Annotated in this window: 59 protein-coding genes and 1 tRNA gene (2 of these 60 running past the window's edge); 32 read left to right on the top strand and 28 right to left on the bottom strand. The window is 62.6% G+C overall.

Annotated features, from left to right (window positions below; all coding sequences use genetic code 11):
* Together I554_RS0122840 and I554_RS0122835 are read left to right on the top strand one after the other, a co-directional pair.
* On the top strand, window positions 1–435 hold the 3' portion of the coding sequence (locus tag I554_RS0122840) for a hypothetical protein (protein ID WP_024574220.1). It extends 99 nt beyond the left edge of the window; 435 of the gene's 534 nt are visible here — the last part of the coding sequence; its start codon lies beyond the left edge, outside the window; it ends in the stop codon at window positions 433–435.
* Window positions 436–494: 59 nt separating this feature from the next.
* Window positions 495–1,688, top strand: coding sequence for an MFS transporter (locus I554_RS0122835; RefSeq protein WP_024574221.1), 1,194 nt, complete (start codon window positions 495–497; stop codon window positions 1,686–1,688).
* Window positions 1,689–1,743: 55 nt separating this feature from the next.
* On the opposite strand, the gene I554_RS0122830 is transcribed toward I554_RS0122835, so the two are convergent.
* Window positions 1,744–2,514: a protein phosphatase CheZ gene (locus tag I554_RS0122830; RefSeq protein ID WP_024574222.1), complete on the bottom strand. Its 771-nt coding sequence runs from the start codon at window positions 2,512–2,514 to the stop codon at window positions 1,744–1,746.
* A 290-nt stretch (window positions 2,515–2,804) separates the two neighbouring features.
* On the opposite strand from I554_RS0122830, the gene I554_RS0122825 reads away from it, so the two are divergent.
* Entirely contained in the window at window positions 2,805–3,632 is an 828-nt protein-coding gene (locus I554_RS0122825; protein ID WP_024574223.1) for a L,D-transpeptidase, read from the top strand.
* 71 nt (window positions 3,633–3,703) lie between these two features.
* Here I554_RS0122825 and I554_RS0122820 read toward each other — a convergent pair whose 3' ends face one another.
* The 6 genes from I554_RS0122820 to I554_RS0122795 form a co-directional block, all read right to left on the bottom strand.
* Entirely contained in the window at window positions 3,704–4,504 is an 801-nt protein-coding gene (locus I554_RS0122820) for a DUF2076 domain-containing protein (RefSeq protein WP_024574224.1), read from the bottom strand.
* Window positions 4,505–4,762: 258 nt separating this feature from the next.
* Window positions 4,763–5,614 carry a ChbG/HpnK family deacetylase gene (locus tag I554_RS0122815; RefSeq protein WP_024574225.1) on the bottom strand — a complete coding sequence of 284 codons (852 nt, stop codon included), beginning with the start codon at window positions 5,612–5,614 and terminating at the stop codon, window positions 4,763–4,765.
* A complete protein-coding gene (locus tag I554_RS0122810; RefSeq protein WP_024574226.1) occupies window positions 5,611–6,657 on the bottom strand; it encodes a glycosyltransferase family 2 protein in 1,047 nt (348 codons plus the stop codon). The genes I554_RS0122815 and I554_RS0122810 overlap by 4 nt, the downstream gene beginning before the upstream one ends.
* Before the next feature lie 133 nt (window positions 6,658–6,790).
* Window positions 6,791–7,768, bottom strand: coding sequence for an ATP phosphoribosyltransferase (hisG, locus tag I554_RS0122805; RefSeq protein WP_024574227.1), 978 nt, complete (start codon window positions 7,766–7,768; stop codon window positions 6,791–6,793).
* On the bottom strand, window positions 7,765–8,907 hold the full coding sequence (locus I554_RS0122800; protein WP_024574228.1) for an ATP phosphoribosyltransferase regulatory subunit: 1,143 nt from the start codon (window positions 8,905–8,907) through the stop codon (window positions 7,765–7,767). Before I554_RS0122800 ends, hisG begins: the two co-directional genes overlap by 4 nt.
* A gap of 118 nt (window positions 8,908–9,025) precedes the next feature.
* The gene (locus tag I554_RS0122795) at window positions 9,026–9,781 is read right to left on the bottom strand and encodes a 16S rRNA (uracil(1498)-N(3))-methyltransferase (protein WP_024574229.1); all 756 of its coding nucleotides are present in this window, start codon (window positions 9,779–9,781) and stop codon (window positions 9,026–9,028) included.
* A gap of 164 nt (window positions 9,782–9,945) precedes the next feature.
* Here I554_RS0122795 and I554_RS0122790 point away from each other — a divergent pair, with 164 nt between their 5' ends.
* Complete coding sequence (locus tag I554_RS0122790) at window positions 9,946–10,650, top strand: hypothetical protein (RefSeq protein ID WP_024574230.1); 705 nt, start codon at window positions 9,946–9,948, stop codon at window positions 10,648–10,650.
* A 25-nt stretch (window positions 10,651–10,675) separates the two neighbouring features.
* On the top strand, window positions 10,676–11,608 hold the full coding sequence (gene ubiA, locus I554_RS0122785) for a 4-hydroxybenzoate octaprenyltransferase (RefSeq protein ID WP_024574231.1): 933 nt from the start codon (window positions 10,676–10,678) through the stop codon (window positions 11,606–11,608).
* Between the two features lie 3 nt (window positions 11,609–11,611).
* Here the strand turns inward: ubiA and I554_RS0122780 are convergent, their stop codons facing one another.
* Window positions 11,612–12,142, bottom strand: coding sequence for a DUF6101 family protein (locus I554_RS0122780; protein ID WP_024574232.1), 531 nt, complete (start codon window positions 12,140–12,142; stop codon window positions 11,612–11,614).
* 275 nt (window positions 12,143–12,417) lie between these two features.
* Here I554_RS0122780 and I554_RS0122775 point away from each other — a divergent pair, with 275 nt between their 5' ends.
* The 6 genes from I554_RS0122775 to lpxK all read left to right on the top strand — a co-directional run bounded on the left by I554_RS0122775 (window position 12,418) and on the right by lpxK (window position 17,943).
* Window positions 12,418–13,815, top strand: coding sequence for a TldD/PmbA family protein (locus I554_RS0122775; protein WP_024574233.1), 1,398 nt, complete (start codon window positions 12,418–12,420; stop codon window positions 13,813–13,815).
* Window positions 13,802–14,623, top strand: coding sequence for a 3'(2'),5'-bisphosphate nucleotidase CysQ (locus tag I554_RS0122770; protein WP_024574234.1), 822 nt, complete (start codon window positions 13,802–13,804; stop codon window positions 14,621–14,623). The genes I554_RS0122775 and I554_RS0122770 overlap by 14 nt, the downstream gene beginning before the upstream one ends.
* Before the next feature lie 61 nt (window positions 14,624–14,684).
* Window positions 14,685–14,933: a DUF4170 domain-containing protein gene (locus tag I554_RS0122765; RefSeq protein WP_024574235.1), complete on the top strand. Its 249-nt coding sequence runs from the start codon at window positions 14,685–14,687 to the stop codon at window positions 14,931–14,933.
* The gene (locus I554_RS0122760) at window positions 14,930–15,643 is read left to right on the top strand and encodes a lysophospholipid acyltransferase family protein (RefSeq protein ID WP_024574236.1); all 714 of its coding nucleotides are present in this window, start codon (window positions 14,930–14,932) and stop codon (window positions 15,641–15,643) included. Before I554_RS0122765 ends, I554_RS0122760 begins: the two co-directional genes overlap by 4 nt.
* Window positions 15,636–16,940 carry a 3-deoxy-D-manno-octulosonic acid transferase gene (locus tag I554_RS0122755; protein WP_024574237.1) on the top strand — a complete coding sequence of 435 codons (1,305 nt, stop codon included), beginning with the start codon at window positions 15,636–15,638 and terminating at the stop codon, window positions 16,938–16,940. The genes I554_RS0122760 and I554_RS0122755 overlap by 8 nt, the downstream gene beginning before the upstream one ends.
* Entirely contained in the window at window positions 16,933–17,943 is a 1,011-nt protein-coding gene (lpxK, locus tag I554_RS0122750; RefSeq protein ID WP_024574238.1) for a tetraacyldisaccharide 4'-kinase, read from the top strand. Before I554_RS0122755 ends, lpxK begins: the two co-directional genes overlap by 8 nt.
* A 3-nt stretch (window positions 17,944–17,946) precedes the next feature.
* Here the strand turns inward: lpxK and I554_RS0122745 are convergent, their stop codons facing one another.
* Together I554_RS0122745 and xseA are read right to left on the bottom strand one after the other, a co-directional pair.
* Window positions 17,947–18,171: a DUF2093 domain-containing protein gene (locus I554_RS0122745; protein WP_002713413.1), complete on the bottom strand. Its 225-nt coding sequence runs from the start codon at window positions 18,169–18,171 to the stop codon at window positions 17,947–17,949.
* Window positions 18,172–18,265: 94 nt separating this feature from the next.
* Window positions 18,266–19,726, bottom strand: coding sequence for an exodeoxyribonuclease VII large subunit (gene xseA, locus I554_RS0122740; protein WP_024574239.1), 1,461 nt, complete (start codon window positions 19,724–19,726; stop codon window positions 18,266–18,268).
* Between the two features lie 81 nt (window positions 19,727–19,807).
* Here xseA and purD point away from each other — a divergent pair, with 81 nt between their 5' ends.
* The 4 genes from purD to I554_RS0122725 are packed head-to-tail and all read left to right on the top strand — an operon-like array spanning window position 19,808 to window position 22,908.
* A complete protein-coding gene (purD, locus tag I554_RS0122735; RefSeq protein ID WP_024574240.1) occupies window positions 19,808–21,079 on the top strand; it encodes a phosphoribosylamine--glycine ligase in 1,272 nt (423 codons plus the stop codon).
* Window positions 21,079–21,513, top strand: coding sequence for a hypothetical protein (locus I554_RS27025; RefSeq protein ID WP_152527632.1), 435 nt, complete (start codon window positions 21,079–21,081; stop codon window positions 21,511–21,513). The genes purD and I554_RS27025 overlap by 1 nt, the downstream gene beginning before the upstream one ends.
* Before the next feature lie 37 nt (window positions 21,514–21,550).
* Complete coding sequence (locus tag I554_RS0122730) at window positions 21,551–22,459, top strand: alpha/beta hydrolase (RefSeq protein WP_024574241.1); 909 nt, start codon at window positions 21,551–21,553, stop codon at window positions 22,457–22,459.
* Window positions 22,459–22,908, top strand: a complete 450-nt coding sequence (locus I554_RS0122725; protein ID WP_024574242.1) for a GNAT family N-acetyltransferase — start codon at window positions 22,459–22,461, stop codon at window positions 22,906–22,908. Before I554_RS0122730 ends, I554_RS0122725 begins: the two co-directional genes overlap by 1 nt.
* Window positions 22,909–23,005: 97 nt before the next feature.
* Here I554_RS0122725 and I554_RS0122720 read toward each other — a convergent pair whose 3' ends face one another.
* The gene (locus I554_RS0122720; RefSeq protein WP_024574243.1) at window positions 23,006–23,452 is read right to left on the bottom strand and encodes a nucleoside deaminase; all 447 of its coding nucleotides are present in this window, start codon (window positions 23,450–23,452) and stop codon (window positions 23,006–23,008) included.
* A 163-nt stretch (window positions 23,453–23,615) separates the two neighbouring features.
* On the opposite strand from I554_RS0122720, the gene I554_RS0122715 reads away from it, so the two are divergent.
* A complete protein-coding gene (locus tag I554_RS0122715) occupies window positions 23,616–25,712 on the top strand; it encodes a pseudouridine synthase (RefSeq protein WP_024574244.1) in 2,097 nt (698 codons plus the stop codon).
* Window positions 25,713–25,770: 58 nt separating this feature from the next.
* Window positions 25,771–26,340, top strand: a complete 570-nt coding sequence (gene rsmD / locus I554_RS0122710) for a 16S rRNA (guanine(966)-N(2))-methyltransferase RsmD (protein WP_024574245.1) — start codon at window positions 25,771–25,773, stop codon at window positions 26,338–26,340.
* Between the two features lie 145 nt (window positions 26,341–26,485).
* Here the strand turns inward: rsmD and mutL are convergent, their stop codons facing one another.
* On the bottom strand, window positions 26,486–28,303 hold the full coding sequence (mutL, locus tag I554_RS0122705; protein ID WP_024574246.1) for a DNA mismatch repair endonuclease MutL: 1,818 nt from the start codon (window positions 28,301–28,303) through the stop codon (window positions 26,486–26,488).
* Window positions 28,304–28,610: 307 nt separating this feature from the next.
* Here mutL and I554_RS0122700 point away from each other — a divergent pair, with 307 nt between their 5' ends.
* On the top strand, window positions 28,611–28,922 hold the full coding sequence (locus tag I554_RS0122700) for a hypothetical protein (protein ID WP_024574247.1): 312 nt from the start codon (window positions 28,611–28,613) through the stop codon (window positions 28,920–28,922).
* Window positions 28,923–29,002: 80 nt separating this feature from the next.
* Here I554_RS0122700 and arfB read toward each other — a convergent pair whose 3' ends face one another.
* Together arfB and I554_RS0122690 are read right to left on the bottom strand one after the other, a co-directional pair.
* Window positions 29,003–29,422, bottom strand: coding sequence for an alternative ribosome rescue aminoacyl-tRNA hydrolase ArfB (arfB, locus tag I554_RS0122695; RefSeq protein WP_024574248.1), 420 nt, complete (start codon window positions 29,420–29,422; stop codon window positions 29,003–29,005).
* Window positions 29,423–29,468: 46 nt separating this feature from the next.
* Window positions 29,469–30,260 (bottom strand): sulfite exporter TauE/SafE family protein, encoded by a 792-nt coding sequence (locus I554_RS0122690; protein ID WP_024574249.1) that lies wholly within the window; start codon window positions 30,258–30,260, stop codon window positions 29,469–29,471.
* A gap of 95 nt (window positions 30,261–30,355) precedes the next feature.
* On the opposite strand from I554_RS0122690, the gene I554_RS0122685 reads away from it, so the two are divergent.
* Complete coding sequence (locus tag I554_RS0122685; protein WP_024574250.1) at window positions 30,356–31,246, top strand: LysR substrate-binding domain-containing protein; 891 nt, start codon at window positions 30,356–30,358, stop codon at window positions 31,244–31,246.
* Between the two features lie 19 nt (window positions 31,247–31,265).
* Here I554_RS0122685 and hisN read toward each other — a convergent pair whose 3' ends face one another.
* Entirely contained in the window at window positions 31,266–32,048 is a 783-nt protein-coding gene (hisN, locus tag I554_RS0122680; RefSeq protein WP_024574251.1) for a histidinol-phosphatase, read from the bottom strand.
* 545 nt (window positions 32,049–32,593) lie between these two features.
* Window positions 32,594–33,481, bottom strand: a complete 888-nt coding sequence (locus I554_RS0122675; RefSeq protein WP_024574252.1) for an N-formylglutamate amidohydrolase — start codon at window positions 33,479–33,481, stop codon at window positions 32,594–32,596.
* 232 nt (window positions 33,482–33,713) lie between these two features.
* On the opposite strand from I554_RS0122675, the gene I554_RS0122670 reads away from it, so the two are divergent.
* The 3 genes from I554_RS0122670 (at window position 33,714) to I554_RS0122660 (ending at window position 36,176) form a co-directional block, all read left to right on the top strand.
* Window positions 33,714–34,076, top strand: coding sequence for a response regulator (locus I554_RS0122670; protein WP_002713397.1), 363 nt, complete (start codon window positions 33,714–33,716; stop codon window positions 34,074–34,076).
* Between the two features lie 106 nt (window positions 34,077–34,182).
* A tRNA-Val gene (locus tag I554_RS0122665) sits at window positions 34,183–34,257 on the top strand.
* Window positions 34,258–34,385: 128 nt separating this feature from the next.
* Window positions 34,386–36,176 carry an outer membrane beta-barrel protein gene (locus I554_RS0122660; RefSeq protein ID WP_024574253.1) on the top strand — a complete coding sequence of 597 codons (1,791 nt, stop codon included), beginning with the start codon at window positions 34,386–34,388 and terminating at the stop codon, window positions 36,174–36,176.
* A 148-nt stretch (window positions 36,177–36,324) separates the two neighbouring features.
* Here I554_RS0122660 and I554_RS0122655 read toward each other — a convergent pair whose 3' ends face one another.
* Window positions 36,325–36,648: a polyhydroxyalkanoic acid system family protein gene (locus tag I554_RS0122655; RefSeq protein ID WP_024574254.1), complete on the bottom strand. Its 324-nt coding sequence runs from the start codon at window positions 36,646–36,648 to the stop codon at window positions 36,325–36,327.
* 134 nt (window positions 36,649–36,782) lie between these two features.
* Here I554_RS0122655 and I554_RS0122650 point away from each other — a divergent pair, with 134 nt between their 5' ends.
* Window positions 36,783–36,980 (top strand): DUF3606 domain-containing protein, encoded by a 198-nt coding sequence (locus tag I554_RS0122650; RefSeq protein ID WP_024574255.1) that lies wholly within the window; start codon window positions 36,783–36,785, stop codon window positions 36,978–36,980.
* Between the two features lie 62 nt (window positions 36,981–37,042).
* Here I554_RS0122650 and I554_RS0122645 read toward each other — a convergent pair whose 3' ends face one another.
* From I554_RS0122645 to I554_RS0122625, 5 genes are all read right to left on the bottom strand, one after another.
* The gene (locus tag I554_RS0122645; RefSeq protein WP_024574256.1) at window positions 37,043–37,543 is read right to left on the bottom strand and encodes a tetratricopeptide repeat protein; all 501 of its coding nucleotides are present in this window, start codon (window positions 37,541–37,543) and stop codon (window positions 37,043–37,045) included.
* 204 nt (window positions 37,544–37,747) lie between these two features.
* A complete protein-coding gene (locus tag I554_RS0122640; protein ID WP_024574257.1) occupies window positions 37,748–38,116 on the bottom strand; it encodes a CsbD family protein in 369 nt (122 codons plus the stop codon).
* Window positions 38,117–38,249: 133 nt separating this feature from the next.
* The gene (locus tag I554_RS0122635; protein WP_024574258.1) at window positions 38,250–39,074 is read right to left on the bottom strand and encodes an alpha/beta hydrolase; all 825 of its coding nucleotides are present in this window, start codon (window positions 39,072–39,074) and stop codon (window positions 38,250–38,252) included.
* Window positions 39,075–39,370: 296 nt separating this feature from the next.
* A complete protein-coding gene (wrbA, locus tag I554_RS0122630; RefSeq protein ID WP_024574259.1) occupies window positions 39,371–39,970 on the bottom strand; it encodes an NAD(P)H:quinone oxidoreductase in 600 nt (199 codons plus the stop codon).
* Between the two features lie 58 nt (window positions 39,971–40,028).
* Entirely contained in the window at window positions 40,029–40,727 is a 699-nt protein-coding gene (locus I554_RS0122625) for a pirin family protein (protein WP_024574260.1), read from the bottom strand.
* 164 nt (window positions 40,728–40,891) lie between these two features.
* Between I554_RS0122625 and I554_RS0122620 the strand changes: the two genes are divergently transcribed.
* Together I554_RS0122620 and I554_RS0122615 are read left to right on the top strand one after the other, a co-directional pair.
* Window positions 40,892–41,806 carry a LysR family transcriptional regulator gene (locus I554_RS0122620; protein WP_024574261.1) on the top strand — a complete coding sequence of 305 codons (915 nt, stop codon included), beginning with the start codon at window positions 40,892–40,894 and terminating at the stop codon, window positions 41,804–41,806.
* Between the two features lie 82 nt (window positions 41,807–41,888).
* Window positions 41,889–43,466, top strand: coding sequence for a gamma-glutamyltransferase family protein (locus tag I554_RS0122615; RefSeq protein WP_024574262.1), 1,578 nt, complete (start codon window positions 41,889–41,891; stop codon window positions 43,464–43,466).
* Window positions 43,467–43,544: 78 nt separating this feature from the next.
* On the opposite strand, the gene I554_RS0122610 is transcribed toward I554_RS0122615, so the two are convergent.
* Both I554_RS0122610 and I554_RS0122605 read right to left on the bottom strand, forming a co-directional pair.
* Window positions 43,545–43,868, bottom strand: coding sequence for a hypothetical protein (locus I554_RS0122610; protein WP_024574263.1), 324 nt, complete (start codon window positions 43,866–43,868; stop codon window positions 43,545–43,547).
* A 133-nt stretch (window positions 43,869–44,001) separates the two neighbouring features.
* Window positions 44,002–44,745: a haloacid dehalogenase type II gene (locus I554_RS0122605; protein ID WP_024574264.1), complete on the bottom strand. Its 744-nt coding sequence runs from the start codon at window positions 44,743–44,745 to the stop codon at window positions 44,002–44,004.
* Window positions 44,746–44,803: 58 nt separating this feature from the next.
* On the opposite strand from I554_RS0122605, the gene I554_RS0122600 reads away from it, so the two are divergent.
* On the top strand, window positions 44,804–45,802 hold the full coding sequence (locus I554_RS0122600; RefSeq protein WP_024574265.1) for a tripartite tricarboxylate transporter substrate binding protein: 999 nt from the start codon (window positions 44,804–44,806) through the stop codon (window positions 45,800–45,802).
* Between the two features lie 7 nt (window positions 45,803–45,809).
* On the opposite strand, the gene I554_RS0122595 is transcribed toward I554_RS0122600, so the two are convergent.
* Window positions 45,810–46,292: a YbaK/EbsC family protein gene (locus I554_RS0122595; protein ID WP_024574266.1), complete on the bottom strand. Its 483-nt coding sequence runs from the start codon at window positions 46,290–46,292 to the stop codon at window positions 45,810–45,812.
* A 42-nt stretch (window positions 46,293–46,334) separates the two neighbouring features.
* Here I554_RS0122595 and I554_RS26600 point away from each other — a divergent pair, with 42 nt between their 5' ends.
* Window positions 46,335–46,718 carry a DUF3175 domain-containing protein gene (locus tag I554_RS26600; RefSeq protein WP_024574267.1) on the top strand — a complete coding sequence of 128 codons (384 nt, stop codon included), beginning with the start codon at window positions 46,335–46,337 and terminating at the stop codon, window positions 46,716–46,718.
* Between the two features lie 5 nt (window positions 46,719–46,723).
* On the opposite strand, the gene I554_RS0122585 is transcribed toward I554_RS26600, so the two are convergent.
* On the bottom strand, window positions 46,724–48,043 hold the full coding sequence (locus I554_RS0122585; RefSeq protein WP_051358595.1) for a DUF3422 domain-containing protein: 1,320 nt from the start codon (window positions 48,041–48,043) through the stop codon (window positions 46,724–46,726).
* 161 nt (window positions 48,044–48,204) lie between these two features.
* Window positions 48,205–48,975 carry an IclR family transcriptional regulator C-terminal domain-containing protein gene (locus I554_RS0122580; RefSeq protein ID WP_024574269.1) on the bottom strand — a complete coding sequence of 257 codons (771 nt, stop codon included), beginning with the start codon at window positions 48,973–48,975 and terminating at the stop codon, window positions 48,205–48,207.
* A gap of 106 nt (window positions 48,976–49,081) precedes the next feature.
* Between I554_RS0122580 and I554_RS0122575 the strand changes: the two genes are divergently transcribed.
* From I554_RS0122575 to I554_RS0122555, 5 genes are all read left to right on the top strand, one after another.
* Complete coding sequence (locus I554_RS0122575) at window positions 49,082–49,558, top strand: MaoC family dehydratase (protein WP_024574270.1); 477 nt, start codon at window positions 49,082–49,084, stop codon at window positions 49,556–49,558.
* A 16-nt stretch (window positions 49,559–49,574) separates the two neighbouring features.
* On the top strand, window positions 49,575–50,024 hold the full coding sequence (locus I554_RS0122570; RefSeq protein WP_024574271.1) for a MaoC family dehydratase: 450 nt from the start codon (window positions 49,575–49,577) through the stop codon (window positions 50,022–50,024).
* Window positions 50,025–50,040: 16 nt separating this feature from the next.
* Complete coding sequence (locus I554_RS0122565) at window positions 50,041–51,279, top strand: FAD-dependent monooxygenase (protein ID WP_024574272.1); 1,239 nt, start codon at window positions 50,041–50,043, stop codon at window positions 51,277–51,279.
* A 48-nt stretch (window positions 51,280–51,327) separates the two neighbouring features.
* Window positions 51,328–52,308: a tripartite tricarboxylate transporter substrate binding protein gene (locus I554_RS0122560; RefSeq protein WP_024574273.1), complete on the top strand. Its 981-nt coding sequence runs from the start codon at window positions 51,328–51,330 to the stop codon at window positions 52,306–52,308.
* A gap of 63 nt (window positions 52,309–52,371) precedes the next feature.
* A complete protein-coding gene (locus I554_RS0122555; RefSeq protein ID WP_024574274.1) occupies window positions 52,372–53,337 on the top strand; it encodes a tripartite tricarboxylate transporter substrate binding protein in 966 nt (321 codons plus the stop codon).
* Window positions 53,338–53,425: 88 nt separating this feature from the next.
* Here the strand turns inward: I554_RS0122555 and I554_RS0122550 are convergent, their stop codons facing one another.
* Window positions 53,426–54,404, bottom strand: partial view of a fatty acid desaturase gene (locus I554_RS0122550; RefSeq protein WP_029659314.1) — the 3' portion only. Its footprint extends 53 nt past the window's final position; the window shows 979 of its 1,032 coding nt (coding positions 54–1,032); its start codon lies off the right edge, out of view — the gene reads right to left on this strand; the stop codon is at window positions 53,426–53,428.

The following is a 54,404-nucleotide window of genomic DNA, read 5'->3' as shown; positions in this document are numbered from 1 at the left end:
TTCGGCGGGTTCAGCGGTTTCGGTGGCGGACAGGCCACGGTCCAGGAACCGGCAGTGGCGCCCGAAGTCCCGGCCACCATCCGCGCCGATGAAATCGTCGGACGTTGGGGCCTTGCGTCATTCCACAAACCGGACGACCGGACCCGCACCGAGGCTGCGGCGCGCGGGCAGTGCAAAAATCCCTATGTGATCGGGCAGGGCGCCACCGGCGGCGTCATCATGCACTTGCCGGACGAAGCGACCCCGCAGGAATTGCGCCTGAAGGGCAGCCAGAGCGGCAAGAACTACATCGGCCCGGCTGGTCCTGCCGGCGGGGACAAGGATCGCGAGATCGTCTCGTTCGACGGGCGTGTGCTGATGACGCGGTTCATCGACAAGGACGCATCGAGCCGCTATGGGACCATGGTGTATGTCCGCTGCGCGCCGCGCGCCTGAGGCGAGAGGCCTGACGGCGGCGGCCGGATAATTCGCGACGTCGGGGAAGTGCAAGCGCAATGGGCGGGCCCAAGGTATTAAGCTCCGGGCCCAGCCGCGCCGTCATCGTTCTTTGCATCACGCAAGTCTTGGGCTGGGGCGCCTTGTTCTATCCGCCCGGGTTGACGATGCCCCACATCGCCGCGGCCCATGGCTGGTCGCTGGCGCAAGCCCTTCTCGGATTTTCGATCGGGCTGGGCGTGTCCGGACTGACCGCCCCGTTCATTTGCAGCCTGATCGAGCGGCATGGCGGGCACTACATCATGGCGGGTGGCGCGCTGATCGGCGCCCTTGGCCTTCTGACCCTGCCGCTTGCCGATCATTACTGGGCTTACCTCGCCGGCTGGGTGCTGCTCGGCATCGCGATGGCCTGCAACCTTTACGATCCCGCATTCACCGCCCTGGCGCGGATTTTCGGTGCGGCGTCGCGGCGGCCGATCACGCTGGTGACATTCGTGGGCGGTCTCGCCTCGACATTTTCATGGCCGACAACCCAGATGCTGATCGCTCATGGCGGCTGGCGCAGTGTCTATTTCGTGTTCGCGGGCGTCATGGCCTTCATCATCGCGCCGCTCTATGCCTTCGCGCTTCCGCGCAATGCCGTCTATGCGCCGCCGGTGGTGGAGGGCGCCTCGCCCCCGAAAGCGGCAAAGATCATCCCTGCCGTCGGCCTGCCATTTCTACTGGTCGCGGCAGGATTTGCGGCTCATGCCATCATGCAATCGGGAACGCTGGCGCATTTGCTGACGATCCTGCAGCGCGGCGGCATCGATGCGGGTACCGCGGTGGCTATCGGGGCGCTGTTTGGGCCCGCGCAGGTTTTGACGCGGATCGCTGACTTCGTGTCGGGCGGCAGGTTGCATCCGCTCTGGCTGGTGCGGGTCGCGATGGCGCTGATGGCGTTCGCGTTCATCCTTCTTGTGGTCGCGGGATTTTCGCCTGGCGTTGCGACAGTGTTTGCGCTGATGTTCGGCGCGGCCAACGGCGTTGTGACCATCGCGCGCGGGGCGTTGCCGCTGGCGCTATTCGGAGCTGTCGGCTATGGGCGCGTGGTGGGTCGAATCGCGCGGCCTGCACAAATCTGTCAGGCGCTCTCGCCGTTCGCGCTGGCCTATGTGATCGACCGCTGGTCGGGCCAGGTGGCGCTGGAAATGCTGATCAGCGTCGCGCTGCTGGCGCTGGTCTGTTTCGCGCTGTTGCGGCGGCCGTCCTGAACGACAAGACCCGGAGGCAAGCCTCCGGGTTTTGAATCCGAGATATCGAATGCGCTCAGTTGAACAGCGCGTCGATGTCGTCCTGCGAGACGTGGCCTTCTTCATCCACGCCCTTCGGGCCGTTCAGCAGGCGGGCATCGCCGACGCGGGTGTCGACGATCGCGGGCGCGTGCTGCTTGATGGCGTCGACGCCGCCCCAGATCTCCATCATGACATTGATGTGATGCTCGATGAACTTCATCGTGGTCATCACCTTGCTGATGCGCTGGCCGGTGAGGTCCTGGAAGTTGCACGCCTCGAAGATGCCGACGACGCGATCCTGAATGTCTTCGCTGAGCTGAGCCTGCTGGTCCGGCGACATCGTCTTGCCGAGGGCGCTTGCGGCCTGATCGATGGCTTCGGCAGCTTCGAGAATCTGCTGGGTGGCTTCCTCGGTGCCGCCAACCACGGCGCCGAGTTCGCCGGTGACCTTCGCCATTTCGTCACCGCTGAAGCTCTTGCCGTGAAGCACGGCGATTTCCTGCTTGGTGCGGTTGATGGCGTCGTGAATAAGATCGAGTTCGACTTTCAGCTTTTCGCACTGTTCGATCTGCGCGCGGTAGCTTCCCAGCAACTGCTGGGCTTCCGTCAGTTCCTGAGCTGATGGATTTTCATCCTGCTCCGCGACAGGGCCGCGGTGGTGCGCGGCCATTTGCGCTCGAATGGCGCGCAGTTCGCTCATGATCTGATGATGATGCGGAATGACCTCACTCTCATCATGATCGAGTATCGGCATGCCGACGGACTGGATTGTTTCAATACGGAATCGCTTACGCTGAACGGCCATTGGTTTCCCCATCCCTGATGAGGCGTTGTAACCCGGCGTAATTTAACGCGAGGTTTCGCGCGAACCTGTTGGTTCAATGAAGTATCCGGCAGCGCATACCAACGGTTAACCATGCAGGTCTTGCGTTCATCGAAAATAAACGCTGTCGCGAAGAACAGGCCGTGCATACGGACGTGGTGAATCCGAACGCCGGTTTTGTTTACCAAACCGAGGCGCTTTTAACCTTAAATGTTCGTGTTCAGGGCGCACGCTGTCCGTGCGTCAACGACGAAACAGTACAGAGTACGTCGATGTCCAGAAAAACTTCCCTCGCGCTTGTCGCCGGCGCGGTGTGTTTCGGCGCCAGTTCAATACAGGCCTTCGCATATGATGACGATATGCCTGTCCCCGAGCCGCGCGTGATCTATGCGCAGCCGACGTCAACGCCGCCAATGCCGATCCGCGTCGCCTATAACGAGCGATCCGGTTCCAATATGGGCGGTGGACTGATCGAGTTTCTGTTCAGCGGCGGGCAGTCGGGTGATCCGAATTATCAGGCGCCGCGCTACGAGCAGCGTTACGAGCAGCGCTACGAACAGATGCCGTCACGCGGCGGGCTGCCCCCGATGGACCCGCAATACCGCTACGACATGCGGCAGGGCGATGTCGGCATCGAACCGGGCCGTCCGGGCATGGACCCGAAGTTTGAAAAGCAGGTCGTCGAGTACGACGGCCGGCATGCGCCGGGAACGCTGGTGATCGATACGCCGAACAAATTTCTTTATCTGGTGCAGGGCGGCGGCAAGGCGCTGCGCTATGGCATCGGTGTCGGCAAGCCCGGCTTCGAGTGGTCGGGCGTGAAGACGATCTCGGCAAAGAAGGAGTGGCCGGCATGGACGCCGCCGCCGGAAATGCTCAAGCGCCGTCCTGATCTGCCGCGCCACATGGAAGGCGGGCCGGAAAATCCGCTCGGCGCCCGCGCAATGTATCTCGGCTCGACGCTGTATCGTATTCACGGCTCCAACGAACCATGGACCATCGGCACCGCCGTGTCATCCGGCTGCATCCGGATGCGCAATGAAGACGTGATCGATCTTTACGGCCGGGTGAATGTCGGCACCAAGGTCATCGTGATCTGAGCGACGCCTGTTCGCAAAAAAACGGCCGCTGAATTCCAGCGGCCGTTTTCATTTGTTATCGACGAGGCCGATCAGGCGTAATCGCTGTCGCCGTCATCGAAATCATCGTAATCCTCGTCGTCATCCTGATCTTGATCCTGGTCCTGATCGGCATCGGCCTGCGCCTGGTCGTAAGAGTTCTGGCGCTGGCTGTCGTTGCCGCTCTTGCCAACGTCGTTGAGGCCGGCATCGCGCGCGAGGCTGCCCGAGGACTGATCGTTGCTCCATGGCATCTTGCTGCCGCCGGAGTCAGCGCTGCTGCCGAAGCTCTGCTGGCTGCCGCCGCCCATCATGCCGCGAATGCTGTTCATCAGCATCGATCCGCCGATCACGCCGGCCGCGGTCGCCGCCGCCGTTCCGAGAAACGAGCCACCGCCACCGCCGAACATCCCGCCACCGGGATTGCCGGCCCTTGGATCATTCATCCGCGGATCGTTCATGCGGGGGTCGCCGCCCATGCGAGCGTCGGCCTGATTGAGCGCCTGACCGCTGTTCCAGACCGGACCGCGCTGCGTGCCATCACCGGGACGAACGCTCGGTACGGAACCGCGTCCCTGGCCCGGGCCGAGAATCGCATCGCGCATCGAATCGAGAAATCCGCCGGAGGGCTGCGGTTGCTGCGCGCCGCCTTCGAGTTCCTGAATGCGGGCGTCGGCGCGTTTGAGTGCTTCGTCCTGCACCAGCACGGTTTGCACGAGGGCGTAGACGGCGTTCGGCGCACGGCGCAAACCCTGCATGATTGCGGCCTCCGCGTCCGGCTCGCGCGGTGAATTCTCGACCTTGGCGAGACGGTCGAACAGATCGTCAACCAGTTGGCGTTCCTGCGGTGTCATGATTCCCTCCTCAAGCATCCGGCATCCGAATGCGCGCAAAGATGTAACGCTGCATTGTGTCGGGGTAAGTCCCAGCGTGAATTAAATTTAGGAAAGTTGGCGCTTGCGGTGCGACAAAAAGCGCCTTCTCACCTCTCCCCGTTCTTACGGGGAGAGGTCGGATCGTGAAACGATCCGGGTGAGGGGCGTTTGAATTTCGAGGAATCTAGGTGGCCCCTCACCCCAACCCTCTCCCCGCGAGCGGGGAGAGGGAGCGCATCATGTATGGTCGAGCGTCACGTTGCTTGCTGCCAGCAGCCGGGGAAAGTCATCGCTGCTCAGAAACGCGAATTCGCGTTCGCGCTGATGCGTGACGTCATCGAGGCTGACAAGCGTTTCGTCGACGAAGCCAGGATGGCACATCACCAGGCCGCGGTCGGGGAGGCCGTCGAGAAAGCCTTGCATGGCGTCGGCGAATTCGCGGCCACGGACCATGTCATACGCGCCGGCAAATCCCGGATTGAATGCGATGTCCGCGTGCGCGCATTTTTTGCGAAACGTTTCGCTGAGCACATCGAGCAGCAGGGCTTTCGGACTGTCGAGTCGCTGCGCCAGCGGCAGGCTACGGCCGCACTGGCGAACCCACGCTTCCGGTGCGGCGTCTTTCACCGCGCCAAGAAACGCGTCGCGGATTTGCGGAAACAGTTGCACGTGCTGGTGGCCGTCAACGTAGTCGGGCACACGGCCGAACATCTCCCTGAACGCTGTGATCTGCGCCAGCAGTTCGGCCTGAACGATTTCAGCATCGAGCCGCCGCAGCAGGCTCGCACGGAGCAGCCTGCCGAGCGGCAGAAACTGCCCGCCGTCGAGGGGCTTGAAGTGCATGGTCAGCGGATGAAACGGCGCGGTCAGCGTCGCGTGCAATCCGACCGCACAATCCGGATTGGCGGCGACGGCCTGGGTCAATGCCTCGATCTCGGTGCGATCCACGGCGGGGGCGGGCACCATGACGGACGTGGCGTTGATCCTTTTCTGGACGATCAGATCGCGGATCGCGCGATTGACGCCGGGGCTCATGCCGTAGTCGTCGGCGCACAACCAGATGTGACGTGGCGGCGAACTCACGCTCATTCAGCCGCGGTCTGCGGCGTCTTGTCAGCGGCAGCAGAGGTGTCGGCGCTCTTCACGCTATGCTCCGCGACGAAGTAGATCGGCCGTGCCTTGATCTCGGACAGGATCTTGCCGATGTACTCGCCGACCACACCGATCATGATGAGCTGCACGCCGCCGATGGTCATCAGGCCGACCACCAGCGAGGGATAGCCGGGGACCGACTTGCCGTCGACGATGGTCTCCCACAGGATCGACAGGCCGAACAGGAACGCCACGAACGCAAGCAGCAGCCCGAGCAGGCTCGCCACGCGCAGCGGTGCCACCGAGAACGATGTCAGTCCCTCGATGGACAGACCGAGCAGACGGCCCGGACTGAAGGTGGTGACGCCATGCGCACGCGCATCCGGCTCATAGTCGACGCGAATCTGCTTGAAGCCGATCCAGGTCGCGAGACCCTTGAAGAAGCGGTTGCGCTCGGGAAGCTGGCGCAGCGCAGCCGCCGCGCGCGGCGACAGCAGACGGAAGTCGCCGGCGTCCTCGGGGATTTTCTGCCGCGAGCCCCAGTTGATCAGCGTATAGAAGGTGCGCACGCCCATGCGCCGCAGGACCGATTCATTGTCGCGGTGCGCCTTCGCCGTGTAGACCACGTCATAGCCGTCATCGATCCAGTGGCTGACGAGCCGCTCCACCAGTTCCGGCGCATGCTGGCCGTCGCCGTCCATGAACAGCACGGCGCCGCGGCGGGCGTGGTCGAGCCCGGCCATCAGCGCGGCTTCCTTGCCGAAATTGCGCGACAGCGACACCACCTGCACGTCGAGATCAGTCGGCGGCAGGCCGCGGGCGATGCTCAGCGTTGCGTCGCTGGAGCCGTCGTCGACATAGACGACTTCGCAGGCGATGCCGTACTTCTGCCTGAGCTTCCCGGCGAGGGCGCAGAGACGTTCGTGCAGCCGCGCCAGGCCCGCCGCCTCGTTGTAAGCCGGCACGACGATCGAAAGGCCTTGCGCAGCCGGGGTGCGGCTGCTGCCTGACAGGTTCGAGACATCGGCACTCGGCGTCATCGGTCGGTTTCCTGAAACATCCTTGGATGCAAGATGTCATCCGGCATCACGCGTCCTCAAGCATCATATGGTAGTTGCCGGATGCTGTCGCCACGGTGCGTCAGCAGCGTGCGCTGCCGCAAATCGCCAAACCTTATTGCCCCAGGAATGTCTGGAGTTTGGCGAAAAGCGGATTGTCGCGGTCGTACACATATTCCAGCGACGCGATCGACACCGTTTCGGCGCCGTGGTCGCGCAGGAAGCTGCTGAGCGCGTAAAGCTGCGCCGGCGGGCAGTGCAGCGTCACCATGCCTGACGAGGTCGGCCCGCCGAACGGCGACACCACGCCGAACCGGTTGTGGGCTTCGGCCAGCAAGGCGTCGTTGCACGCCGCGAAGCGGGTGCGGACTTCCTTGTACTTGCGGGCGCGTGCGCTGGCCGCGATGTGATCGAGGATGACCCGCGCGGTTTCGCGTGCGCTGTCCGACCAGTCGGCGTCGCGCGAGGCCACGAGATTGGCGTGACTGCGCAGCATCACGCCGTCGTCGAGCACCTTCAGTCCGTTGGCGGCAAGGGTCGCCCCGGTGGTGGTGATGTCGACGATCAGTTCAGCCGTTCCCGCTGCGGGCGCGCCTTCCGTGGCCCCGGCACTCTCCACAATGCGGTAATCGACCACGCCCTGGCTCGCGAAGAAATTGCGGGTCAGATTGATGTATTTGGTCGCCACCCGCATGCGGTGGTTGTGCTGGGCACGGAACGAGGTGGCGACATCGTCGAGGTCCGCCATGGTGCGGACATCGATCCATGCCTGCGGCACCGCCACCACGACATTGGCGCTGCCGAAGCCGAGGCTTTCGATCAGCATGACGCGTTTGTCGGCGTCGTGGATATTCTCGCGGATCAGATCTTCGCCGGTGATGCCGAGGTGCACTGCGCCACGCGCCAGTTGCGCGGCGATCTCGCTGGCCGACAGATAGGCGATCTCGACGTTGTCGAGGCAGGGCATGGTGCCGCGATACTCGCGCGCGCCGCGAGGCTTGGCGAGGGTGAGATTGGCCTGCGCGAAGAAGGCCTCGGCGTTTTCCTGCAATCGTCCCTTGGACGGAACGGCGACGACGAACGGCGTGCTCATGATGCGCTCCCCTGCGAAAGCGCTTCGATCCAGATTGAAAAGCCCACGGCTGGAATGGGCTCGCGCGCGCCGAGCCGTGTCAGCAGCCCGTCGTAACGTCCACCGCCGACCAGCGGCTCTGCCCCGTTGCCCCTGGCATGCAGTTCGAACTCGAATCCGGTGTAATAATCCAGGCCGCGGCCGAAGGCCGTGGAGAAGCGGATCGCCTTTGTGTCAATGCCGCGCGTGGCCATGAATCCGGTCCGGCTCTCGAACTGGTCGATGGCGGCGCCCAGATCGAGTTTCGCGTCCGCCGCGAGCGCGCGCAGTTGCGCTGCCGCGTCATCAGGTTCGCCGGCGATGCCGAGGAAACGTTCGATCAGTCGCAGCGCGTCGCGCGGCAACGCGCCGCCCTTCAGTGTCGATTGTTCGAGAAAACGGTCGGCGATTTCCGACACCGTGCGGCCGCCGACATTGCTGGTGCCGGCGATCGACATCAGATCGGTGACCAGCGCCAGCGCCGCCTTGCGGTCGGAGCCTGCGAGCGCTGCGAGCACGCCTTCATATTCATTACGGGTCTTGCCGGTCTCCAGCGTCAGGCGCTGCAGATCCTGCGCGAGCGAAATCTTGCGGTTGAAATCCTTGATCAGCCGCCGCTTCCACACCGGATAAAGATCGAGCGCATCGATCAGCGCGGCGAACAGGGCGACGTCGCCGGTGCGGATATCCACGCCGGTCACACCGAAAGCCGCGGCGGCTTCAATCCCGAGACTGAGCATCTCCGCGTCGGCGGCTGCACGGTCCTGACGGCCGAAGGATTCCACGCCTGCCTGGTTGAATTCGCTGGCTGAGCCACCGCGATAACGGAACACCGGGCCGAGGTAATAAAATCCGGCGGGTGCGCCGGCGCGCGATGAGGCGAGATAGTCCCGTGCCACCGGAATGGTGAGGTCTGGCCGCAGGCACAGTTCCTCGCCGCTGGCGTCGGTGGTCAGATAGAGGCTCTTGCGGATGTCTTCGCCGGACAGATCAAGAAATGGTTCCGCCGGCTGCAGGATCAGCGGACGCGCATGGGTGTAGCCAGCCCGCGCAAAAGTCTGCAGCAAGGCCTCCGCCTGTGCGGCGGACCCGGTCGCGGTTGCGGCACTGGTCTGGCTCATTCTTCGGTATCCAACGAGATGTAAAAGGCTTGAATCGGCAGTCCCTTAACACGGGAATACCCGGGTTTCGACGACGATCCGGAAAAGGGCTTAATGAGAGGTCTTCCGGAATGCAACCTCAGCGTGCATCGGGCTTGCCCCAATCGCCGAGGGCCGTCTGTACCACGGCCAGCGCCGCGACCGCAGCGGTATCGGCACGCAGGATTCGCGGACCAAGGGCGAGCCGCACCACGTGCGGCTGCTTCAGCAACAGGGCGCGCTCCTCCTCGGCAAATCCGCCCTCGGGGCCGATCAGCACGTCCGTGCCCTTTGAGCGGTCGGCGCCGGCGAACGCAGCCATGGGATCGGCGATCGGGGCGTCTTCATCGCAGAACACCATAAGGCGCTGATCGTCGCGGGTGCCAAGCCAGCGCTCGAGCGGTTCGGGATCGTGCACCTCGGCGAGGCTGAGAATGCCGCATTGTTCCGCGGCCTCGATGACATTGGCGCGCATCCGCTCGACATTGACGCGGCTGGCCTGCGTAAAGCGGGTGGTCACCGGCCGCAGCGCCGAAACCCCCATTTCAATGGCTTTCTGCACCATGTAGTCGAGCCGCGCATGCTTCAGCGGTGCGAACACGTAATGCAGATCGGGCAGGCCGTCCTGTGGCCGGGTCTGCCCGGCGATCTCCGCGCGATCCGGCCGCTTGCGGCCGGCGAGGGTGGCCTGCCATTCGCCGTCGCGGCCATTGAATACCAGCACGGTGTCGCCTGCGGCGAGCCTCAGCACATTGCCGAGATAATTGGTCTGGTCCCGGTCGAGCGCGATGCCGGTACCGGCCGCAAGCGGTGCATCGACAAAAAGCCGCGGGCTGCGAAAATCGAGTTTGGGCATCACGCCAATCCATTCATTTTTCAGACTTCTAGCCGAATGATTCAGGATTGGCAGCCGTTTGCATGACGAGCTGCCGCGCTGCTGCCAGATTCAGCGGGTTGTTAAGGGGCGGCGAGAATCGTAAAAGTCGCTTCAGGACGCCGGAACCCGCCGGAGGAGAATCCGTGACCGCCTACCGTTCTATCGCATTGCTGGCTGCCGCCACCTTCGTCCTGCAGGCTGCGGATGTCCGCGCGCAGGGCGCATTTCCGGCACCGCTGCCGGGACAGTCGGCACCGGCTCCCGCGAACAACGCGTCGCCGTTTCCTCCCGTCAACAGTGCTCCCGCCGCATCGCCCTTTCCGCCCGTGAACGGCGCCACCGCTGCGCCGGCAAGACCGCAGCCGTCGCCGAGCGCCTTCACCTCAGGCGCTCCGCCCGTTGGTGGCGGAGGTTTCGGCGCACCGCCCCAGGCCGGCCCACCGCCGGGTGCGGAGGAATGTCAGAACGGCTTCCTGCCACTGCGTGCGGATGCCGAAGCCAAGGCCAAGCTCATTGCGGCTGCCGGCAAGCGCAAGGCGCCGCCGCAGGAGGCCTGCAAGCTGATCGGCAACTTCGCGCAGGCTGAAACGAAGATGATCAAGTTCGTGGAAACCCATGCGCAGAAGTGCGGCATACCGCCCGAGGTTGCCGCGCAGATGAAGAAGGGCCACGCCAATACCTCCCAGCTGCAACAGCGGGTGTGCGCGGCTGCGACGCAGCAGCAGGCCGGACCGGCAGGTCCAAGCCTGAGCGAGGCGCTCGGCTCCGCAACGCTGCCCGAGGCCAAGCCTTTGAAGCGCGGTGGCAGCACCTTCGATACGCTGAACGGCAACGTGCTGACCCGCTAACTCGCTCGCACTGAAGAGGGTTGCGATGAGCAACGCCGCAGCCCCCGTCGCCGACTCCACCGCCAACTGGGTCGATACCCATGCGCCGCTCTGGATGCGGCCCTATCTGCGATTGTCACGCTTCGACCGTCCGATAGGCTGGTGGCTGTTGTTGATGCCATGCTGGTGGTCGGCGGCTTTGGCCGCGGGGATCGCGCATGACGTGCGCGGACTGCCGCTGGTTATCGTGCTTTTCTTCATCGGCGCGGTGGTCATGCGCGGCGCGGGATGCACCTGGAATGACATCACGGACCGGAAGCTCGACGCACAGGTCGAGCGCACCCGGTCGCGGCCGATTCCGGCCGGACAGGTGACGGTCCGGCAGGCCGCAGCCTTTCTCGTGCTGCAGGCGCTGATCGGGCTTGCGGTGCTTTTGCAGTTCAACGGCTTTGCGATCCTCACCGGCATCGGCTCGCTGGTGGTGGTTGCGATCTATCCCTTCATGAAGCGGGTCACCTACTGGCCGCAGGTGTTTCTGGGTCTCGCGTTCTCGTGGGGCGCGCTGATGGGGTTCGCAGTCATTCTGGCGCGGATCGATGCCACGGCGCTGTTCCTCTACGCAGGCTCGATCGCATGGGTGATCGCCTACGACACGATCTACGCGCATCAGGACACCGAGGACGATGTGCTGATCGGCATCAAGTCAACGGCGCTGCTGTTCGGGGAACGGACGCAGCTGGCGCTGACGATTTTCTACGGCATTGCTGTCGTGCTGATCGGCGTCGCGCTGTGGCGCGGCGGCTCGCAATGGCTTGCCTGGATTGGTCTTGCGGCATTCGCGGCACATCTGGTCTGGCAGGTACGGACGATCCGTATCGATGATTCAGCCCTGTGCCTGCGGCTGTTCAAGTCGAACCGCAACGCCGGATTGCTGCTGTTCGCCGGATTGCTCGCCGACGCGGTGCTGCGCAGTTTCTAGATTTTAATTGCGCGCGATGATCTCGCGTTCGCCGCGATGAATGGATCGTTCCATGGCAGGACGGCCAGCCTTGCGGCGCACGAGAAATTTCGGACGGCGATCCTTGATGATGTTGCGGCGGCGGCGGCGCGGCGAAGGCTCGCGGGTGTCTCCCGTTTCGTCCTCGATTTGCGGCAGGGCAAACAGATCGCCCCACATCTGCCAGGCCATATCCAGATGAAGATCGTCCGCAGTGACCAGCAGCGGAACCGACAATGACGGATCGCTGTGAACCAGAACGAGCGCGCGTCCGTCGTTGGTTTCGCGGCAGGCAATGCCGAGAAATTCACTGACGCGGACATTGATCGCCATGCGGATGCCGCCGACGGCACGGCGCACGGTAACGCGTTCGCGGTTGATTTCGATATGCCTGACGCCGCCATCGGCGCGGCCATCGCGCGCCTCAAAGCTGACCGGCAAGGAATGGGGGTCGAGCTGCAACATGCAGCTCGACCCGACGGGTTGCACCCCGCCGACTCCGAATTGACGCCTCACGGCTTTTATCTCCCACGCCGGAATTATGTTCCCGGTCGATGGGAGGAGCATGCCAGAGCCGCGTCCGAATCCGCTTAAGAAGGCTGGTTAATCGTCTCTCACTGTGTTTGCTTCAGTTCTCATGATTGACGAGAGGTTGGCGCGGATGATTGACGAGACCTTGCCGGGGCACTCGAAATATCTGCTCCGCAGACCTCGAAAATGCTTGAAGTCCGCGTAAAACAGGCACATCTCATGTTACGTTGCATTCGTATCCAAGCCTCGGGAAATTGTTTGTGAACTCTTCACCAAACGCTTCATTGTCGCCTTCGCCGAAATCAACGACATCCGGATTGCTCGATCAGACCGCGTTGAGCGATCTGGCGCAGCGGCTTGTGGAAGCAGCGAAGCGCGCGGGCGCGGACTCCGCGGACGCCATCGCGGTGCGCGGCGTGTCGCAGAGCATCGAGGTTCGCGACGGCAAGGTCGAGGAATCGGAGCGATCCGAAGGCGACGATGTCGGACTGCGTGTGTTCGTCGGAAAACGGCAGGCAGTGGTTTCAACGAGCGACATCGGTGGCGATGTTGCAAGGCTTGCCGAGCGTGCGGTCGCGATGGCGAAGGTCGCGCCCGACGATGAATATGTTGGGCTCGCCGATCCCTCGCTGCTGGCAAGACAGTTTCCCGATCTCGATCTGCTCGATCCGCAGGTGCCCTCCGCCAGTGAACTGGAACGGCGCGCGCTGAAAGCGGAAGCCGCGGCCCTTGGGGTCAAGGGTGTATCGAAGTCCGGCGGGGCGTCCGCATCCGCAGGTATCGGCGGCATGGTGCTCGTGACCTCGACCGGCTTTCACGGATCGTATCTGCGCTCGAGCCACAATATCTCGGCGGTGGCGATTGCGGGTGAAGGCACCGGCATGGAACGCGACTACGATTTCACCTCAGCGATTTACGGTTCCGATCTCGAATCTCCGGAAGGCGTCGGGCAAAGCGCGGGCGAGCGCACCGTGGCGCGGCTCAATCCGCGCAAGGTTGCAACCTGCAAGGCGCCGGTGGTGTTCGATCCGCGCGTATCGAACTCGCTGGTCGGCCATCTGGTCGGCGCGGTGAACGGCACGTCGATTGCCCGCAAGACCAGTTTCCTGAAGGACCGGCTCGGTCAGCAATTGTTCGACAAGGGCGTTCGCATCATCGACGATCCGCTGCGCGTGCGCGGGATGCGATCGCAGGCGTTCGATTCCGATGGCGTTGCAACCAGGAAGCAGGCGATCATCGATGATGGCGTGTTGACGACCTGGCTGCTGGATTCCGCGACTGCGCGCGAACTGGGCCTTGCCACCACGGGACACGCCCATCGCGGCGTTTCGTCGTCACCGTCGCCCGGACCCTACAATCTCCATCTCGAGGCCGGATCGCTGTCGCCGGCCGAACTGATGGCCGACATCAAGGAAGGCTTCTATGTTACCGACCTGATCGGGTCGGGCGTCAATGGCGTGACCGGCGACTACAGCCGGGGGGCTGCGGGATTCTGGATCGAGAACGGGCAACTGACCTATGCGGTCAGCGAGGTGACCATCGCGGGTCACCTGCTCGAGATTTTCAAATCGATGGTTCCCGCGAACGACCTCACGTTCAAGTACGGCGTCAACGCACCGACCGTGCGCGTCGGGGAGCTGACGATTGCCGGTCGCTGATTCCGACATGATCAGCGATGCCGCCCTGACGCGTGACGCTGCACTGCTTGAGGGCGTGGTGCGCGAAGCCGGCGCGCTGGCGCTCAACCTGTTTCGCACCGAATTGAAAACCTGGATCAAGGGGAAGTCGTCGCCGGTGTCCGAGGCCGACATCGCCGTCAACGATCTCATCGAGACGCGGTTGCGTTCCGCGACACCGGATTACGGATGGCTCTCGGAGGAAAGCGCCGACGATCCGTCGCGGCTCGGCAAATCGCTGACATGGATTGTCGATCCGATCGATGGCACCCGCGCCTATCTGGCACGGCAGGATGACTGGTCGGTCTCTATCGCGTTGGTTGCGGACGGCTTGCCGCTCCTCGGCGCGGTGTTTGCGCCTGCAAGTGACGAGTTCTTTTTCGCAACGCACGGGCGGGGCGCGCAACTGAATGGAGCACGGATCGGAGCGGCGCCCGGCGTCGGGATCGATTTTCCGAAGATTGCAGGGCCCAAACCGCTGGTTGAACGTCTTGGCGGGATGCGCGACGGCGACACGCTCCACCCGAGAATCGGATCTCTCGCCTTGCGGCTGGTGCGGGTCGCGGATGGGCGGCTTGATGCCGCATTTGCGGCCGGGCACAGCCGCGATTGGGACCTTGCCGCCGCCGATTTAATCGTGCACGAAGCGGGCGGGGAAATGACCTCACTGGCCGGAGAACGACTGGTCTATAATCAGACCGACGTTCGTCACGGGTTGCTGGTGGCGGCGGGGCATGCGCGGCACGCGCATATTGTCAAACATTTTCGGGAAAATCCGATTCCGTGGTGATTGCGAGCACGTTTTTTGCTTGAATTCGTGAGCCGGTCACTGGTTTTTGGGAAAAACACTCATGTCGGAAACTGTGCAACCGCAGTTGCTTCACCTCGTCATCGGCGGCGAACTTCTCGACCTCGATCACGTGACTTTCAAGGATCTCGACAAGGTCGAGGTCGTCGGTCTGTTCCCCAACTACGCCACGGCCTATTCGGCATGGAAGAGCAAGGCCCAGCAGACCGTCGATAACGCCCACATGCGTTATTTCATCGTCCATCTCCACCGGCTGCTCGATCCCGGTCAAGATTCAAAGTCCGCCCGTTGAAACGATTCCTTCGAAATCTCGGCCGCTCGAGCTGGGTGCAGCGTGCTGCGGGTGTGACTGCGGCCGAGTTTTTGCGTTTTGTGTGGTGGACCAATCGGTTCACTCTCGATCCTCCGAATGTCTACAAGCACATCGAGCCGGACATGCCGGTCATCATCGCGTTCTGGCACGGCCAGCACTTCATGATGCCGTTTCTGAAACTCAAGCAGTACTCCGCCAGGGTTCTGATCTCGCGTCATCGCGACGGCGAAATCAATGCGATCGCTGCGGAGCGCCTCAACGTCGGGACCGTGCGCGGCTCCGGCGATCATGGAACGGAATTTCACCGCAAGGGCGGGGTCGGCGCGTTCAAAATGATGCTGCGGACGCTGGAAGAGAAGATCAATATGGCGCTGACTGCGGATGTGCCGAAGGTTGCGCGCAAGGCGGGCCTCGGCATCATCATGCTGGCGCGCGAGTCCGGACGGCCGATCCTGCCGGTGGCGATCGCCACCAGCCGGTTCAAGCGCCTCAATAACTGGGATCGCTCCGTCATTCATTTGCCATTCGGGCGCGGCGTCATTGCCGCGGGCGAGATCATCTGGGTGCCGCCCGACGCGGATACCGAGACGATGCAGGCACTGCGATTGCAGCTCGAAGAGCGGTTGAACGACGTCACCCGCCGGGCCTATGAACTGGTCGGACTGCGGGACGAGGGTCTTCATGCCTAGCGCGTTGCCTGCGACGCTTGCGGCGTATCGGCGGCTGTCGGCTCTTGCCGCGCCGCTCGCAGCGCCGCTGATCGCGCGCCGGCTGAAGCAGGGCAAGGAAGATCCCGAGCGGCTCGGCGAACGCCGCGGTGTTGCGAGCATCGAGCGCCCTTCCGGACCCCTGATCTGGATTCATGGCGCGAGTGTCGGCGAGGTGCTTGCGGCGGCGGGACTGATCGAGCGGCTGCGTGCGCTAAATGTCCGCATCCTGCTGACCTCGGGCACGGTCACGTCGGCGGCCATTGTGGCGCGGCGCTTTCCGCCCGACGTCATTCATCAGTATATCCCGTTCGATTCGCCGCGTTTCGTGTCGGCGTTTCTCGATCACTGGAAGCCGGGCCTCGCGCTGTTCATCGAGTCCGACATCTGGCCCAACTTGATCCTGTCGAGCGCCGAGCGGCGCATCCCGATGGTCATCATCAATGGCCGCATGTCGCCGCGCTCGTTTCCGCGCTGGCAGAAACTGCGCGGCACGATCTCCACGCTGCTGGAGTGTTTCGATCTCTGCCTCGCGCAATCCGATCGCGACGGCGAGCGCTTTGCGGCGCTGGGTTGTCCGAACGTTGTCACGTCCGGAAATCTGAAACTCGATGTCGAGGCTCCGCCGGCGGACGTGAGAAAGCTGGAACGCCTCAGGGAGGCCATGCAGCGCCGGCTGGTGTTCCTCGCAGCCTCCACCCATCCGGGCGAGGACGAAATCATTCTTGACGCCCATCGGCGTCTGGCGGCACGCATGCCGCAACTGTTGAGCGTGATCGTGCCGCGTCATCCCAACCGCGGCGCGGCCATTGCGCGCATGCTGACGGATGGTGGCATGCGGGTGGCCTTGCGCTCGCAGGACGAACTGCCGGGCCCCGAGACGGACATCTACGTCGCCGACACCATGGGTGAACTGGGATTGTTCTACCGTCTGGCGCCGGTGGTGTTCATGGGCGGTTCGCTGGTGGCGCACGGCGGGCAGAATCCGATCGAAGGCATCAAGCTGGGCGCGGCCATCCTGCACGGGCCGCACGTGTTCAATTTCGATGACATTTATGAAGCGCTGAATCAGGCCGGCGGCGCCATTCGTACCGAGACTGGCGAGGACTTTGTGAAGTCGCTCGGGCACTTGCTGGTGAACCCGATTGCCCGGCAGCGTTCCGTCGGTGCGGCGGAAGCCGTTGTCGGCCGGCTCGGCGGCGCATTGGACAAGACGCTTGCTGCGCTGGAGCCATATCTCCTGCAGTTGCGGCTGGAGGGAGGAAGCGCCGATGCGTGAGCCGGCCTTCTGGTATCGGCCGCCATCGTTGTTGTCGCGACTGCTTGCGCCGTTCGGCGCGATTTACGGAGCGATCACCGCGCGGCGGATGTCGCGCGCCGGAGCGTCTGCAGGAATTCCGGTTCTTTGCGTCGGCAACTATCATCTCGGCGGCGCGGGGAAGACGCCGACCACGCTGGCCCTCGTGAAACTGCTCCGCGAATTTGGCGAGCAGCCATTCGTGGTCAGCCGTGGTTACGGCGGAACGCAGCAGGGGCCTCTGCGCGTCGATCCGGCGTCGCATTCCGCCGCCGATGTTGGCGATGAGCCGCTGATGCTGGCGTCAAGCTTGCCCGTCATCGTCTCGCGCGACCGTGTGGCCGGCGCAGCGCTGGCGAGTGCATCGGGTGCGAGTGTCGTCCTGCTGGATGACGGTTTCCAGAATCCGGCGCTGGCCAAGGATGGGTCGCTGATCGTGATCGATGCTGCGCGCGGCATCGGCAACGGCGGTGTGTTCCCGGCTGGACCGCTGCGGGCGCCGCTTGAACCGCAGTTCGCGCGCACCGATGCGCTGATCGTGATCGGTGAAGGCGATGCGGCCGATCAAATCGCAGCAGTGCTGGCGAAGCGCGGTGCGCCCGTCCTGCGCGCCCGGCTCGTTCCGGATCAGGCTTCAGTCGGCAGGCTGCGCGGCCAGCGCGTGCTGGCGTTTGCAGGGATCGGCGATCCGGCGCGGTTCTTTGCGACGCTGCGTGCCAGCGGCGTGGACGTGATCGAGCAAAGGGCCTTCGCCGATCACCATCCATTCACGCCGGACGAGATCGGGCGGCTGGTGTCGGACGCCACAGCAAAAACACTTAAGCTGGTGACCACCGAAAAGGATATGGCGCGCATCCGCAGCGATGCCCGTCTCAAGGCTTATGCGGACCGCATCGCGACCCTCGCGGTCACGCTGGCGTTCGATGACGAAACGATGCTGCGGAATTTCGTAACGGCGCGGCTGGCAAAAGCGCGCGCGGGGTAACTATCAGGCCTTCTTCAGTTGCGCGGGATAGTGCCGCTGCAACACGGCTTCCGGCGTCGCGTAAGCTTCCTGCCGGTCGACGCTCCAGTACTTCAGCTCGTCCAGCGGAATATGTTCGCCGGTGATGGCGCAGCGGACATAGGAGCCGGGAGAGGTCACGCGAAAGTCGCCGTCGAGATATTCGACCTGCGCTTCGCCCTGGCCGGAAGGCCCGAATTTATTGAGCACGATAACTGTCCTTGTCGGGTCCGGCAGATTGTCGTCCGGAGAGAGGACTTAAATATAGGCATACAGGAGAGGCGGCGAAACCCTTTTCGGGAGCTCAAAAAAGGTCGCCCTGGACCTTTTTGACGCCGAAATCGGTGGTTCGTTTTGAGGCGGGCTTTGCCGGCGCGGCTTTCGGCTTCGCCGCGGCTGTTCCCTCGCCATCTGCGGTTGCGCCGATGCGTCCGTCGGCGAACTCAATGGTGAGATGCTGGCCGGAGCCGACATGGGCCGCCGCATGCAGCGGCTGACCGTGTTCGTCGCGCACCAGTGCGAAGCCGCGATCCAGCACGCCCTTGTAGGACAGTGCATTCAAAAGCTGCGCGACATACTTCAGCCGCGTCTCGCGCTGCTGGATATGCAGATCGGCGCAGCGCCGCGCGCTTGTGGCGAGCCGCGCGACCTTCTCCTTGCCGCGATCGATCTGTGTGCGCAACGCGGTCACCGTCAGCCGACCGCCGATGGCAGACAGCCGCCGCTCGTACACATGAGCGTTGGCGCGCAAGGCGCGGGGCAGTTGCGCGCTGGCGCGATCGAGACGCTGGCGAGGAATGTTCAGAAGGTCGGCGGCTTTCGGCAGCGCGCGAGCAGCGCTGCGCAGTTCGGCACGGCGGTGTTCGTGGCTGCGTTGCCAGCAGGCGAAGCTGCGGCGTGCAAGGCTGGAAATCTCGATGGCAAGTTCGGCGCGCACCGGGACTGCCATTTCGGCGGCCGCTGTTGGTGTCGGCGCGCGCCTGTCGGCGGCGAAGTCGATCAGCGTGACGTCGGTCTCGTGGCCTACCGCCGAGATCAGCGGGATCATGCTCTCCGCGGCCGCGCGTACCACGATCTCCTCGTTGAACGACCACAGGTCTTCCAGCGAGCCGCCGCCGCGCGCGACGATCAGCAAATCAGGTCGCGGAATTTTTCCGCCTTCTTCCAAAGCGTTGAAGCCGCGAATGGCGGCGGCGATCTGTTCGGCGGAGCCTTCGCCCTGCACGCGCACCGGCCACACCAGCACGCGGCGCGGGAAGCGGTCTTCCAGCCGGTGCAGGATGTCGCGGATCACCGCGCCGGTGGGCGAGGTCACCACGCCGATGACTTCCGGCAGCCACGGCAGAAGCTGCTTGCGGGCTTCATCGAACAGGCCTTCGGCAGCGAGCTTCTTCTTGCGTTCTTCCATCAGCGCCATCAGTGCGCCGACGCCGGCGGGCTCGATGGCTTCGATCACGATCTGGTATTTCGACGAGCCCGGAAAGGTGGTGAGCTTGCCGGTGGCGATGACTTCGAGGCCTTCCTGCGGCTTGAACCGCATCCGGCCGTGGACGCCTTTCCAGATCACCGCCTCGATCTTGGCGCTGTCGTCTTTCAGGGCGAAATAGCAGTGGCCGGAGGAATGCGGCCCGCGAAAGCCGGAGATTTCGCCGCGCACCCGCACATGGCCGTAGGCGTCCTCAACCGTCCGCTTTAGAGCCGAGGACAGCTCCGAAACGGTAAATTCCGGTGAATTGGGCAGCGGTTCGGCGGCAGTGGCTTTCATCGCGACTCGAATCTATTGCGGTGGTCGAACACCATGTTAAACCCTTCTATCATCCCAGAAACGCCGGTTCGACCCTTATCCATGAATATCCTTTTGATCGGTTCCGGCGGGCGCGAACACGCGCTGGCGTGGAAAATGGCGGCCTCGCCACTGCTGACAAAACTGTGGTGCGCGCCGGGCAATGCCGGCATCGCGCAGGACGCCGAGTGCGTTGCGCTTGATGTCGCGAATCATGCGGCGGTGATCGACTTCTGCAAGATGAACAAGGTCGACCTCGTGGTGGTTGGCCCTGAAGCGCCGCTGGCAGCCGGCATCGTTGATGATCTCGCCGCAGCCGGCATCAAGGCGTTCGGTCCCAGCAAGGCTGCGTCGCAACTCGAAAGCTCCAAGGGCTTCACCAAGGATATCTGCAAGGCGAACGACATCCCGACCGCGGCCTATGAGCGGTTTCGCGATGCGGACGCCGCGAAAGCCTATATCCGCAAGCAGGGCGCGCCGATTGTCGTGAAGGCGGACGGTCTCGCCGCCGGCAAGGGCGTCGTGGTGGCGATGACGCTGGCCGAGGCCGAAGCCGCGATCGATGCGCTGTTCACCGCGGCGGGCGCCGAAGCGGTCGTTGAGGAATTCATGGAAGGCGAGGAAGCCTCGTTCTTCGTGCTGTGCGATGGTGACAGCGCGTTGCCGCTGGCCGCCGCGCAGGATCACAAGCGCGCCTTCGACGGCGACAAGGGGCCAAACACCGGCGGCATGGGGGCCTATTCGCCGGCGCCGGTGTTCACCGACGCGGTGCGCGAGCGGACGATGACCGAAATCATCCTGCCGACGCTGCGCGCGATGAAGGCGATGGGCATGCCTTACAAGGGCGTGCTGTTCGCTGGCCTGATGATCACCAAAGATGGCCCGAAGCTGATCGAATACAATGCGCGCTTCGGCGATCCCGAGACGCAGGTGCTGATGATCCGCCTGATGTCGGACCTCGTGCCGGCGCTGCTTGCTTCGGTCGAAGGTGAATTGAAGCATTTCGACCTGCGCTGGTATCCCGAGCCCGCGCTCACCGTGGTGATGGCGGCCAAAGGCTATCCAGGCGACTATGCCAAAGGCACGGTCATCGAAGGTCTTGGTGATGCTGCGAAGATCGAAGGCGTCGAAATCTTCCATGCCGGCACCAAGGCCGATGGAGACAGAATTCTCGCCAACGGCGGCAGGGTGCTGAACGTCACCGCAACCGCCAAGACCGTCAGCGAGGCGCATCGCCGGGCCTATGAAGCCATCGATCGAATCCGATGGCCGGAAGGCTTTTGCCGCCGCGATATCGGCTGGCAGGCGGTGAAGCGGGAGGAAAAGCTGCCTTGATGCCTGGAAGCCTGAGCGAGAAAATTCCTTTCGGTGTGCTCCTAGCCTTTCTTTTCTCTTCGGTTGCAGGTGCCGCCGATCTGGAAGGTTATTGGTATAGCGAGGGGTATCAACCTTTCGCGCGTCAATACATGCAATGGATGATACATCGCAAACCAGATCGCTCTTTCATCGTCGAATTTCGGCACTATCGAAATTGCGAACTATCTAAGCGTCAAACTGAAGGCGGCATATGGATTGCTACTCAGAAAGGTTGGCGTACGGAAACCAAGACGATCAATGGCTCACACTCAAAGGAGCCCTTAATAGATGACTACGAAATCACGAAAGGTAGCGATCTAGAGATCGAATACAAACATGTTGCTACAGGGCAAGTTTGGACGGCACGAAAAAGTATAGGTTTTCAATTTAAGCCATGTGTTCCTATGAGCTAGGGCGTCAATTCAGAATCTGAAAGCAGTGGGAGGATGAATGCCCGATCTTGCCGACCTCTTTCCCGGTTTCCAGTCTGAATGGATCAGCACACGCGGCGGGCGCATTTTCGCCCGCGTCGGCGGCAAGGGCCCGCCATTGCTGCTGTTGCACGGTTATCCGCAGACCCATGTGATGTGGCATCGCGTCGCGCCGATGCTGGCCGACAAATTCACCCTCGTGATTCCGGATTTGCCCGGATACGGCTGGTCGGATGTTCCGAAGACCGACGAGAACCATGCGCCGTTCACCAAGCGGGCGATGGCGCAGGTCATGGTCGAGGCGATGGAAAAGCTCGGTTATGTGCATTTCGGTCTTGCGGGTCACGATCGTGGCGGGCGTGTCGCCTATCGGCTGGCGCTCGATCATCCCGGGCGGCTGTCGCGCTTCGCGACGCTCGATATTCTGCCGACCTATGATTACTGGCTGAAGATGGATCGCGCCTTCGCGCTTCGCATCTATCACTGGGCGTTTCTGGCGCAGCCGCATCCGTTGCCGGAAAACTTGATTGCAACGAATCCCGACGATTATTTCGGGCGCACCTTCAAGAGCTGGGCCAAGAAGGATGTGCCCAGTCCATTCGATCCGCGTGCGGTCGAACATTACCTGACGGCGTTTCGCGATCCGCTGCGCATCCATGCCGCGTGCGAGGATTATCGCGCCGGGGCCTATGCCGATTTCGAGCAGGACAAGGCCGACGTTGAAGCCGGCAACAAGATCACGGTGCCGCTTCTGGCGCTGTGGGGCGGGGCGGGCATTGCGTCCTCGGCTTCGAGCCCGCTCGACACCTGGCGTAATTGGGCGACGAACGTCAGGGGACACGCCATTGATGCGGGCCATTTCCTTCCCGAGGAAAATCCGCAGGAAACGGCCAATGCATTACTTGAATTCTTTCAGGGGCAGGATTGATGGCACTACGTGAGGCACGGCGAGAGGATATCCGGCGGATTGTTGAAATGCTGGCGGATGATGAGATCGCGCGCGGGCGCGAGGATTTCTCCAGTAACATGGCGGCGTATTGTGCCGCGTTCGACGCCATCGCGGCGGACCCCAACAACACGCTTTATGTGTGGGATCACGAGGGCACGGCGATGGGGTGCCTGCAACTGACCTTCATTCCCGGCATGTCCTATCATGGCAGCTGGATCGCGAAGGTCGAGGGTGTGCGGGTCGACCGTTCGCTGCGGGGGCTCGGCATCGGCGAACAGATGATGGAGGCGATGATCGCCAAGTCACGTGCGCGCGGCTGCAAGCAATTGCAGCTCACGACCGACAAGCGGCGCGTCGATGCGCAGCGCTTCTATGCGCGGCTTGGCTTCGACGCCTCGCATGAGGGCATGAAGATCAATCTGATTTAGGGCATGATCCCGAAAAGTGGAAACCGGTTTTCGGAAAAGATCATGCCCAAACAAAACGACCGGCGACGAGTCTGATTCAGCGAAGCTGGATCACACTCTAGCGCCGCGCCTTGAAGAAATTCGTCAGCAGCGTGGCGGCTTCGCTTTCGCCGACGGACGGATAAATCTCCGGCACATGATGGCAGGTGTGCGAGGCGAAAAACCGGACACCTGAGTCCACCGCGCCGCCCTTCGGATCAGCCGCGCCATAGTAAAGCCGCCGGATGCGGGCGAAGGAAATGGCCCCTGCACACATGGTGCAGGGTTCCAGCGTGACATAGAGATCGCAATCGGTCAGACGCTCGCTGCCCGTGACGCGGGCGGCCTCGCGGATGGCCAGAATCTCGGCATGGGCGGTCGGGTCGCGGTCGGCGAGGGTGCGGTTGCCGGCCTGCGCGATCACGGCGCCGTCCCGCACGATGACGCAGCCGATCGGCACTTCACCCGCTGTTTCAGCGATTTCCGCCTGTTTCAGCGCCAAATCCATGAAAGATCGTGCCGTCATGCCTCGTTTCCGGCGATAAACTCTGTTACTACGGCGTCTTCAGCAAACGCGAGAACCGGTTTTGCGCGAAAATGCGCCCTGATTTAAAAGGGCGCGTACCGCCAGCCAATTTTCACGCTGTGCGACAGTCCCGATATTCTGCCCAACGCCTGAGAGATCATTCATGCCCCGCGACAACGATAAAAACAACGGCCGTCCGCCGCGCCGTGAAGGCGGCGCAGGCGGGGGCTACAAGGGCGGCGGCAGAGGCCGCCCCGGCGGCTCGCGCAGCGGAGCGGGCTCACGCAGTGGCGGAAGTTCGCGCGATGAGCGCCCCGCACGATCGGCGGGCCCGCGCGGCGGTGACAAGAAATTCGGCGACCGCAAGTTCGGCGACAAGCGTCCGTCCGGCGACAAGCGGCCCTATGCGCCGAAGCCCTATGCCGGCAAGCGCGACGATTTCCGCAAGGACGGACCGGATCGCGGCCCGCGCAAGGACTTCGGCTCGCGGGATCGGGGCGAAGCGCGTTCGTTCAAACCGCGTGAGGATCGTGGTGAAGGCCGTCCGTTCAAGCCGCGTGGCGATCGTCCCGAAGGACGTTCGTTCAAGCCACGCGGCGATCGCCCCGAAGGACGTTCGTTCAAACCGCGTGAGGATCGTGGTGAAGGCCGTCCGTTCAAGCCGCGCGAAGATCGTGGTGAAGGCCATTCCTTCAAGCCGCGCGATCGCGACGACCGCGCACCACGCAGCGCCGGTGCCGGACGTTTCCAGGATAAAAAATTCGGAGACAGGAAGTTCGGCGAAAAGCGGCCCTACACGCAGCGCGACGAGCGTCCGCGCTTCAACCGTGACGACCGGCCCGCGCGTGGTGCGCCGGACCGTGGCCCACGCCGGGAGTTCAACCGCGGTGAGGATCGCGGCAACGAAAAGCCCTGGCAGAAGCGCGGACCGTCGCGCGATGGAGACAGCCGTCCGCCGCGCCGTGAAGGTGCTGGTGGTTTCGACAAGCCCCGTTTCGACCGTGGCGACCGCGATCGCGATTCCAGTGAGCGCCCGCGGTTTTCGCGCCCTCGTTTTGACAAGCCGCGTGAGGACCGCGCGCCGCGTGGCCGCAGCGACTGGCAGGAGCATCCACGCAGTGAAGCCGGTGAACGCCCGCGCCGCGACAACGAGGACGACAGCAAGATTTTCGCCAAGCGGCCGGCGTTTGGCGGCCGCGGCGAATACCGCGAGCGCAAACCCGATTTCGAGAAGCGTGCGCCGCGCGCGGCACCGGAAAAGAAAAAGACCGGCGAGCGCATCGCCAAGATCGTCGCGCGCGCGGGGCTATGTTCGCGCCGCGACGCCGAGGACTGGATCGTGCAGGGCCGCGTTGCGGTGAACGGCCGCGTGATCAACTCGCCGGCGCTCGATATCACCGACAACGATGTCGTCACCATCGACGGCAAGCCGTTGCCGGAGCGCGAGCGCACGCGGCTGTTTCTCTATCATAAGCCCCGCGGCCTGATGACGACCCACGACGATCCCGAGGGCCGTCCGACAGTGTTCGACAATCTGCCTGAGGGACTTCCGCGCCTCATCAGCGTCGGCCGGCTCGATTTCAACACCGAAGGTCTGCTGCTTTTGACCAACGACGGCGGACTCGCCCGTGCGCTGGAACTGCCGGACACCGGCTGGCTGCGGCGTTATCGCGTCCGCGCCCACGGCGAAGTCACGCAGGCCCAGCTCGACGAACTGAAGAAGGGCGTCGAGGTCGACGGCGTGAAGTATGGTTCGATCGATGCGACGCTGGAACGCGACAAGGCGGCCAACGTCTGGATCGTGTTTGCGATCCGCGAAGGCAAGAACCGCGAAGTGCGCAATGTCATGGCGCATCTCGGACTTGAAGTGAACCGGCTGATCCGCATTTCCTACGGCCCGTTCCAGCTTGGCGAGATCGAGGAAGGCCAGGTCGAGGAGATCAAGTCACGGGTGCTGCGCGACCAGCTCGGCGAGAAGATCGTCGCGATGTCCGGCGCGCAGTTCGACAAGCCGGTGAAGCAGGCCGCGGAGGACGAAGACGCGCCTCGCATCAAGGGCCGCATCAAGCCTGCGGGAAAGAAGAGCGGACTGATCGCGGACCGCAAGGGCCGCCGCATCCTGGTGACGCGTGCGGGCAGCGACGAAGCCCGTGCGCGCAACGAGGAAGCAGCCGGCGGCTACGGCCCGCCGCGCCGTCCGCAACGCGGCTACAAGGGCAAGCGCGATCTGAAGCCCAAAGACGGCGTCACGGAAGACTGATGCATGATCCGGAAAAGTGGGAACCGGTTTTCCGATAAGATCATGCTGGGAGTCTAGCATGCGCGTCGTCGGTGGTCGTCTGAGAGGCCGCAACATCGCCTCGCCCGCGTCGAATGACATCCGTCCGACGCAGGATCGTCTGCGCGAGTCGCTATTCAATATCCTGATGCATGCCTACGAGAACCCGATCGACGGCGCGCGGGTGCTCGACCTGTTCGCCGGCACCGGCGCGCTCGGCATCGAAGCGGTGTCGCGCGGCGCGGCATTCACGCTGTTCGTGGACAACGGCGCGGAGGCGCGGGCGCTGCTCCGTAACAATGTCGAAGCGCTGGGGCTCGGCGGCGTCACCAAGGTCTATCGCCGCGATGCGACCAATCTCGGCCCGGCCTATCCGGTCGAGCCGTTCTCGCTGGTGTTTCTCGATCCGCCCTACGGGCGCGGACTGGCCGACAAGGCGCTGGCCTCCTTGCGTGACGGCAGGTGGCTGACGCCGGATGCGCTTGTGGTGGTCGAGGAATCGAAGGCCGCGGCATTTTCGGCGCCGGATGGTTTTGAAGAACTCGAGCGCCGCGTCTATGACGACACGGAGTTTGTATTTTTACGGACGAGTGGCACTGCGATAGCCTGAACTTGCATTCAGACGTCGTGCGTCAAGTTAATTCGGCGGCGTTTCTGACACTGAATCTGAATTCGCCCGGAAGCCGCAATTTGCTCACCACTTCGCCTTTTGCAGCGAAGATCGTCACTGTTTCGCCCTTACGATTTTGGCGGCTTTATCGCCGCCCGAACAGCTTTTCGATGTCCGCAAGTTTCAGTTCGACATAGGTCGGTCGACCGTGGTTGCACTGGCCGGAATTCGGCGTCACTTCCATCTCGCGCAGCAGCGCGTTCATTTCCTCAGGCTTGAGGATACGGCCGGAGCGCACCGAGCCGTGGCAGGCCATCGTCGCCGCGACATGCATCAGCCGCCGCTCAAGCGGCAATGCCTCGTCCCATTCGGCCATGTGCTCGGCGAGATCGCGCAGCAATGAGGCTGCATCGGTCTTGCCGAGGAGCGACGGCGTTTCGCGCACGGCAATCGCGCCGGGTCCGAACGACTCGATGCTCAGCCCGAATTTTTCCAGCTCGCTGGCGCGTCCCACCAGCCTCTCGACGGTGGACTCGTCCATCTCGACGATTTCGGGGATCAGCAGAATCTGCCGCTGCACGCCGTTGCGTTCAAGCGAGGCTTTCAGCCGCTCATAGACGATGCGTTCGTGGGCGGCATGCTGATCCACGATCACCAGCCCGTCGCGGGTCTGGGCGACGATGTAGTTTTCATGGATCTGCGTGCGCGCCGCGCCGAGCGGGCTGTCGATCAGTTCATGTGCGGGCGCGTGCTCAGTGCGCACGTCGGCGGTCGGCGCGCCAGTATCGAATGCGGCCTGCGCGGTCTCGGCAAAGGTATTGGGCGAAAACGCATTCGCATAAGCCGGTGCAGGGGGAGCCGCAGGAAAATTCGGCGAGCGCCGCCAGTCCCATCCACCGCTGCGTGAAATGCTGCCCGGGCGGAAGGCCATGATCGCCGCGCCGTCGGAATTCGCCGCCGTGCGCTTGCCTTCGCGTGCGAGGCCGTCTTTCAGCGCGTGCACGATCAGGGCGCGGACCAGCCCGGCGTTGCGGAAACGCACCTCGGTCTTTGCCGGATGCACGTTGGCGTCGACCTCCTGCGTATCCAGCGTAACGAACAGCGTCACCACGGGATGACGGTCGCGCGGCAGATAGTCCGCATAGGCTGCACGCACGGCGCCGAGGATCAGCTTGTCGCGCACCGGGCGGCCGTTGACGAACAGATATTGCCCGAGTGCGTTGGCCCGCGTGAGGGAAGGTGCTGCGGCAAAGCCTTCGACGCTAACGCCATCACGCTCCGCGCGCACCTCGATGGCGCTGGCGCGAAAATCCGCGCCCAGAATATCGCCGAGCCGTGTCAGGCGGCCTGGTGCGCCGGGCAGCGCCGCCGCCCATGTGACGGGCGCGCGTTCCTCGCCGGACAGCGAAAACGCGATGTCCGGCCGTGCCATGGCCAGGCGCCGCACCACTTCGCGGACGGCTTCGGCTTCGGTGCGGTCGGTCTTGAGGAATTTCAACCGCGCCGGGGTGGCGTAGAACAGATCGCTGACCTCGACGCGCGTTCCAGCGGCCAATGCCGCTGGCACGATATCGGACTTCGCCCCCGCATCGACATTGAGCGTCCACGCATGAGGCTCGCTGGCATGCCGTGTGGCAATATTGAGCTTTGACACAGCGCCGATCGACGGCAGTGCTTCGCCGCGGAAGCCGAGCGTGCGGATGCGCAGCAGATCCTCGTCGTCGAGCTTCGATGTCGCGTGTCGGTCGACCGAGAGTGCGAGATCGTCACGCGTCATGCCCGCGCCGTCGTCGGTGATCGCGATGCGCCGGCGTCCGCCACCCTCGGTAAAAATGTCGATGCGCGACGCGCCGGCATCGATGGCGTTCTCGACCAGCTCCTTCACCGCGCTCGCGGGCCGCTCCACCACCTCGCCGGCGGCAATGCGGTTGACGATTTGAATAGGGAGCTGACGGACGGGCATGAGGTTCCAGTGCGACTCGATATGACGCGGGCGCATTTTACCGGGTTGGATTGATCAAAGGGAACCTCAACCGGGCTCATTTGTCAGGCTTTCACCGCTTCGCACAGGTCTCTTGAACGGCCGCATATGCGGTCAGCATGTGGCGGAATCTCCGCGAAATGGCCCCCAAATCTCTGAACAATGGTCACACCACGCAGTTTGCATGCGTGCGCGTCGTTCGTGAGAAATATCTCGGCGAATCCATCCGGTAGATGCGGACGGCGCACAGACGAAACCGGATGGGCGTCGCTATTGTAAGGAGAAGTGGATGAAGGTCGTAAAAACTGCAGCCATTGTGCTCGCAACCTCGGCAATGCTGACTGGCGCTGTACTGGCACAGGGCGTTTCATCTGACACGCGGGTTCGTGGCGGCGCGCAGGGTGGTGTCAGCGGCCCCGCCGGAATCTCCGGTGGCGCCAATACCGGCGCCGGCGTCGATTCCAATGTCGGAAGTTCGGGTGCCAATGCTGGCGCCGGTACGCACACCGGTGCGAAGGGCACGGTCGGGTCGGGTGCGGGCGGAGCTGTCAACGGCGCGGCTGGCGCCACCGGTGGCGCTGCGGGCGGTCTCAAGCGTTAGGCTGGTGCGCTGGTCCTGCTCTTTTCCCCAAGACAAGAACTCCGGCCGCTTCCGTGGCCGGAGTTTTCTGTCGGGTGTGCCTAATCGTCGAAGCTGCGCGTGTTGCGCCTTGCCTTGATATCGCTGCGGCGTTTCTTGCCGTCGAGACGGCGCATCTTGGAGCCGAGGGTCGGCTTCGTGGCGCGGCGCGGTTTCGGACGGACAGCGGCTTCGCGCAGCAGCTCCAGCAGCCGGTCGATGGCGTCGGCGCGGTTGCGCTCCTGGGTGCGGAAGCGCTGCGCGTGAATGACGATCACGCCGTCCCTGGTCATGCGCTGGCCTGCAAGCGTGGTCAGCCGCGTCATCACATCCGGTTCAAGCGTGATACGCCTGACATCGAAGCGCAGTTGCGCCGCGGTCGAGAGCTTGTTGACATTCTGTCCGCCCGGGCCCGAAGCGCGAACGAACGCAATGTCGAGGTCCTTCTCGTCAATCGTGATGTCGCGTGTGACCCGGATCATGCAGCACGCCTAGCACGGTCAGAGCCAACCGGCACCGGTTTTCGCGTCAGTGCGTTGCCGGGACCACCGTCTCGCTGTGGATTCGCGCCAGCATTTCACCGGCGAGATAAATCCCCAGCAGCAGCATCGCGATCAGAAACCAGCGGCGGAACGTATCGGCATCCATGCGCGAGCGCAGAAGCTGTCCGAGATACATGCCGGCGAAAGCCGTGACCATCGCGACAAGGCCGGGAACGGCAACGGTTGCGTTCAGCAGCCCCGCGCCAGTGAGGTTGAACGCCAGCGCCACGGTCGCGGTCGTGAAAAACACGCCGAGCGCCTGGACCAGTTCGTCCTTCTCCATGCCGATAGCCTGCATGAAGGGCATCGAGGGAATGACCTGCACGCCGGTCGCGGCCGAGATCACGCCGGTGACCAGCCCGACGATGCCGCCGAGCCATTTCTCGTTCCGGCGCTCGACGCTGAAACGGACTTTGGACAGCCCGATGATCGCGTAGATCACCAGCAATATGCCGAGCACGATGGTGCCGTAGCGCGCATAGGGGCCTGTCATCAGGCCTCCGCCCGACAGAATGCCGAGCACCGTGCCGGCCATCAGCGGCCACAACCGGCGCACGATGTCGCGCAGATACGGGCCGACGAAGGTCTGCCAGATATTGGTGACGATGGCGGGCACAATCACGATAGCCAGCGCGTGTGCGGGCGGCATCCGCGTGGCGAGCAGACCCATCGCCACGGTCGGCAGACCCATGCCGATGGTGCCTTTGACGAAGCCTGCCAGCAGGAAGACTGCGGCAATGATGATCAGGAGAACGGGATCGGAGAGTGAACTGGACATGGCGCGTACATTGACCGAGGGCGGCAAACTGCACAATCTGGAGGATACGGAGCTAGCCTTCGGCGTTGGCGAAGGCACTGTAAAGGGCCATGGCCATGCATTTCGATCTGGTGGATATGCGGTTGTTCGTGGCGATCGCCGAGGCGCGCAGCATCACCCACGGCGCCGAGCGGTCGGCCTTAGCGCTGGCATCGGCCAGCGCACGCATCAAGGGCATGGAAGCGGCGCTGGGCGTACCGCTCCTGGAGCGGCAGCGGCGCGGCGTCAGGCTGACGGCCGCCGGTGAAAGCTTGCTCGATCATGCCCGGATCGTGCTGCATCAGATGGCGGCGATGCAGGGCGAACTCAGCGCGTACGCGCGGGGCCTGAAGGCGCGCATCCACATGCTCGCCAACACGTCCGGCGCGAGCGAGCATCTGCCGAAGGCGCTGGCGTCGTTTCTGGCGAAACATCCGGCGATCAGCGTCGATGTAGAGGAGCGCGAGAGCGCGGAGATTGCCACCGCGCTGGCCTCGGGCGCAGCCGATATCGGTCTGGCGATCGACGCGATGCTGCCCGAGGGGCTCGACCGGTTTCCGTTCTGCGCCGATCGGCTGGTGTTGATCGTGCCGCCTGGAGACGAGATCGCGCAGCGCCGCCAGACCGGTTTCCGCGATGTTGCTGCCCGCGAGTTCGTCGGCCTGACCGAGGTCAGCGCCTTGCAAAGTCATATCGCAACTCATGCCGCACAACTTGGTGTGCGCATGCGGGTGCGGGCGCGGCTCCGGAGTTTCGATGCGATCTGCCAGATGGTGGAGGCCGGCGTCGGCGTGGCGATCATTCCGGAGGCTGCGGCGCGCGGTTACCGCTCCACCCGGATCAGGACAATCAGGATAACCGATCCATGGGCCAGCCGCCGGCTCGCGATCTGCACCCGTAGCCGGCAATCGCTGCCGCGGCCGGTGCAGCAGCTTGCGGATCATCTGAAGATGTTTGCGAAGCTGTGACGCCAAAGCCTGAGAGATCTCAGGCGTTCAGAATCTTCAGTGCCTCTTCATGGACGCGCTTGTCGCCGGCCGCGACGATGCGTCCGCCGGATTGTGCGGGCTTGCCGTCCCAGGTGGTGATGATGCCGCCGGCGCCGGTGACGATCGGAATCAGGGCTGCAACGTCGTACGGCTTCAGCTCGGTCTCGATGATGAGATCGAGATGTCCTGCGGCGAGCATGCAATAGGCGTAGCAATCGCCGCCGTAACGCGACAATCGTACGCCGGCTTCGACGCGCTCGAACTGCGCGCGGTCCGGCGCCTTCATCAATCGGGGGCTGGTGGTGAACAGCGTCGCTTCTGCGAGCGATGCGCACCGCCGCACCTGCAGTTTTCGTTTGCCGGATGCTCCATCGTAGCGCGCGGAACCGCCGTCGCCGCTGAAACGTTCGCCGATATAGGGTTGATGCATCATGCCGAACACCGGGGTGCCGTTGTGCATCAACGCAATCAGCGTGCCCCAGATCGGCAGACCGGCGATGAAAGACTTGGTCCCGTCGATCGGGTCCAACACCCAGACATATTCCGCATCAGCGCGTTCGGATCCGAACTCCTCGCCGATAATGCCGTGCAGCGGAAAGCTGTCCTTGATCATCCGGCGCATCACCGCCTCGGCGGCGCGGTCGGCCTCGGTGACCGGATCGAGATCGCGTCCGGCGTTCTTGTTCTCGACGCTGAGCGAGGTGCGGAAGAAGGGAAGGATGGTGTCGCCCGAGGCGGTCGCCAGTCGTCCGATGAAAGCGGTGAAGTCGATGACCGTCACGAGGATTCCTTTAGAGCAACCACGATGCCGATGGAGTGTAAGTGCGAACCTGTTACGGCCCTATAAGAGTCCGGGGAGCGGAGCAATCGCCGCAAACTCTGATGGCTGGACACTAACCGGAGTGTTCATTCTTTACTTTGAGATTCCAAAGTGAAGGTGCAAATGAAAGCTTGACAGCCAATAAATTGACATCTTTATTCACTTCTTGGGTGCATTTTCATGCTTTTTTGGCAGTGCACAATTGTCATAATTCTTCATAAGACTTTGATATTTAACAAAGAACTCTTGCTGCCTCGGAGGAGTGATCGCAAGTCTGTCATGCATGTAGAGCATGACTAAATCTTTAAAAATACTTGCCTTGAGTGCGTTGCGGCTGCATATTGTTGCGGTGCGATAACGCCTCGCGTTATTGCTGCCCTCCTTGGGCGTTTCCTCCCTAGACTTGGGCCACTTGCTTTCGCGAGTGGCCCTTTTTTCTTGGGCGGGTGGCGCGGCTAGCGGCCGCCTCTTTGCGCCGGCATGCGAGGACCCGCGGATGGTAACTTCTACTCCGCCGCCGCCTGGAATGGCCCGAGGCTGTCGAGTGGAATCGCAGCCAGCGCCTCTGCCAGCATCATGAAATCGTCGGCGACCTTGCGGAACTGCGGGCCGCGCTCGCGACGCCGTTCGTCCATGTAGATTGCACGGTTGAGTTCAAGCTGGACGGTATGCAGTCCGCTGGCCGGGTTGCCATAGTGCTCGGTGATGAAGCCGCCCGCATAGGGCTTGTTGCGGCCTACCGAATATCCGAGCCCGGTCAGCGTTTCCTCGACGACATCGGCCAGCAGGCCGGCGCAGCTTGTGCCGTAGCGGTCGCCGATCACGACATCGGGACGCTTGGGTTCATCGCGGGTAACACCCACCGACGGCATCGAATGGCAATCGACCAGAATGACCGTGCCGAATGCCTGATGCGCCTTGTTGATGAGACGGCGCAGGGCGCGGTGATAGGGCTTGTACAGCGCCTCGATCCGGTTCAGTGCGTCCTCGACATCGAGGCGTTCAAAGTAGATTTCCTGGCCGTCGCCGACGACGCGCGGAATCGTACCCAAACCGCCTGCAACCCGCATCGAGCGCGTATTTGCAAAGCTCGGCAGCCGTCCGGCGAACATGCGCGGATCGAGTTCGTACGGCTCGCGATTGACGTCAACATAGGAGCGCGGAAAATTCACCCGCATGATTGGAAATCCGCGGCCGGTGAGATCCGCGATGATCTCGTCCATGAACGAATCTTCCGAACGCCGCAGCGCCGACTCGTCGATGCGGGACGCGGCCAGAAATTCGCGGGGATAGACCGATCCGGAATGCGGGGAATTGAAGATGATCGGCGCCCGCCAGACCGGCGGCTCGATGATCTCGAACGGAGGCGACAATTCGTCCTCGAACTGGGTCATTGCCACCTCTTTTCCTCGCCATTTTCACCCGCGGCGTTATGCTCGCCGCTGCTGAAATGCCTGCCCGGGCAACACATTTTCGCCGGAAAAGCAGATGTTTCGTTCAGGATCATTGTCCGCAAAGCTAACCGTTCTGCCAAGAGGAAGTTCGCCTTCACCCGAAATTTACTACCCATCGGGCAAATAGAAGGCAGGGGACTTCTCCATTCACGCGATTAAGACGACCGGGACCATGCAGCACAAAATTCTCCTTGCCGAAGACGACAACGACATGCGCCGCTTTCTGGTCAAAGCGCTGGAGAATGCAGGGTTTCAGGTCTCGTCCTATGACAACGGGCTGTCAGCCTATCAGAGGCTCCGCGAAGAACCTTTTGAAATGCTTCTAACCGACATCGTGATGCCGGAGATGGACGGGATCGAACTGGCGCGCCGCGCGTCGGAGCTGGATCCCGATATCAAAATCATGTTCATCACCGGCTTTGCCGCCGTGGCGCTGAATTCGGACTCCGAGGCACCCAAGAACGCCAAGGTCCTGTCCAAGCCGGTTCACCTGCGCGAGCTGGTCAGCGAAGTGAACAAGATGCTGGCGGCCTGAGGACGCCGATTCGGGGGGCAAATTTGCCCGAAAACACGGTTTCCCGTCCTTGCCTGCGGCGATCCAAGCCGATATAGGGACGCATCCCGGCACAAGTGGTCTTTAAGGGCGCGTAGCTCAGCGGGAGAGCACCTCGTTGACATCGAGGGGGTCACAGGTTCGATCCCTGTCGCGCCCACCATTGTTCTCAAAACACGCAACCTTGTGATTTTCAGGGAACAGCGGACTTCCAAATCCGCGGTTCGGCTCGTCAAGAATTGTTAACTCCCAGACGCCGCCTTACGGTTCCCGCGGGGACTGGGGGATTTCATGACCAAAACAGCCGTTTTATCGGCGATCGCGGTGCTTGCCTTTTCGGCGCTGCCCGCATCAGCTCAAACCACCGATCGTTCGTCGTTCGCCGAACGTGCAGCCGCGATCCGGAATTCGCCAGCGGGCGATGCAATGGCCGCGCAACCTGTTTCTCCCGCGCCTCCCGTTGCCGTCGGGCCATCATGGGCTGGCTTTTACATCGGTGCTGGTTATGGCCGCGAAAGAAGCAGGATCGACCATGCAGGTCTGGGGACCGCCTTTCTGGACGGGACTTTCGGCCAGGATACGACCGATACCTACAAACTCCAGACCCAGGACTACATCAACAAGGGCCATGTGCTCGGCGGCTATCTGGCGCAGTTCGACCGCGCGCTGTTCGGTGTCGAAGGGGACTATACATTCGGTGCGCGATCGCTCTGGGATGTGCCCTTCGGTTCGGAAGGCGGCGCCTGCGGCGTTGGTTCGACCGGCAACTTTATCTGCGGCCAGCCAAGCGTTTTCGGCTACGTCGAAACGCTCGGGCATCTGCGCGCTATCGCCGGCTTCGAGATCACGCCCAGTCTTATGGGATTCGTGAGCGGCGGCGCGGCTTTCGCGCGCAGCAACGACGTCGGTGCTCATGTAGGCTTCACCTTGACATCGTCGCCGGGAACCCCCGTCATTACATCGGCAAATTCGATCTCGCCCAACAAGCTCCTGGTCGGCACATCTTTCGGCGGCGGCATTCAGGCCAAGGTCACGCCAAACATTGTCGCCCGTCTGGAATATCTTCAGGACCGGTATAGTCTGGATGTTGATCCTGCCGCCGTTCAGGCGACGGTGAACGGAAATTTCCTGTCGATGAACACGCCGGGCGGGAAGGCGAACATCATCAATGAAACGATCCGCGGCTCGCTGATCTATCGTTTTGATCCAAACGGCCTGTCCGGCAACGGCGCGCTGCTCGATCTTGCGCACTTCACGTCTGCGCCGGAACTCTATGCCAACACCTGGGCTGGCTTTTATGTTGGCGGCGGACTCACGCAGAACAACTATCGAATCCGCGACGTCGATGCCGCGCGGCTGTCTTTCTTTGATGCAAATACAAATGCCTTGTATTCGAATCGTTTCGATCTGGCGCGTACTCTGGACAGCACTGGCGGCCATATCCTGATCGGTTACCGTGCCCAGTTGAACCGCTTCTGGCTCGGCATCGAAGCGGATCTGGAACTGGAATCACTTGACCGGCTCACCAGCAAAAAAAGCCCTGGCCAGTTTGGTGGCGAAGGCGGCCGCGATCAGACATGCTACTTTTTCTCGCCGTCCACCGCTTGCCTCGGCTTCGCGATGGCCGGAAACCTCTCCGTCGAGAGCAAAAACCATATCCGCTTCCAGTTCGGCTTTGTTGTAACTCCGCAATTGTCGGTGTTCGCATCGAGCGGATGGTCGTATGGCGAAGTTGCGGGATCGATAGGCTCATCGGCCGGCGGTATGGTGATCTCGCAGCCGAGTTTTCCGCTGGTTGGCGCTGCGACAGTGTTGAGGCAACATGATCTCGAGCAGATACTCGGCAGTTCGGTGGGTGTCGGCGCGGAGTTCAAGGCCTCGGATAATTTCTTCGTTCGCGGCGAGTATCTTCGCGATACCTATGTCTGGAACCATGCGCCGACCGGCGGCGCAGGGTTTGGCGGAACCATTGGAAACCTGACGACCAACTCGTTCGCGAGTTCGGGCAGTTCGCATCGAATCGTTAACGAGGCTTACCGCGTGTCGCTGGTCTACAGGATGTGGAATCCGCAGGCGAACTGATCGAGGTTCATTGCCTAGCCACTCTGTCTGGCCGGTCTTGTGGCCGGCGGGCGTTCTCGTATCCAGGGCCCTGAAGGCGCTGATACGTCCGTCCTGCCGTATTTTGGAATTAGAAAGGCCTTGCAGTGAGGCGGGGCCTTGTTCTTGATCAGACGTCCGTTGTTTTTTTCTCCAGCATGCGCGTTGCGCGCGAGCGGATCGTTGCCTGGATGCCATGAGCAAGGCCTGCGAGCAGCCATGGCAGCATCACCTCAAGCTTGACGTGATCCTCCGCCACCTCGATCGTTCCACGGACCTGTTGCTTCAGTGCGGTTACCTGGAATGCGAGACGATCGCCGCTCCAGATCTCTTCGTTGACCTGAAGAATTTTTCCGTATTCGGAGCGGACGCTGCCGAGCCCGGCCTTGAGGCGGCGGGTCGCTTCTTCCTTCCCCAGCTTGTGGGGGATGGAGACCATGAACGGTTGAGCCAATGCCATGCCTCGACGATGCGTTGGACGCCGATTATAGCAACCGAACCCGATGCGGGCCCACGCAAATTTCATCCTCATTAACGCTGAGGTGCGCCATCGCGTGTGGGCAGGGCGGTTCCGTGGTAGCTTGAGACATGCTCCGCCTTGTGACAGTCGCGTCCATGCTGTCGTCGAATCTCGGTGCGCGTCCCGCCCCTATGATCGACACGACGGATGACGCCTCCACCGGATACTGGGCCTATCGCCTCAGCGTTTCGCCGCAGGATCTCGCCTCTGCGATCGACGAGGTCGGTCCGTCTGTTGCCGCTGTGCGCCGGCATCTCGGCAAATAAAAGCCCGGCGCAAGGCCGGGCCTGATTTCACAAATCACGTCGTCGCCTGTTTGGCGTTCAGTTCAATCGCACTGCTGATAGCCGGAGGAAGCGCACTTCTGTGCTTTCGCACGTGCTTCCGCGATCTGCTGTGACGTGAGCTGGCTCGACACGGCGGCAAGTTCCTTCTTGGCCTCGTCATTCCCCTGCATCGCGGCGACGTCGTACCACATGTACGCCTTCTCGATGTCTTCGGATTCCTTGCCCTCGCCCGTGTAGTACAGGCTTCCGAGCAGCACCTGCGCCTCCGGATTGCCCTGCTTCGCCGCGAGCCGGCTCCACTTCTGGGCCTGCTTGCGGTCCTTGGAAACACCAAGACCCATTTTGTGCATCAGGGCGATGCGATACTGCGCGACGGCATTTCCCTTTTCCGCAAGCGGGCGAAACAATTTCGCCGCGGCGGCATATTCCTTGCGGGCGAAGGCCTTCAGGCCGTCTTCCCATGTGCCCGCATGTGCAACGGGAGCGCTGATGATAACTCCGAACGCAACGATCGCCGCGGTCAATCCAGTAAACCTGAACATTGCAAGACCCCCGTCCCGATGAAATTCAGAAAGCTATGGGACTGGATATATCCTGAACGCAGGTAGGGCACAACGCGGACACGCCCGTCCATTGGGCGCAAGCGAGCGCCTGTTGGTTCAGGGTGCAGTGCAATCATTTCTCATTTTGCGCAAACATCAACGGGCGCGCATTACGGCGCGCCCGTTGCATTCTCTTGTCCGCGGTCAGTAATAGCTGCGCAGCGTTCGCCGGCGCGGCTGACGGTTCAGCATCAAGGCAAGCGCGAAGCCGACCGCACCCGCAACGAGCAATGCACCGAGCGGTTGCTCGCGAACGGCGGATGCGACCGCTTTATTGCCGTCGCGATAAATATCGCTGCCGGTATCGAGAGCTTCCTTCGCATACCCGCTTGCGGCGTCACCGATGTCACGGGCGGCGTCCTTCGCCTGGCCGTACAGATTTTGCACCGTTCCGGCGGCCTCGCGTGCACGCCCCGAAGCCTCCGCGGATGCATCGCTCGTTGCGCGCCCGAATGCGCCTTCGATTTTTCCTGCGGCGTCTTTCGCGGCGCCAGTGATCCGATCCTTGTCCATTGTCATGTTCTCCGGGGCTGATGGACCGACAACTGTCTGACCCGCCATGGGTTCCGTCGGCAGACGCGATAATCTCCGAACAACAGAAAAGGCCCGCTCAACGAGCGGGCCTTTTGCATTTGGCAGTTTGCTGTCAGCTTTTGATGAACGCCAGGAGATCGGCGTTGATCGTTTCGGCTTCCGTTGTGGGCATGCCGTGCGGAAAGCCCTTGTAGGTTTTGAGCGTACCGTTCTTCAGCAGCTTGGCGGACAGCGGTCCTGAATCGGCATAGGGCACGATCTGGTCGTCGTCGCCGTGCATCACCAGAACGGGAACGTTGATCTTCTTCAGATCCTCGGTGAAGTCGGTCTGCGAGAAGGCGACGATGCCGTCATAGTGAGCCTTGGCGCTGCCCATCATGCCCTGACGCCACCAGTTCTGGATGATGCCTTCCGACGGCTTCGCGCCCGGCCGGTTATACCCGTAGAACGGTCCGGCCGGCAGATCGCGATAGAACTGCGCGCGGTTGGTCGCCGTCTGCGCCTGCAATCCGTCGAACACGTCCTTTGGCAAGCCGCCGGGATTCGATGCGGTTTTCACCATCAGTGGTGGAACGGCGGCAATGATGGCGGCTTTTGCGACCCGGCTTTCGCCGTGGCGTGCGATGTAGTGCACCACTTCACCGCCGCCGGTCGAATGGCCGACATGCACCGCGTTTTTCAAATCGAGATGCGCGGTCAGCGCGGCCAGATCGTCAGCGTAGTGATCCATGTCGTGGCCGTCGGCCACCTGTGCCGAGCGGCCGTGACCGCGTCTGTCGTGAGCGATGACGCGAAAGCCCTTGCCCAGGAAGAACAGCATCTGCGTGTCCCAGTCGTCCGACGACAGAGGCCAGCCGTGACTGAAAACGATCGGTTGTCCCGAGCCCCAGTCCTTGTAGAAAATCTCAACGCCGTCTTTGGTTTTAATCGTAGGCATATTCGTTTTGTCCTTTCAGCTTCCCGAGAACGAGCCGGCTAATCGGGTGGCACCCTTGATACGATAGCTCGTTCACTGTTTCGATGACATGAGCGGGTGCCGTTATTTGCGCGGAAAATCCAGGCAGTCTGCTGTTACGCCTGAGAATGTCATATTGGCCTCTTTTTGAGACGCGGGCTTTCGACAAACGCATCGTGTTTTTTCCTTTTTTGCTCTTTCGGGTTTTTGATGCCGGAGCATGAAAAAGGCGGCGCTGCTGCCAGCGCCGCCTTTGTTGCGTGTCTATGCCGCTTCGATCAGCCGTGCAGCTTCTTCGCGGTTTCCGCGATGGTCTTGCCCTGATAGCGGGCACCCGCAAGTTCGTTCGCGCTCGGCTGGCGGCTGCCGTCGCCGTCGGTGATGGTGGTCGCGCCGTAGGGCGAGCCGCCGGTGACTTCCTTGACACCCATCTGTCCGGCGAAACCGTAGTTCAGGCCGACCACGACCATGCCGAAGTGCAGCAGGTTGGTGATGATCGAGAACAGCGTGGTCTCCTGGCCGCCGTGCTGGGTGGCGGATGAACTGAACGCACCGCCGACCTTGCCGTGCAACGCGCCCTTCGCCCACAGGCCGCCGGCCTGATCGAGGAAGTTGGCCATCTGCGACGAGATGCGGCCAAAGCGGGTGCCGGTGCCGACGATGATCGCGTCGTAGTTTACAAGATCCTCGATCTTGGCGACCGGCGCGGCCTGATCGACCTTGTAGTACGAAGCCTTCGCGACCTCGGGCGGCACCAGTTCAGGCACGCGCTTGATGTCAACGGTGGCGCCGGCTTCGCGTGCGCCCTCGGCGACGGCGTTCGCCATCGCTTCAATGTGTCCGTAAGCCGAATAGTAAAGAACAAGAACCTTGGCCATGATGGCCTCCTTAGTTTTCAGGGTTGAATGGGGATTGGCGAGAGGGAATGGATGCGGCTTAAGCCGCATCCACGAGAACGAGTTCGGTGTCTTCGAGCGCGGTGACTTTCACCGACGCTTCTTTCTGGACCGCGACGCCGTCGCGGGCATTGGCGCGCACGCCGTTGACCTCAATGCTGCCGAGCGCCGGAACGAGATAGCCGTAGCGCGTCTCGCCGAGCGCATACTCAGCGGTCTCGCCGGCCTTCAGCGTTGTTGCCAGCACGCGAGCGTCGGCGCGGATCGGCAGCGCATCGTTGTCGGCCTTGAAGCCGCTGGCGATGGTGACGAACTTGCCGGAGCGGTCGGCCTTCGGGAACGGCTTCGCGCCCCAGCACGGCTGTCCGCCTTCCTGCGTCGGCTCGATCCAGATCTGGAAGATCTTGGTCGTCACCGGTTCAAGATTGTACTCGGAGTGGCGGATGCCCGAGCCTGCGCTCATCACCTGCACATCGCCTGCCTCGGTGCGGCCCTTGTTGCCGAGCGAGTCCTGATGCGTGATCGCGCCTTCGCGAACGAAGGTGATGATTTCCATGTTGGCATGGGGATGCGCAGGGAAGCCGGTGTTCGGCGCAATCTCATCGTCGTTCCAGACGCGCAGGCTGCCGTGATTCATATTGTTCGGGTCATAGTGGCTGCCGAACGAAAAGTGATGCTTCGCCTTGAGCCAGCCGTGATTGGCGCTGCCGAGTTTGTTGAATGGCCGAAGTTCGATCATGGAATATTCCTTCGTTGAATGTGCTTGAGGTGACCGCCGGGTGCGTGATGCACCGTGGGTAACCTCGAATTCGATGGGTTATGGATAAGCGCTCCCGAATGGTGCATAAATAGAAACTATGGAAACTCATTGTTTCCATATTTGACACATGAGGGATGGCTCGCATGCCCAGGCTTCCGGACTTCGAAGCGCTGGCGATCTTCGCCAAAGTCGTGGAAATGCGATCGTTTGCAGGGGCTGCAACCGAACTGGCGCTTTCGAAGGCGACTGTTTCCAAGGCCGTCAGCCGTCTTGAGGACCGGCTCGGCGCACGGCTGTTCAACCGCACCTCGCGGCAACTGGCGCTGACCGATGCCGGCCAGAGACTGTCCGAGCGTGCGGCACGACTTCTGATGGACGGCGAGGCGGCGGAGAACGAAGCGCTGGCGCAATCGTCCGCGCCGCGCGGTCTGGTGCGCTTTGCTGTGCCGATGACCTATGGCGTCCGGGTCATTGCGCCGCTGCTGCCGGAGTTTCTGAGCGCCTATCCCGAAGTGTCCATCGACCTGCATCTGAGCGATGCCATGGTCGATCTGATCGGCGACGGCTTCGACGCCGGCATCCGCATCGCGCGCCTGCCGGATTCATCGCTCGTTGCGCGCCGGTTGAGCGACATGCGGCGCTACACGGTGGCGGCGCCGTCCTATCTCAAGAAATATGGCCGTCCGACGCATCCGATGCATCTCGCTCAGCACAAATGCTTCGGCTACGCGTATTTCTCGACACCGGGTGTCTGGCACTACGTCAATGCGGCGGGCGAGCAGGCGACGGTGCGGCCGTCTGGACAACTGCGGGTCAATAACGGCGAAGCGGCCATGCCGGCGCTGCTGGCCGGGCTCGGGATCGCGGATCTGCCGGATTTCATCGTCGGCGACGCGATTGCGTTGGGACAACTCGAAATCATCCTCAAGGACTGGAAACAGCCCGAGGGCGCGGTGCATCTGGTGATGCCGCCAGGCGGGCCGCGCCCCGCGCGTGTCGAAGTGCTGGCGGATTTTCTCGCCGACAAGCTTGGCCGCACCAGACGCGCGGTCCGCTAAGTCCGATCACGTTCCTGTTCCGCACTGGATTGGCGAGCCAAGTCTGCGTAACATGGGTTTCCATCCTCGAAGGTTTCCCTGAATGCGCAATTTCATCTCGCCGTCCCGCTCCATCGCAGTGGGGGAACGCGGCATGGCCGCGACCTCGCACCCGCAGGCGACTCTCGCCGCGCTCGACATTTTGAAAGCCGGCGGCAACGCGATGGACGCCGCCATTGCGGCGGTTGCCTTGCAGGGCGTGGTCGAGCCGCAGATGACCGGGATCGGCGGCGACTGCTTTGTCATCTATTCACCGAAGGCGGGCACGCCGATGGCGCTCAATGGATCGGGTCGCACGCCGGCAAAGACCGATCTCGCTGCCACGATGGCCAAGGGCGCGAAGGCGCTCACACCGACCTCGATCGAAGGCGTCACCGTTCCGGGTGCGATCGATGCATGGTGCAAGCTTGCTGCGAAGCACGGCAGCAAATCGCTGGAAGAGATCTTCAAGCCGGCGATCGATGCCGCTGAAAACGGTTTCCGCATCACGCCGCGCGTGGCGTCGGACTGGTCGCGCAACCGTGCGAAGCTCGAAAGCAATCCGGCGGCGACAGCGCATTATCTCCCCGGCGGCGTCGCGCCTGCGATTGGTGACCGGCGCAGCCAGCCGGCACTCGGCAAGACGCTGCGCCGCATCGCGAAGGAAGGCCGTGCAGCGTTTTACGAGGGCGAGATCGCGGAAGAACTCGTGAGCGTGCTGCAAGGCCTTGGCGGTGTGCACACCGTTGCGGACTTCGCCGCAAACGCGCCCGAAGACGTGACGCCGATCTCTACCAGCTACGGCGGCCATGACATTCTCGAATGTCCGCCGAACGGGCAGGGCTTGGCGGCCTTGATGATCCTGCGCACGCTGGCGGCCTATGATATCAAGGCGCTTGCCGAAGTTGATCGCGTTCATCTCCTCGCGGAAGCGACCAAGGCGGCATATCGCGCGCGCGATGCGTTCTTCTGCGACCCCGCACACGGCAAGGTCGATGCCGCGCATTTTCTCTCGGACGCGTATATCGGCGCGATCCGCAATAAGATCGACATGACGCGGGCCAGTGCGGCTGTCGACTGGGACGACATCGAGCACAAGGATACGGTCTACGTCACCGTGGTGGACCGCTATCTCAACGCGGTGTCGTTCATCAACTCACTGTTCCAGCCGTTCGGCAGCGGAATCTATGCGCCGAAGTCCGGCGTGCTGCTGCACAATCGCGGCTGGGGCTTCCGGCTTCAGCCCGGTCACCCCAATGCGCTCGGCCCGAACAAGCGGCCGATGCACACCATCATTCCGGGCATGGTGATGAAGAACGGACGCTGCATGATGCCGTTCGGCGTGATGGGCGGCCACTATCAGGCGACCGGCCACGGCAACTTTCTCTCCAACGTGTTCGACCTCGGCATGGACATTCAGGCTGCGTCGGAAGCGCCGCGCTCGTTCGCATTCGAAGGCGTGCTGTCGCTGGAGCCAACCTTTGGCAAAGAGATCGGCACGGAGCTCGCCGCGCGCGGGCACGATGTGAAATGGGCCGATGTCGCCATCGGCGGCTGTCAGGCGATCTGGATCGATCACGAACGCGGGGTCTTGCTCGGCGCCACCGACCATCGCAAGGATGGCGTGGCGCTCGGCATTTGAGCACTCGTTCCGGGCGCACGTCATGCGTCCGGCGGCACATCAACCGGCGCGGCTATCAGCCGCGCGCGATTGGCATTGTCATGTATTGCCGTACTTCATGAAAAAGCACCGCCTCTCACCCGAGAGGTTGTGACATCGCCATGTCTTGCCGTCTTCGCTCGGTGTCGCCTGCTCGAACGGAACCAGTTCCTTGAATCGCGTCAGCCAGATTCCGTCGGGCCGGACCTGAACCTCGTCGGAACTCAACTGTTCGCAATCGCTCGGTCCGCAACAGTGAACGCCATCGGAACCTCTGTAGGACCCTTCGGCGATCCAGTTCGGACGTCCATCCGCGTCATGCGCGAAGCAGACGCGGGTTATCAGCAGAGCCACTGTCAGAAACAAGAAAATGACTGATCGCATCACATCACCTCCTTGAGGAAATGCGAAGCATCAATCGTGCCAGATGGAAGGCTTTTCGATCTCCAGCGGCATGCCTGAACTGCGAAGACAGTACCGGCGAATCAATTTCGCAACACTGCGGCTTGCCCGCGAATTAGGGGTGTGCGGCGAGCAGTTCCGGCAAATCCGCCAGCGCACCAATGCGATAGTCCGGTTCCCAGCCGAACTCATCCATCTGCATGCGGATCGCCTTGAACATCGACAGCGGCCGCACGAGGCCGCCCTTCACGAATTCGGCCGCCATCGCCTGCGGCGTCACGCGTTCGATCCAGGCCACGTTCAGGCCGCACGCCTTGGCGCCGCAGGCATCGAACGGATTGGAGGAGACGAACAGTACCTCATGCGGCTTCACGGCGAGATTCGATTCGATCAGGTCATAGGTGCGCGGTGACGGCTTGAAGATCTTCGTCGTGTCGATGCTGATGGTGGCATCGAGAATGGTGTCGAGGCCGGTGTTGCGCACCAGCGCATTCAGCATGTCGGAGCTGCCGTTCGACAGGATCGCAAGCTTGCGGTCTCTCATCGCCGCAAGCGCCGCTTTCGCATCCGGATAGAGATCGAGATGGACATACTTCTCCATGATGCGCTCGAAGGCCTTCTCATCGAACGTCAGGCCGAGTGCCTTGAGCGTGAACGTCAGCGATTGCCGCGTGATGACCGAGAAATCCTCGTAGCGTCCCATCAGCGAGCGCAGCCAGGTGTATTCGAGCTGCTTCAGGCGCCAGATCTGGGTGATGAGTTCACCGTAACCGGGAAAGGCCTCATCGGTGACCGCGGCGACCGACTGCACGTCATAGAGCGTGCCGTAAGCATCGAACACAACGGCCTTGATCGTCATCTGAGCTTCCTTCAGGGTATGGCGACAAAGAATAAAAACAAATTCTCAGGGAGGCATCATGAATCGGCGCGAGCTTCTGAAAGCGGCTGCAGTTGTGCCGCTGTCACAGGTTGCATTGCACACGCTGTCCGGCAACGCCAATGCACAGGCGGCATGGCCGTCGCGCAACATCACCATGATCGTACCGTTTCCCGCTGGCGGGCAGGCGGATCTCGCGGCGCGGCCGGTGGCCCTGGCGCTGGAGCGCATTCTGGGAAAACCCGTGATCGTCGACAACCGCGCCGGCGGCGGCGGCGGTTCGGTCGGCAATGCTGCGGCTGCGCGCGCCGAGCCTGACGGCTATACGCTGCTGATGACACTCTCGTCGCTGGCAGTGCTGCCGGAAGCCGACCGGCTGTTCGACCGCCCGGTGGCCTATGAGATGTCGCAGTTTGCGCCGGTGGCACGGGTGCTCGCCGATCCGACCATGCTGGCGGTACCCGCGTCCGCGCCGTGGAAAACGGTGAAGGATTTCGTCGAGGACGCGAAGGCGCGGCCGGGCCAGATACCCTACGGCTCGTCCGGGCCCTACGGCACGCTGCACATCGCCATGGAGATGTTCGCGGCGAGTGCCGGGATCAAGCTGCTGCATGTGCCGTTTCGTGGTGCCGGTCCCGCACTCACCGGATTGCTGACCGGCACGGTGCAGGCGGTGGCGTCGGCACCGGGCACGCTGCGTGCGCAGGTTGATGACGGCAAGATGCGCGTGCTGGCCGGATGGGGGGCGAAACGCGTCGCGAGCTTTCCCGACGTGCCAACGTTTCAGGAACTCGGTTACAAGGACGTCGAGTTCTATATCTGGGCCGGCTTGTTCGCGCAGACGGCGTTGCCCGCGCCGATCATGACAAAACTGCGCGCGGCAATGGGCGAAGCGGTGCGCGCCCCGGAAGTGGTGAAAACATTCGAGACCGCAGGCAGTCCCGTTGCTTACCTCGACGCACCGGAGTTCGCGAAATTTGTCGACGCCGATAGCGCCCGGCTGATCGCAGCAGTGAAGAAGATCGGCAAGGTGGAGTAGCGCGCGGCTACGCGACCTCGCTCTGTTCACGGACCTCGCTGACATCGATCCATTCGGCATTCGTCAGTTCGGCCATGCGAGCGGGCGAGATGCGCACCGCGCTGTTGATCGAGCCGGCAGCCGGCACGACTTCACTGAAGGCCTTCAGTGAAATGTCGCAATAGACCGGCAGCGGCGTCTTCAGTCCGAACGGGCAGATGCCGCCGACCGGATGGCCGGTGGCCTCGAGCGCTTCCTCGGCGCTGAGCATGCGCGGCTTGCCGCCGAACACCGCGCGCGCCTTCTTGTTGTCGAGCCGGGCCGTGCCGCAGGTGACCACCAGCAGCACGCGGTCACCCACGCGCAATGACAATGTCTTGGCGATCTCCGCAGGTGTCACGCCAAAGGCTTGGGCGGCCAGCGCCACAGTGGCGGAACTCTTGCCGGATTCAATGACGGTAATATCGGGCGCATTTTTCGCGAAAAACGCGCGAACCGTTTCGACGCTCATGCTTTGTCCTGTGCAATACCGGATTTTCGGAAAGGACCTATCATGTCCACAGCCGCGCGCAAATCGTCCGCAAGACGGACGCGAAGGACATTATCTGCAGGGAAAGCATCTGCAAGGAAGGCAGGTAAGAGGCATACGTCGGCCAAGCGTTCCGTCGGTAAATGGTCGGGCCGTGTCACAGCCACCAGCGATGCGCTCGATCTCAAGCATCATCTGTTTAAGCAGCGGAGTCCTGCCGCCATCGCGCGTTCGTTGAAGCGCTCGGCGGAGCGCAGCCATCGCCGCAAGGCCAGCCCGTACCAGTCGGCGATGTCGATGCTGAATTTTTACATCAACCGGCGCGGCAAGAATCTGTCCGCAGCAGAAAAGAAAAAGCTCAACGCCGCGAAAGGCGAACTGCGCAAGGCCTTCGGCAGGGCGGCGTAATCTGCTCAGGCGTGACCGTGGCTGCGCTTGACCCGCCAGAGCAGCACGGTCAACGCGATCACGACGAAGGGAATGCTGAGGCCAGTCGCGGCGGTGGGGCTGACCGGCAGGTAATGCTCCGCCGATTCGAACACGTAGTGAAGCAGGCTTGCGACATAGTAGCTGATGGCCGCAACGGAAAGCCCTTCCACGGTCTGTTGCAGGCGAAGCTGCATCCGTGCGCGCTCGCTCATGGCCGCGAGCAGATCGCGGTTCTGTTGTTCGATCTCGACGTCGATGCGTGTGCGCAGCAGGTTTGCCGCACGGGTCAATTTCTTGTTGAGATCCTGCATGCGCGTGTTGAGCGTCTGGCAGGTGCGCATCGCCGGGTTGAGCCGCCGCCCGAGAAAATCCGCCAGCGTCGGCCAGCCGCCGGACGACTTTTCGCCGATCACCTCGAGGCGCTGGCGCACGATGTCGTCATAGGCCGCGCTCGCCGCGAAGCGATAGCCGGCGATCGCCGCTTCGGCCTCGACGCGTGCCGCGAGCGAGGTGATCTCGTCGAGCAGTTCGCGGTTGATTTCGAGTCCGCCGCCGTCCTTTGTCATCGCGGTCATGATGTGGGTCAATCGATCCTCGGCGTTGCGGATCACCGGCGTGATGCGATGTGCCAGCGGCAAGCCGAGCAGGGCGAAGCAGCGATAGGTCTCGATTTCGAGGATCCGCAGCACCAGGCCGCCGGTCTCGACCGGTGTCAGGCCGTGATTGTGCACTAGGAAGCGGACAAAGCCGCCGGCATTGACCTGAAAATCCGTGGCGAGGGTCGCGTGGCCGTTGAGCACCTGCGAGGCTGCAAGTGACGCCGGATCGAACAGCCGCGCGAGATCGGGCGCGTCGCCGCTCTCCACATGCAGATCGATCGACACCAGATGCGGGCCAGGCTGGCCGATCTCGGCCATGGCCGCGGCAACAGTTGCGGGCGGCGCGTCGCCGCTCGCGCCTTCCGTGCCTTCCAGCAGCCAGGTGTAGGTGGTGAATTCGCTGTGCTGCTCCCAGCGCAGGATGGCGCCAGGCAAGGCAATGCGCCGGTGTTTCGCGGCCGCGGAGAGATCTGTCAGATGATGAGCGGCACAAAACTGCGCGAGGGAGTCAGCGTTGACGCTCATCTGCGCGGCGTCGGTAAGGAACGCGAAGCGGATCGCACGGCATGGCGAGGTCAACGCCTCGAACGGCCGTGCGTGTAGTTCGCTGAGCACGGCCTCGCGCTCGGCATGCGGCGACAGCACAAGTCCGCCCTGTGGCGCGCCTGTAGGACCGGCATTCCCGCTCTGGTGGATGACCGCCATGGTGCAATCTCTTTTGCCTGCCGCGATCATGCAGGCGGCGGCCATGTCTTTGCAACCAGACTTGTGAGGCGCGCGCGAATCCGGCTGCCTCATAGGCATCCGAATTCATATTGGAATCGCCGTTGCCGCTGCGGCGCAGTGCTGCGCGACCCGACGACCAGCTAGCCGTTCGCCGCTGTCTGGGTCCGGATGTCCTGCGCGGTCCGTTTGAGCGCCACCAGAAATTTCTTCTTGGCTTCAGCCTCGGTTATCGTGCCCGAAATGGTGTTGATGCTGACAGCGGCCACCACATGGCCGGCCTGATCGCGCACCGGCACCGCGATGCCGCAAATCGCGGGATCGAGTTCACCGTCGATCCAGGCGTAACCCTGCTGCTCCACGCGCACGAGTTCCTCGCCGAGTTTGATCGGGCAGGTCAATGTGCGGGGAGTCACCTGCTTGAATTCGATGCTGGCGAGATACTGGGTGCGCTGCTCTGGCGGCAGTGCTGCGAGCAGCACGCGGCCGAGCGAGATCAGATGCGCGGGCAGGCGGCTGCCGATGCCGAGATTGGCGGACAGGATGCGCCGTGCCGGCAGACGCAGCGCATACACGATCTCGGTTTCATCGAGCACAGCCAGCGCGCAGGATTCCCCGATCTCGTTGCGCAGATCCTCGAGCGCGCGCTGGGCGTAGCCCCAGTAAGGCAGCGCGTTGAGATAGGACAATCCGAGACCAAGCGCGCGGGGGCGCAGGCTGAAGTAACGTCCATCGGCTTCGCAGTAATTCAGAGCCACCAGCGTTGCGAGCATGCGCCGCGCCGTTGCGCGCGTCAGTCCCGCGGCCGCCGCTGTCTCCGACAACGTGTGCCGTCCGGGCGGCCGTCCCAACGCCTCGACCACCGAAAATCCTCTCGCGATGGCACGGACGAAGCCGTCACTCTCTTTAGGCATTCTGAAATCCTCGGAAAGATCAGGCTTGTCATGCTGGGAAAGCCGGACCATAGTGTTCGTGTGGTGAGTATAAAGTTCGCCTGATGAACATAGATGAGAGATTGCCATGGCGCAAGCACAAGCTTTCGAGACCGACTTCTGGAAGGACGAAAATTTGCGAAAGGTCTGGGACGAGATCGTCCCGGGTGAACCGCGCAAGACGATTCCCTACCTGCTGACCAAGGAAGCCATCGCGCTCCTCTGCAAGGCTGTCGGCGAAACCAACCCGCTTTATCTCGATGAGGCTTATGCGAAGACCACGCCCTGGGGCGGGATCATCGCGCCGCCGTCGATTCACATCCTGCTGATGTTTGCCTGCACGGAAACCGATGACTGGATGCGCTCACCCGGCACCGTGAATGCCGGCCAGTCCTGGAGCTACAACAAGCCCGCACGGCCCGGCGACACGATTACGCTGCAGGCTCGCGCGCTCGACAAGTTCATCAAGCGCGAGCGGCTGTTCGTGGTCCACGACAACGTCTTCTTCAATCAGCACGGCGACGTGATCTGTTCCGGCCGCGGCCAGACCATCCGGCCGATGTAACGCGAGGAGTTCAAACATGACGACCACATTCGAAACCCTCTCGGTCGGCGACAGCATCGACGGCCCGAAGTTCGCGGTCTCGCGCGAATCCATCCGCCTGTTCTGCGATGCATCGCTCGACTACAACCCGCTGCATCTCGACGACAACTACATGAAGGGCGATTTCGGCAAGACCAATTTCGGCGGCATCATCATGCACGGCATGAACAACTTCGGGCTGATTACCCGGATGCTGACCGACTGGGCCTATCCCGCAGGCGCCATTCATCGCCGCCTCGAAACGCGCTGGGTGAAGCCGGTGAAGCCGGGCGATACCATTCAGCCGGTGGGCATCATCAAGGCCAAGCAGACCACCAAGAACTCGCGCTTTGTGCTGATCGACGTGCTGGTGAAGAACCAGAGCGGCGAAAAGGTCGCTGTCGGCGAAGCCATGGTGGAATTTCCGCGCGCAGCCGCGGCTGCCTGACCGGAGTCGAGGCGCGATGTCGGTCGCGATCATAGGCGCAGGAGTTGGCGGACTGACGGCGGCGTTGTCTTTGCACGCCGCCGGCCAGGAAGACATTCTCCTGCTTGAAGCCGCGCGTGAAATCCGCGACGTCGGCGTCGGCATCAACTTGCCGCCGCACGCCGTTCGCGAATTGAGCGAACTCGGCCTTGGCGATGCGCTTGAGAAGGTCGGCGTTCCGACCAAGGAGCTGGCCTACTACGATCCGAAAGGCCAGTTGATCTGGGCTGAACCGCGCGGCCTCGACGCGGGCTATCGCTGGCCGCAATACTCCATTCATCGCGGTACGCTGCAACGGCTTCTTGTCGACGCCGTGCGCGAACGCCTGGGCCCATCGGCGATCCGTGTCGCGCAGCGCGTGACAGGCATCAGCAGCACGAATAACAGGGCCGTCATCGCCGCCACCGATCTGTTCGAGGATCGTCCGGTGTCCTATACGGCCGATGTTGCGATCTGCGCCGACGGAATTCGCTCGCCGTCGCGCGACAGTCTTTATGGCGCGGTCACGCCCCTCGCATCGAACGGCTGGGTCATGTACCGCGGCGTCACCAGGGCCGGGCCGTTTCTTTCCGGACGCTCGATGGTGATTATCGGGGATGAGACCCAGCGCGTGGTGGTCTATCCGATCGCGGATGGCGTCATCAACTGGTTGCTGGTCCGCCCGAAAGACGCCACGCGCGCTGAGACAGAACTCGGCAACTGGAATCTTCCGGTGCCGACCAATGTGATCGCCGAGTTCGTAAAAGATTACCGCTTCGATTGGCTCGACGTGCATCACCTCGTGTCATCGTCATCCGAGTCTTATGAATATCCGATGGCGGATATCGATCCGTTGCCGCGCTGGATTTTTGGACGATGCGCGCTGCTCGGCGATGCCGCGCACGCAATGTATCCGTTCGGCTCCAACGGTGCGTCGCAGGCGATCCTCGATGCGCGGGTGCTGGCTTATGAGCTGGCGACCGCTGCGACCACCGATGACGCATTGCGCGCTTATGACGCGCAGCGCCGGCCGGTTGCGAGCGAAGTACAGCTCGCAAATCGGCGGCAGGCAGGCGATGTGATGGCGCGGGTGAGCGCGCTGGCGCGCAGCGGAGCGCATGGCGATGCGAAAGCCGAGTTGCAGGATGTCGAACGCCGCTACAAGCAGCTTGCGGGATTCGATGTCGATGCGCTGAACACCCGGAAATCGTGGAGCGTTTCTGACGTTTCGCGATAACCGACAGATCAAGAACCGGAAACAATCCGGAACAGGAGGGAGACGTAAATGCGGTATTTGGATGTGATGCGCTCGGCATTGGTTGCAGTTGGCTTGATGGCTGCGACATCGCAGATCGCCATGGCTCAGGATGCTTATCCGACGCGGCCGATCAGGCTGCTGGTCGGCTTCGCGGCGGGCGGTGCGACCGACACGACATTCCGCAAGCTCGCCGAGCTGGCCTCCAAGGATCTTGGTCAGCCGATCATCGTTGAAAACCGGCCGGGTGCCGGTGCGACGCTCGCCCCGTCGACCATGGCAAAAACCGATGCGCCCGATGGCTACACTATCGCGGCGGCAACGGCTGGACTGCTGCGCTATCCCTACATGCAGAAAGTGGACTGGGATCCGATCAAGGACTTCACCTGGATCGCGGGTCTCGGCGGCTACACCTTTGTGCTCGCGGTCAACGCTGACTCGCCACTCAAGACGCCTGCTGATTTCGTAGGCTATGCCAAGAAGAATCCCGACGTTCTCACGGTCGCAACCGCGGGTGCAGGCACCACCATGCATCTGCTCGCGGAAGCGCTGGCCGGAATGGCGGACGTGAAGATCACCCATGTCGGATACAAGGGCAGCAGCGAAGCGGTGACCGCGGTTCTCGGCGGTCACACCATGTCGACGGTCGATGCCATCGGCACCATTTTGCCTTATGTCGAGTCGGGAAAGATGCGCGTGCTGCTCTCGTTCGATCCGCAGCCGGTGGCGTCGCTGCCCGGCGTGCCGACAGCCAAGAGTCTCGGCTATGATCTGGTTTATCCCGCGCCGTATGGACTGGTCGGACCGAAGGGAATGCCGCCCGCCGTCGTCGACAGGCTGTACAAGGCCTTCAAGGCCGCGGCCGACAGCGATGAATACAAGAAGCTGCTGGTGACCCTGGGTCAGACGCAGTGGCAGAAGCCGCCCGGCGAATATCAGCAGTGGGCCGGCGAATTCTATCTCTCCGAACGCTCGCTGGTTGAGCGCGCCAAGCTGCTGCGCCAGCCCTGAGGCTGGATCAATCCCGCTGGCGAGGATGATGCTCGCCATACAAACTCAAGTCAGGTTGAAATCATGAAATCACTACTTGCCGCGATCTGCTCCGTGTTCCTGCTGGCCACTTCGGCCGTCAGCGCCAGCGAGCAGTTTCCCGTCAACAATGTGAAGATCATCGTGCCGTTCCCGGCCGGCGGCACCACCGACATTCTTGCGCGCTTTGTTGCGCAGTATCTCGGCGAGAAGCTCGGCGTCACGACCATTGTCGAGAACCGTGCCGGCGCGTCGGGCATCATCGGCTCCGAGGTCGTGGCGAAATCGCCCGCCGATGGCAGCGTGCTGCTGCTGACCGCAACCCACCACGTCATCAACCCGAGCCTCTACAAGCAACTGCCGTTCGATCCGCGCAAGGAGTTCTCGCCGGTTGCTCTGGTGGCGAGCGCACCGAACGCCCTCGTTGTCACCGCATCCTTCCCCGCCAAGAACGTCGGCGAACTGATCGCAATGGCCAAGAAGGAACCGGGCAAGTATTCGTTCGGGTCCGCCGGTATCGGCGGCGCCAACCATCTGTCGGGCGAGTTATTCAAGCAGATGGCCGGTGTCGACATCGTGCACGTTCCCTACAAGGGCGCGGCGCCTGCGATGAACGATCTGATCGGCGGACACATTCCGATCATGTTCGACACGCTGCCGACGGTTCTGCCTGCTGCCTCCGGCGGGACCATCCGCGTGCTTGCGGTGACCAGCAAGGAGCGCGCCGCATCGCTGCCCGACGTGCCGACGCTCGATGAAGCCGGCGTGAAGGGTTTCGAGGCGACCGCGTGGTTCGGCCTCTACATGCCTACCGCGAATGGCAATGCGGCCTACACCAAGCTGGTTGCGGCGGTGAAGGAGATTCTCGCGTCGCCCGCGACGCGCGAGAAGTTCGCAGGGCAGGGCGTCGAACCCGGCAGGCTCACCGGTGCCGACTTCACCAGGTTCGTCCATGCCGAGATGGACAAGTGGGCGGGCGTCGTGAAGACCGCCAACGTGCCGCAGCAGTAAAGACCGTTTTCCCGAATGCAGAAAGCCCGCTCCGGGATCGTCCGGGGCGGGCTTTTGACTGGCTGCAAGAAAGCGCGGCGTTGTCGCCTTAGTGAGTGGGAGTGCCGTCGGGACCATGCGTTGTGATGGTCTGGCCCGTCGTCGCTCCGGCCTTGGCCATCACATAAGGGCTCGGGCCGACAACGTCCGTTGCTAGTCCAAGCTTTTCGAACAGGCGAATGGTCAGCCAGGTCGTATCGAACTCCCACCATTTGTGTCCGTGGCGCGCCGAACGCGGATCGGCGTGGTGATTGTTGTGCCAGCCTTCGCCGTGCGCAAGGAGACCGATGAACACGTTGTTCCGGCTGTCTTCGTCAGTCTGGTAGTTCCGGTAGCCCCACAGGTGGGTGATGGAATTCACCGCCCAGGTCTGATGCCAGACGAACACCGTGCGCACGAACACGCCCCAGATCAAAATGCTCAGCCCGAACTGCAAAGCCTGCATCGCCGTGCCGCCCATCGCCAGTTCAGCGAGAAAGCCGAGGCCGAAAAACACCACCCACTGGATCAGGATGATCTTGAGCTGAAGCCAGTTGCGTTCGAGCGCGACATAGAACGGGTCACGCAAAATGTCCTTGGCGTAGCGGTCGTAGATGCCGAGGCGATTGAGCTCGGGATTCTTGATGATCAGCCAGCCGATATGGCCCCACAGGAAGTTCACCAGCGGGCTGTGCGGATCGGGCTGCTCGTCTGCGTGCTGATGATGCCGGCGGTGCACCGCGACCCAGCGGGCCGGTGTATCTTCCACACAGCAAATGGCGATGACCACGAGCACATGCTCGAACCACTTCGGGCAGCGAAAACCGCGATGGGTGAGCAGACGGTGATAGCCGATATTGATGCCGAGGAGCCCGCTCAGGCGGGCAACGATCACAGCGACGATCAAGCCCGTCCAGCTGAAGGTCCAGGGAAGGAACGCCAGCAGCGCCACCAGATGGTAAAACAGGATAGGGAGGGCTGAGCCCCACTCGATGCGGTTCAGGCTGACGCCTGCGGGCAGCGGCAGGCGGCCTGAGAAGCCAGGCTCT

Origin of the sequence: Afipia sp. OHSU_II-C1 (assembly GCF_000497575.1) — a bacterium.
GTDB lineage: Bacteria > Pseudomonadota > Alphaproteobacteria > Rhizobiales > Xanthobacteraceae > Afipia.
The sequence above is the reverse complement of the archived record's forward strand: the minus strand, read 5'-3'. Positions and strand labels throughout refer to the sequence as shown.

What these genes read in the sequence shown, in the direction of transcription:
- I554_RS0122575 (WP_024574270.1), top strand. Translation starts at nt 49,082, where the DNA reads ATGGCGCAAGCACAAGCTTTCGAGACCGACTTCTGGAAGGACGAAAAT.
- I554_RS0122820 (WP_024574224.1), bottom strand. Translation starts at nt 4,504, where the DNA reads ATGACACCGCAGGAACGCCAACTGGTTGACGATCTGTTCGACCGTCTC.
- arfB (WP_024574248.1), bottom strand. Translation starts at nt 29,422, where the DNA reads ATGATCCGGGTCACACGCGACATCACGATTGACGAGAAGGACCTCGAC.
- I554_RS27025 (WP_152527632.1), top strand. Translation starts at nt 21,079, where the DNA reads ATGCCTGGAAGCCTGAGCGAGAAAATTCCTTTCGGTGTGCTCCTAGCC.
- I554_RS0122600 (WP_024574265.1), top strand. Translation starts at nt 44,804, where the DNA reads ATGAATCGGCGCGAGCTTCTGAAAGCGGCTGCAGTTGTGCCGCTGTCA.
- I554_RS0122625 (WP_024574260.1), bottom strand. Translation starts at nt 40,727, where the DNA reads ATGATCGAACTTCGGCCATTCAACAAACTCGGCAGCGCCAATCACGGC.
- I554_RS0122815 (WP_024574225.1), bottom strand. Translation starts at nt 5,614, where the DNA reads ATGAGCGTGAGTTCGCCGCCACGTCACATCTGGTTGTGCGCCGACGAC.
- I554_RS0122715 (WP_024574244.1), top strand. Translation starts at nt 23,616, where the DNA reads ATGCCCCGCGACAACGATAAAAACAACGGCCGTCCGCCGCGCCGTGAA.
- I554_RS0122595 (WP_024574266.1), bottom strand. Translation starts at nt 46,292, where the DNA reads ATGAGCGTCGAAACGGTTCGCGCGTTTTTCGCGAAAAATGCGCCCGAT.
- I554_RS0122635 (WP_024574258.1), bottom strand. Translation starts at nt 39,074, where the DNA reads ATGCCTACGATTAAAACCAAAGACGGCGTTGAGATTTTCTACAAGGAC.
- I554_RS0122610 (WP_024574263.1), bottom strand. Translation starts at nt 43,868, where the DNA reads ATGCGATCAGTCATTTTCTTGTTTCTGACAGTGGCTCTGCTGATAACC.
- I554_RS0122755 (WP_024574237.1), top strand. Translation starts at nt 15,636, where the DNA reads ATGCCTAGCGCGTTGCCTGCGACGCTTGCGGCGTATCGGCGGCTGTCG.
- I554_RS0122570 (WP_024574271.1), top strand. Translation starts at nt 49,575, where the DNA reads ATGACGACCACATTCGAAACCCTCTCGGTCGGCGACAGCATCGACGGC.
- I554_RS0122690 (WP_024574249.1), bottom strand. Translation starts at nt 30,260, where the DNA reads ATGTCCAGTTCACTCTCCGATCCCGTTCTCCTGATCATCATTGCCGCA.
- I554_RS0122725 (WP_024574242.1), top strand. Translation starts at nt 22,459, where the DNA reads ATGGCACTACGTGAGGCACGGCGAGAGGATATCCGGCGGATTGTTGAA.
- purD (WP_024574240.1), top strand. Translation starts at nt 19,808, where the DNA reads ATGAATATCCTTTTGATCGGTTCCGGCGGGCGCGAACACGCGCTGGCG.
- I554_RS0122670 (WP_002713397.1), top strand. Translation starts at nt 33,714, where the DNA reads ATGCAGCACAAAATTCTCCTTGCCGAAGACGACAACGACATGCGCCGC.
- ubiA (WP_024574231.1), top strand. Translation starts at nt 10,676, where the DNA reads ATGAGCAACGCCGCAGCCCCCGTCGCCGACTCCACCGCCAACTGGGTC.
- I554_RS0122605 (WP_024574264.1), bottom strand. Translation starts at nt 44,745, where the DNA reads ATGACGATCAAGGCCGTTGTGTTCGATGCTTACGGCACGCTCTATGAC.
- I554_RS0122560 (WP_024574273.1), top strand. Translation starts at nt 51,328, where the DNA reads ATGCGGTATTTGGATGTGATGCGCTCGGCATTGGTTGCAGTTGGCTTG.
- I554_RS0122810 (WP_024574226.1), bottom strand. Translation starts at nt 6,657, where the DNA reads ATGACGCCGAGTGCCGATGTCTCGAACCTGTCAGGCAGCAGCCGCACC.
- I554_RS0122720 (WP_024574243.1), bottom strand. Translation starts at nt 23,452, where the DNA reads ATGACGGCACGATCTTTCATGGATTTGGCGCTGAAACAGGCGGAAATC.
- I554_RS0122800 (WP_024574228.1), bottom strand. Translation starts at nt 8,907, where the DNA reads ATGAGCCAGACCAGTGCCGCAACCGCGACCGGGTCCGCCGCACAGGCG.
- I554_RS0122640 (WP_024574257.1), bottom strand. Translation starts at nt 38,116, where the DNA reads ATGGACAAGGATCGGATCACTGGCGCCGCGAAAGACGCCGCAGGAAAA.
- I554_RS0122685 (WP_024574250.1), top strand. Translation starts at nt 30,356, where the DNA reads ATGCATTTCGATCTGGTGGATATGCGGTTGTTCGTGGCGATCGCCGAG.
- hisG (WP_024574227.1), bottom strand. Translation starts at nt 7,768, where the DNA reads ATGAGCACGCCGTTCGTCGTCGCCGTTCCGTCCAAGGGACGATTGCAG.
- I554_RS0122675 (WP_024574252.1), bottom strand. Translation starts at nt 33,481, where the DNA reads ATGACCCAGTTCGAGGACGAATTGTCGCCTCCGTTCGAGATCATCGAG.
- mutL (WP_024574246.1), bottom strand. Translation starts at nt 28,303, where the DNA reads ATGCCCGTCCGTCAGCTCCCTATTCAAATCGTCAACCGCATTGCCGCC.
- I554_RS26600 (WP_024574267.1), top strand. Translation starts at nt 46,335, where the DNA reads ATGTCCACAGCCGCGCGCAAATCGTCCGCAAGACGGACGCGAAGGACA.
- I554_RS0122585 (WP_051358595.1), bottom strand. Translation starts at nt 48,043, where the DNA reads ATGGCGGTCATCCACCAGAGCGGGAATGCCGGTCCTACAGGCGCGCCA.
- I554_RS0122830 (WP_024574222.1), bottom strand. Translation starts at nt 2,514, where the DNA reads ATGGCCGTTCAGCGTAAGCGATTCCGTATTGAAACAATCCAGTCCGTC.
- I554_RS0122660 (WP_024574253.1), top strand. Translation starts at nt 34,386, where the DNA reads ATGACCAAAACAGCCGTTTTATCGGCGATCGCGGTGCTTGCCTTTTCG.
- I554_RS0122795 (WP_024574229.1), bottom strand. Translation starts at nt 9,781, where the DNA reads ATGCCCAAACTCGATTTTCGCAGCCCGCGGCTTTTTGTCGATGCACCG.
- I554_RS0122765 (WP_024574235.1), top strand. Translation starts at nt 14,685, where the DNA reads ATGTCGGAAACTGTGCAACCGCAGTTGCTTCACCTCGTCATCGGCGGC.
- I554_RS0122620 (WP_024574261.1), top strand. Translation starts at nt 40,892, where the DNA reads ATGCCCAGGCTTCCGGACTTCGAAGCGCTGGCGATCTTCGCCAAAGTC.
- I554_RS0122615 (WP_024574262.1), top strand. Translation starts at nt 41,889, where the DNA reads ATGCGCAATTTCATCTCGCCGTCCCGCTCCATCGCAGTGGGGGAACGC.
- I554_RS0122700 (WP_024574247.1), top strand. Translation starts at nt 28,611, where the DNA reads ATGAAGGTCGTAAAAACTGCAGCCATTGTGCTCGCAACCTCGGCAATG.
- I554_RS0122645 (WP_024574256.1), bottom strand. Translation starts at nt 37,543, where the DNA reads ATGTTCAGGTTTACTGGATTGACCGCGGCGATCGTTGCGTTCGGAGTT.
- I554_RS0122825 (WP_024574223.1), top strand. Translation starts at nt 2,805, where the DNA reads ATGTCCAGAAAAACTTCCCTCGCGCTTGTCGCCGGCGCGGTGTGTTTC.
- I554_RS0122835 (WP_024574221.1), top strand. Translation starts at nt 495, where the DNA reads ATGGGCGGGCCCAAGGTATTAAGCTCCGGGCCCAGCCGCGCCGTCATC.
- lpxK (WP_024574238.1), top strand. Translation starts at nt 16,933, where the DNA reads ATGCGTGAGCCGGCCTTCTGGTATCGGCCGCCATCGTTGTTGTCGCGA.
- I554_RS0122565 (WP_024574272.1), top strand. Translation starts at nt 50,041, where the DNA reads ATGTCGGTCGCGATCATAGGCGCAGGAGTTGGCGGACTGACGGCGGCG.
- I554_RS0122580 (WP_024574269.1), bottom strand. Translation starts at nt 48,975, where the DNA reads ATGCCTAAAGAGAGTGACGGCTTCGTCCGTGCCATCGCGAGAGGATTT.
- I554_RS0122730 (WP_024574241.1), top strand. Translation starts at nt 21,551, where the DNA reads ATGCCCGATCTTGCCGACCTCTTTCCCGGTTTCCAGTCTGAATGGATC.
- I554_RS0122555 (WP_024574274.1), top strand. Translation starts at nt 52,372, where the DNA reads ATGAAATCACTACTTGCCGCGATCTGCTCCGTGTTCCTGCTGGCCACT.
- I554_RS0122650 (WP_024574255.1), top strand. Translation starts at nt 36,783, where the DNA reads ATGCTCCGCCTTGTGACAGTCGCGTCCATGCTGTCGTCGAATCTCGGT.
- wrbA (WP_024574259.1), bottom strand. Translation starts at nt 39,970, where the DNA reads ATGGCCAAGGTTCTTGTTCTTTACTATTCGGCTTACGGACACATTGAA.
- rsmD (WP_024574245.1), top strand. Translation starts at nt 25,771, where the DNA reads ATGCGCGTCGTCGGTGGTCGTCTGAGAGGCCGCAACATCGCCTCGCCC.
- xseA (WP_024574239.1), bottom strand. Translation starts at nt 19,726, where the DNA reads ATGAAAGCCACTGCCGCCGAACCGCTGCCCAATTCACCGGAATTTACC.